Annotated in this window: 56 protein-coding genes (1 of these 56 running past the window's edge); 16 read left to right on the forward strand and 40 right to left on the reverse strand. The window is 42.2% G+C overall.

Translation table 11 applies throughout. From position 1 onward, the window contains the following. Window positions 1–180: 180 nt before the first annotated feature. From accC to cutA, 5 genes are all read right to left on the reverse strand, one after another. Window positions 181–1,521, reverse strand: a complete 1,341-nt coding sequence (gene accC / locus JIG41_RS16195; protein ID WP_036973357.1) for an acetyl-CoA carboxylase biotin carboxylase subunit — start codon at window positions 1,519–1,521, stop codon at window positions 181–183. Between the two features lie 23 nt (window positions 1,522–1,544). Further along, the gene (accB, locus tag JIG41_RS16200; RefSeq protein ID WP_036973358.1) at window positions 1,545–2,006 is read right to left on the reverse strand and encodes an acetyl-CoA carboxylase biotin carboxyl carrier protein; all 462 of its coding nucleotides are present in this window, start codon (window positions 2,004–2,006) and stop codon (window positions 1,545–1,547) included. Between the two features lie 30 nt (window positions 2,007–2,036). After that, window positions 2,037–2,489, reverse strand: coding sequence for a type II 3-dehydroquinate dehydratase (gene aroQ / locus JIG41_RS16205; protein ID WP_036973359.1), 453 nt, complete (start codon window positions 2,487–2,489; stop codon window positions 2,037–2,039). A gap of 350 nt (window positions 2,490–2,839) precedes the next feature. Beyond that, on the reverse strand, window positions 2,840–4,681 hold the full coding sequence (locus tag JIG41_RS16210; protein ID WP_199525091.1) for a protein-disulfide reductase DsbD: 1,842 nt from the start codon (window positions 4,679–4,681) through the stop codon (window positions 2,840–2,842). After that, window positions 4,681–5,001: a divalent-cation tolerance protein CutA gene (gene cutA, locus JIG41_RS16215; protein ID WP_036973361.1), complete on the reverse strand. Its 321-nt coding sequence runs from the start codon at window positions 4,999–5,001 to the stop codon at window positions 4,681–4,683. The genes JIG41_RS16210 and cutA overlap by 1 nt, the downstream gene beginning before the upstream one ends. Before the next feature lie 161 nt (window positions 5,002–5,162). Between cutA and JIG41_RS16220 the strand changes: the two genes are divergently transcribed. The 3 genes from JIG41_RS16220 to groL all read left to right on the forward strand — a co-directional run bounded on the left by JIG41_RS16220 (window position 5,163) and on the right by groL (window position 7,768). Further along, the gene (locus JIG41_RS16220; protein ID WP_036973751.1) at window positions 5,163–5,639 is read left to right on the forward strand and encodes an FxsA family protein; all 477 of its coding nucleotides are present in this window, start codon (window positions 5,163–5,165) and stop codon (window positions 5,637–5,639) included. A 143-nt stretch (window positions 5,640–5,782) separates the two neighbouring features. Continuing rightward, complete coding sequence (locus JIG41_RS16225; protein WP_036973362.1) at window positions 5,783–6,070, forward strand: co-chaperone GroES; 288 nt, start codon at window positions 5,783–5,785, stop codon at window positions 6,068–6,070. A gap of 51 nt (window positions 6,071–6,121) precedes the next feature. Next, window positions 6,122–7,768, forward strand: a complete 1,647-nt coding sequence (groL, locus tag JIG41_RS16230) for a chaperonin GroEL (RefSeq protein ID WP_075594292.1) — start codon at window positions 6,122–6,124, stop codon at window positions 7,766–7,768. Between the two features lie 138 nt (window positions 7,769–7,906). Here groL and JIG41_RS23095 read toward each other — a convergent pair whose 3' ends face one another. Beyond that, on the reverse strand, window positions 7,907–8,146 hold the full coding sequence (locus tag JIG41_RS23095) for a YHYH domain-containing protein (protein ID WP_199525092.1): 240 nt from the start codon (window positions 8,144–8,146) through the stop codon (window positions 7,907–7,909). Window positions 8,147–8,873: 727 nt separating this feature from the next. On the opposite strand from JIG41_RS23095, the gene JIG41_RS16240 reads away from it, so the two are divergent. Together JIG41_RS16240 and JIG41_RS16245 are read left to right on the forward strand one after the other, a co-directional pair. Continuing rightward, window positions 8,874–9,026: a hypothetical protein gene (locus JIG41_RS16240; protein ID WP_199525093.1), complete on the forward strand. Its 153-nt coding sequence runs from the start codon at window positions 8,874–8,876 to the stop codon at window positions 9,024–9,026. Further along, window positions 9,016–9,927, forward strand: coding sequence for a DUF3800 domain-containing protein (locus JIG41_RS16245; RefSeq protein ID WP_199525094.1), 912 nt, complete (start codon window positions 9,016–9,018; stop codon window positions 9,925–9,927). Before JIG41_RS16240 ends, JIG41_RS16245 begins: the two co-directional genes overlap by 11 nt. Before the next feature lie 317 nt (window positions 9,928–10,244). Here JIG41_RS16245 and JIG41_RS16250 read toward each other — a convergent pair whose 3' ends face one another. Further along, entirely contained in the window at window positions 10,245–11,747 is a 1,503-nt protein-coding gene (locus JIG41_RS16250; RefSeq protein ID WP_199525095.1) for a S41 family peptidase, read from the reverse strand. Between the two features lie 242 nt (window positions 11,748–11,989). Then, on the reverse strand, window positions 11,990–13,465 hold the full coding sequence (locus JIG41_RS16255) for an NAD(P)H-hydrate dehydratase (protein ID WP_199525106.1): 1,476 nt from the start codon (window positions 13,463–13,465) through the stop codon (window positions 11,990–11,992). A 145-nt stretch (window positions 13,466–13,610) separates the two neighbouring features. On the opposite strand from JIG41_RS16255, the gene JIG41_RS16260 reads away from it, so the two are divergent. Continuing rightward, complete coding sequence (locus JIG41_RS16260; protein ID WP_065979398.1) at window positions 13,611–14,939, forward strand: M24 family metallopeptidase; 1,329 nt, start codon at window positions 13,611–13,613, stop codon at window positions 14,937–14,939. Between the two features lie 52 nt (window positions 14,940–14,991). Here the strand turns inward: JIG41_RS16260 and speD are convergent, their stop codons facing one another. The 9 genes from speD to JIG41_RS16305 all read right to left on the reverse strand — a co-directional run bounded on the left by speD (window position 14,992) and on the right by JIG41_RS16305 (window position 23,299). After that, window positions 14,992–15,804, reverse strand: a complete 813-nt coding sequence (gene speD, locus JIG41_RS16265) for an adenosylmethionine decarboxylase (RefSeq protein WP_036973370.1) — start codon at window positions 15,802–15,804, stop codon at window positions 14,992–14,994. Between the two features lie 88 nt (window positions 15,805–15,892). Continuing rightward, a complete protein-coding gene (locus JIG41_RS16270) occupies window positions 15,893–16,306 on the reverse strand; it encodes an OsmC family protein (protein WP_036973371.1) in 414 nt (137 codons plus the stop codon). 88 nt (window positions 16,307–16,394) lie between these two features. After that, the gene (locus JIG41_RS16275) at window positions 16,395–16,742 is read right to left on the reverse strand and encodes a DUF3802 family protein (protein ID WP_065979400.1); all 348 of its coding nucleotides are present in this window, start codon (window positions 16,740–16,742) and stop codon (window positions 16,395–16,397) included. Between the two features lie 130 nt (window positions 16,743–16,872). Then, window positions 16,873–18,342 (reverse strand): succinylglutamate-semialdehyde dehydrogenase, encoded by a 1,470-nt coding sequence (astD, locus tag JIG41_RS16280; protein ID WP_065979401.1) that lies wholly within the window; start codon window positions 18,340–18,342, stop codon window positions 16,873–16,875. An 18-nt stretch (window positions 18,343–18,360) separates the two neighbouring features. Continuing rightward, window positions 18,361–19,377, reverse strand: a complete 1,017-nt coding sequence (astA, locus tag JIG41_RS16285) for an arginine N-succinyltransferase (RefSeq protein WP_036973377.1) — start codon at window positions 19,375–19,377, stop codon at window positions 18,361–18,363. 81 nt (window positions 19,378–19,458) lie between these two features. After that, complete coding sequence (locus JIG41_RS16290; RefSeq protein WP_036973379.1) at window positions 19,459–20,664, reverse strand: aspartate aminotransferase family protein; 1,206 nt, start codon at window positions 20,662–20,664, stop codon at window positions 19,459–19,461. Window positions 20,665–21,032: 368 nt separating this feature from the next. Next, window positions 21,033–22,193 (reverse strand): HDOD domain-containing protein, encoded by a 1,161-nt coding sequence (locus tag JIG41_RS16295; RefSeq protein ID WP_036973752.1) that lies wholly within the window; start codon window positions 22,191–22,193, stop codon window positions 21,033–21,035. A 47-nt stretch (window positions 22,194–22,240) separates the two neighbouring features. Beyond that, on the reverse strand, window positions 22,241–22,819 hold the full coding sequence (locus JIG41_RS16300) for an aminodeoxychorismate/anthranilate synthase component II (RefSeq protein ID WP_036973380.1): 579 nt from the start codon (window positions 22,817–22,819) through the stop codon (window positions 22,241–22,243). Between the two features lie 81 nt (window positions 22,820–22,900). Further along, the gene (locus JIG41_RS16305; protein ID WP_036973381.1) at window positions 22,901–23,299 is read right to left on the reverse strand and encodes a thioesterase family protein; all 399 of its coding nucleotides are present in this window, start codon (window positions 23,297–23,299) and stop codon (window positions 22,901–22,903) included. Between the two features lie 36 nt (window positions 23,300–23,335). On the opposite strand from JIG41_RS16305, the gene JIG41_RS16310 reads away from it, so the two are divergent. Beyond that, window positions 23,336–24,040, forward strand: coding sequence for a 2OG-Fe(II) oxygenase (locus JIG41_RS16310; protein ID WP_065979402.1), 705 nt, complete (start codon window positions 23,336–23,338; stop codon window positions 24,038–24,040). Between the two features lie 74 nt (window positions 24,041–24,114). Here the strand turns inward: JIG41_RS16310 and envZ are convergent, their stop codons facing one another. Further along, window positions 24,115–25,410, reverse strand: a complete 1,296-nt coding sequence (gene envZ, locus JIG41_RS16315) for a two-component system sensor histidine kinase EnvZ (protein WP_036973383.1) — start codon at window positions 25,408–25,410, stop codon at window positions 24,115–24,117. A 5-nt stretch (window positions 25,411–25,415) separates the two neighbouring features. Continuing rightward, entirely contained in the window at window positions 25,416–26,135 is a 720-nt protein-coding gene (gene ompR, locus JIG41_RS16320) for a two-component system response regulator OmpR (protein ID WP_036973384.1), read from the reverse strand. A gap of 166 nt (window positions 26,136–26,301) precedes the next feature. Here ompR and greB point away from each other — a divergent pair, with 166 nt between their 5' ends. The 4 genes from greB to JIG41_RS16340 all read left to right on the forward strand — a co-directional run bounded on the left by greB (window position 26,302) and on the right by JIG41_RS16340 (window position 30,292). Then, complete coding sequence (gene greB / locus JIG41_RS16325) at window positions 26,302–26,784, forward strand: transcription elongation factor GreB (RefSeq protein WP_036973385.1); 483 nt, start codon at window positions 26,302–26,304, stop codon at window positions 26,782–26,784. Window positions 26,785–26,900: 116 nt separating this feature from the next. Then, a complete protein-coding gene (locus JIG41_RS16330) occupies window positions 26,901–27,206 on the forward strand; it encodes a hypothetical protein (protein WP_065979403.1) in 306 nt (101 codons plus the stop codon). A gap of 52 nt (window positions 27,207–27,258) precedes the next feature. Further along, complete coding sequence (locus JIG41_RS16335) at window positions 27,259–27,840, forward strand: CBS domain-containing protein (protein ID WP_065979404.1); 582 nt, start codon at window positions 27,259–27,261, stop codon at window positions 27,838–27,840. A gap of 136 nt (window positions 27,841–27,976) precedes the next feature. Continuing rightward, a complete protein-coding gene (locus JIG41_RS16340) occupies window positions 27,977–30,292 on the forward strand; it encodes a Tex family protein (protein WP_065979405.1) in 2,316 nt (771 codons plus the stop codon). Window positions 30,293–30,386: 94 nt separating this feature from the next. On the opposite strand, the gene JIG41_RS16345 is transcribed toward JIG41_RS16340, so the two are convergent. The 5 genes from JIG41_RS16345 to bioH all read right to left on the reverse strand — a co-directional run bounded on the left by JIG41_RS16345 (window position 30,387) and on the right by bioH (window position 37,942). Then, window positions 30,387–35,417, reverse strand: coding sequence for a S8 family serine peptidase (locus tag JIG41_RS16345; protein ID WP_199525096.1), 5,031 nt, complete (start codon window positions 35,415–35,417; stop codon window positions 30,387–30,389). 282 nt (window positions 35,418–35,699) lie between these two features. Next, on the reverse strand, window positions 35,700–35,822 hold the full coding sequence (locus tag JIG41_RS23100) for a hypothetical protein (RefSeq protein WP_283246079.1): 123 nt from the start codon (window positions 35,820–35,822) through the stop codon (window positions 35,700–35,702). 107 nt (window positions 35,823–35,929) lie between these two features. After that, complete coding sequence (locus JIG41_RS16350; protein WP_199525097.1) at window positions 35,930–36,790, reverse strand: putative metalloprotease CJM1_0395 family protein; 861 nt, start codon at window positions 36,788–36,790, stop codon at window positions 35,930–35,932. A 5-nt stretch (window positions 36,791–36,795) separates the two neighbouring features. Further along, on the reverse strand, window positions 36,796–37,104 hold the full coding sequence (locus tag JIG41_RS16355; protein ID WP_036973397.1) for a hypothetical protein: 309 nt from the start codon (window positions 37,102–37,104) through the stop codon (window positions 36,796–36,798). Window positions 37,105–37,204: 100 nt separating this feature from the next. Then, window positions 37,205–37,942: a pimeloyl-ACP methyl ester esterase BioH gene (gene bioH, locus JIG41_RS16360; protein WP_036973398.1), complete on the reverse strand. Its 738-nt coding sequence runs from the start codon at window positions 37,940–37,942 to the stop codon at window positions 37,205–37,207. A 58-nt stretch (window positions 37,943–38,000) separates the two neighbouring features. On the opposite strand from bioH, the gene JIG41_RS16365 reads away from it, so the two are divergent. Then, window positions 38,001–38,702 (forward strand): ComF family protein, encoded by a 702-nt coding sequence (locus tag JIG41_RS16365; protein WP_199525098.1) that lies wholly within the window; start codon window positions 38,001–38,003, stop codon window positions 38,700–38,702. On the opposite strand, the gene JIG41_RS16370 is transcribed toward JIG41_RS16365, so the two are convergent. After that, window positions 38,699–41,248 (reverse strand): M14 metallopeptidase family protein, encoded by a 2,550-nt coding sequence (locus tag JIG41_RS16370; RefSeq protein WP_199525099.1) that lies wholly within the window; start codon window positions 41,246–41,248, stop codon window positions 38,699–38,701. The genes JIG41_RS16365 and JIG41_RS16370 overlap by 4 nt on opposite strands. A gap of 144 nt (window positions 41,249–41,392) precedes the next feature. On the opposite strand from JIG41_RS16370, the gene nfuA reads away from it, so the two are divergent. Then, on the forward strand, window positions 41,393–41,968 hold the full coding sequence (nfuA, locus tag JIG41_RS16375; protein ID WP_036973401.1) for a Fe-S biogenesis protein NfuA: 576 nt from the start codon (window positions 41,393–41,395) through the stop codon (window positions 41,966–41,968). A gap of 12 nt (window positions 41,969–41,980) precedes the next feature. Continuing rightward, window positions 41,981–42,250: a hypothetical protein gene (locus JIG41_RS16380; protein ID WP_036973403.1), complete on the forward strand. Its 270-nt coding sequence runs from the start codon at window positions 41,981–41,983 to the stop codon at window positions 42,248–42,250. Window positions 42,251–42,254: 4 nt separating this feature from the next. Here the strand turns inward: JIG41_RS16380 and dinF are convergent, their stop codons facing one another. Continuing rightward, the gene (dinF, locus tag JIG41_RS16385) at window positions 42,255–43,589 is read right to left on the reverse strand and encodes an MATE family efflux transporter DinF (RefSeq protein WP_199525100.1); all 1,335 of its coding nucleotides are present in this window, start codon (window positions 43,587–43,589) and stop codon (window positions 42,255–42,257) included. Between dinF and JIG41_RS16390 the strand changes: the two genes are divergently transcribed. Then, a complete protein-coding gene (locus JIG41_RS16390; protein ID WP_065979412.1) occupies window positions 43,566–44,597 on the forward strand; it encodes a polysaccharide deacetylase family protein in 1,032 nt (343 codons plus the stop codon). The two genes, dinF and JIG41_RS16390, sit on opposite strands and share 24 nt — an antisense overlap. Here the strand turns inward: JIG41_RS16390 and JIG41_RS16395 are convergent. The 13 genes from JIG41_RS16395 to JIG41_RS16455 all read right to left on the reverse strand — a co-directional run bounded on the left by JIG41_RS16395 (window position 44,587) and on the right by JIG41_RS16455 (window position 56,831). Next, window positions 44,587–45,618, reverse strand: coding sequence for a chemotaxis response regulator protein-glutamate methylesterase (locus JIG41_RS16395; RefSeq protein WP_036973406.1), 1,032 nt, complete (start codon window positions 45,616–45,618; stop codon window positions 44,587–44,589). The two genes, JIG41_RS16390 and JIG41_RS16395, sit on opposite strands and share 11 nt — an antisense overlap. Window positions 45,619–45,626: 8 nt before the next feature. Further along, window positions 45,627–46,244: a chemoreceptor glutamine deamidase CheD gene (gene cheD / locus JIG41_RS16400; protein WP_036973407.1), complete on the reverse strand. Its 618-nt coding sequence runs from the start codon at window positions 46,242–46,244 to the stop codon at window positions 45,627–45,629. Then, complete coding sequence (locus JIG41_RS16405; RefSeq protein ID WP_199525101.1) at window positions 46,228–47,058, reverse strand: protein-glutamate O-methyltransferase CheR; 831 nt, start codon at window positions 47,056–47,058, stop codon at window positions 46,228–46,230. Before JIG41_RS16405 ends, cheD begins: the two co-directional genes overlap by 17 nt. A gap of 258 nt (window positions 47,059–47,316) precedes the next feature. Next, complete coding sequence (locus JIG41_RS16410; RefSeq protein ID WP_199525102.1) at window positions 47,317–49,644, reverse strand: methyl-accepting chemotaxis protein; 2,328 nt, start codon at window positions 49,642–49,644, stop codon at window positions 47,317–47,319. Window positions 49,645–49,673: 29 nt separating this feature from the next. Then, window positions 49,674–50,159 carry a chemotaxis protein CheW gene (locus JIG41_RS16415; protein WP_036973411.1) on the reverse strand — a complete coding sequence of 162 codons (486 nt, stop codon included), beginning with the start codon at window positions 50,157–50,159 and terminating at the stop codon, window positions 49,674–49,676. Next, on the reverse strand, window positions 50,156–52,234 hold the full coding sequence (locus tag JIG41_RS16420; protein WP_065979416.1) for a chemotaxis protein CheA: 2,079 nt from the start codon (window positions 52,232–52,234) through the stop codon (window positions 50,156–50,158). The genes JIG41_RS16415 and JIG41_RS16420 overlap by 4 nt, the downstream gene beginning before the upstream one ends. A 15-nt stretch (window positions 52,235–52,249) precedes the next feature. After that, window positions 52,250–52,612 (reverse strand): response regulator, encoded by a 363-nt coding sequence (locus JIG41_RS16425; protein ID WP_036973415.1) that lies wholly within the window; start codon window positions 52,610–52,612, stop codon window positions 52,250–52,252. A 9-nt stretch (window positions 52,613–52,621) separates the two neighbouring features. Next, the gene (locus JIG41_RS16430) at window positions 52,622–52,894 is read right to left on the reverse strand and encodes a lipid asymmetry maintenance protein MlaB (RefSeq protein ID WP_036973417.1); all 273 of its coding nucleotides are present in this window, start codon (window positions 52,892–52,894) and stop codon (window positions 52,622–52,624) included. 172 nt (window positions 52,895–53,066) lie between these two features. Then, entirely contained in the window at window positions 53,067–53,681 is a 615-nt protein-coding gene (locus JIG41_RS16435) for an SCO family protein (protein ID WP_182395765.1), read from the reverse strand. Next, complete coding sequence (gene cyoE, locus JIG41_RS16440) at window positions 53,678–54,586, reverse strand: heme o synthase (RefSeq protein ID WP_036973419.1); 909 nt, start codon at window positions 54,584–54,586, stop codon at window positions 53,678–53,680. Before cyoE ends, JIG41_RS16435 begins: the two co-directional genes overlap by 4 nt. Before the next feature lie 9 nt (window positions 54,587–54,595). Then, on the reverse strand, window positions 54,596–55,585 hold the full coding sequence (locus tag JIG41_RS16445; protein WP_036973421.1) for a heme A synthase: 990 nt from the start codon (window positions 55,583–55,585) through the stop codon (window positions 54,596–54,598). 21 nt (window positions 55,586–55,606) lie between these two features. Continuing rightward, on the reverse strand, window positions 55,607–56,101 hold the full coding sequence (locus JIG41_RS16450) for a hypothetical protein (protein WP_036973422.1): 495 nt from the start codon (window positions 56,099–56,101) through the stop codon (window positions 55,607–55,609). Then, a complete protein-coding gene (locus JIG41_RS16455; RefSeq protein WP_199525103.1) occupies window positions 56,091–56,831 on the reverse strand; it encodes an SURF1 family protein in 741 nt (246 codons plus the stop codon). The genes JIG41_RS16450 and JIG41_RS16455 overlap by 11 nt, the downstream gene beginning before the upstream one ends. A gap of 14 nt (window positions 56,832–56,845) precedes the next feature. Between JIG41_RS16455 and JIG41_RS16460 the strand changes: the two genes are divergently transcribed. Beyond that, a complete protein-coding gene (locus tag JIG41_RS16460) occupies window positions 56,846–57,157 on the forward strand; it encodes a DUF2909 domain-containing protein (RefSeq protein WP_075594307.1) in 312 nt (103 codons plus the stop codon). Here the strand turns inward: JIG41_RS16460 and JIG41_RS16465 are convergent. After that, window positions 57,057–57,671, reverse strand: the 3' portion of a protein-coding gene (locus JIG41_RS16465; RefSeq protein ID WP_199525104.1) for a cytochrome c oxidase subunit 3. It continues 261 nt past the right edge of the window; 615 of the gene's 876 nt are visible here — the last part of the coding sequence; its start codon lies beyond the right edge, outside the window; its stop codon occupies window positions 57,057–57,059. The two genes, JIG41_RS16460 and JIG41_RS16465, sit on opposite strands and share 101 nt — an antisense overlap.

Genomic DNA, 57,671 nt, shown 5'->3' on the forward strand with positions numbered 1-57,671 from the left:
ATGAGTTACTGACAACACTTAGGTTGTTTATCTTACCCGATAGGCTACCAGACAGGCATTATCCAAGGGTGATAAGAAGGAAACCAAATAAGTATCCTTACAAAAGAAAATGCCAGTCAGCTCTTAACTGACTGGCATTAGGCAAAGTTGCCGGTTTGTTTTAGGTAAACATTATTATGTTTAAAGACCGAGTTTCTTCTCAAGGTAGTGGATATTAGTACCACCGTTTTGGAAGTTTTCATCTGCCAAGATTTTCTTGTGCAGTGGGGTGTTGGTCTTAATGCCGTCGATAACTAATTCGTTTAACGCATTACGTGAACGCGCAATCGCTACATCACGGTTTTCACCGTAACAGATCAACTTACCAATCATTGAATCGTAATGAGGTGGTACAGTGTAATCAGCATAAATGTGGCTGTCCCAACGAATACCTAAACCGCCAGCTGGGTGGAATCGTGTGATTTTACCCGGTGAAGGAATGAAGGTTTCAGGGTCTTCTGCGTTAATACGACACTCAATGGCGTGGCCACGAATAACCACATCTTCTTGAGTGAATGATAGTGGTTGACCCGCAGCAATTTTTAGCTGTTCTTTAATTAAGTCAACACCTGTTACCATCTCTGTTACAGGGTGCTCAACTTGAATACGGGTGTTCATTTCAATGAAGTAGAACTCACCGTTTTCGTATAAGAACTCAAAAGTACCTGCACCGCGATAACCGATTTCGATACATGCACGTGTACAGCGATCACCGATGAACTTACGCATTTCAGCTGTAATGCCCGGTGCGGGTGCTTCTTCAACCACTTTTTGGTGACGACGTTGCATTGAACAGTCACGCTCACCAAGGTGAACAGCGTTACCTTGGCCGTCAGCTAATACTTGTACTTCGATATGACGTGGGTTTTCTAGGAATTTTTCCATGTAAACCATACCATTACCGAAGAACTGCTTCGCTTCTTGTTGTGTTAATGCGATTGAATCTACTAACTCTTTTTCGCTACGCACAACACGCATACCACGACCACCGCCGCCGCCTGCTGCTTTAATGATTACAGGGTAACCAATGCGCTTAGCGATTTGAATATTGCGTTCATTATCAGCCGTTAATGGACCGTCAGAACCTGGTACACATGGTACGCCAGCTTTACGCATTGCTTCAATTGCAGATACTTTGTCGCCCATTAGACGAATTGTGTCGCCTCTTGGACCGATAAACACAAAGCCGCTTTGCTCTACTTGATCAGCAAAGTCTGCATTCTCAGAAAGAAAACCATAACCTGGGTGAATCGCCACCGCATCCGTTACTTCTGCCGCCGCAATAATGCGCGGAATATCTAAGTAACTTTCAGACGCAGCAGGTTTACCAATACAAATTGTTTCGTCTGCCAGTAACACGTGCTTAAGATCACGGTCTGCCGTTGAGTGCACAGCAACAGTTTTGATCCCAAGCTCTTTGCAGGCGCGCAATACACGAAGTGCAATTTCACCTCGGTTTGCAATGACTACTTTATCTAACATAGAGTTGGCCTTTTGTTGCGCTATTATTCAATGATGAATAAAGGTTGATCGAATTCTACTGGCTCGCCGTTTTCAACTAAGATAGCTTTTACTGTGCCCGCTTTGTCTGATTCGATTTGGTTCATCATTTTCATTGCTTCAACGATACACAGTGTATCGCCAACATTTACTTTTGAACCTACTTCTACGTACGGCGCTGCTTCTGGTGATGCTGCTGAGTAGAAAGAACCTACCATTGGTGATTTAACTTGATGACCGGTTGGTGCTGCCGGTGCTGCTTCTGCCGCTGGTGCTTCAGCAACTGGAGCAGGTGCTGCTGCCGGCGCTGGTGCCGCAAAATGTTGAGGTGCATAATGCATTGCAGGACCTGCACTCATATTATTACGGTTAATGCGTACTGATTCTTCACCTTCAGTGATTTCTAATTCAGCAATACCAGATTCTTCTACTAGTTCGATAAGTTTTTTGATCTTGCGAATATCCATTAAACGACCCGCCTGTTAGTTTATTTAAAATTAATGTGTGTTTTGCAACCGATTAACCGCAGCTTCAAGTGCTACTTTATAACCCATTGCTCCTAATCCAACGATAACGCCTTGTGCCACATCCGAAAAATACGAATGATGACGAAATGCTTCACGTGCATGTACATTACTTAAATGCACCTCGTAAAAGGGAATGTTTACACTGAGTAATGCATCTCGTAAGGCAACGCTTGTATGTGTAAATGCTGCAGGGTTGATAATAATACAATCAACCGCTTGCCACGCTGCATGAATTCGCTCAATAAGCGCCGCTTCACTGTTACTTTGAAAATGCGTTAAATCAACATGGTAACGCGTCGCGACCGTGCTTAGTTCAGCCATAATCTCGTCAAGAGATTGTGTGCCATACTTTTCAGGTTCACGCTTGCCAAGCATGTTTAAATTTGGCCCATTTATAACTAAAAGTCTGAATTTTGCAGCCATAATACGCGATATATCCTTTAAGTAACTAGTTTAAACATATTCAACATAAACCCCTGCTTAACTTAAGAGGGTAAATGTAAAATAGCAACTATTTCTCACGTTAACCACCTATTATAGATATTTCGACGTAAATAGCAGCAAAATACTGGTCTAATCACTCTTAAACAAGGCGCATCGTACGTGTGACAAGGAGCTGCGACAAGTTATCCTTGTTGTTTTATTAGGGTGATTAATTATTCAAACCGTTTAAAATTAAACCTAATGTATTAGATTTTACATGAAGTGCTCTTTTAAAAATAAAAATGCCACTCAATTGAGTGGCGTTCAGCTTGTTCGATGCAATTAACCGTTTATTTTGCGTTATTTCGTACTTTTGCTAAATGTTCGGCAAAGTCTTTCGCATTTAAAAAGCCCGTGACTCGTTGCTCGGCTAACTCGTTACCTTGGGTATCAAAAAACAAAATACTTGGTAAACCAAACACCGTGTACTCTTCCATTAACTCAATGGTTTTTGCATCACTTTCGGTTAAATCAATTTGAATTAACTCAAAATGAGCAAACTCACTTTGCACATTGGCATCTGGAAAGGTGTAATGCTCAAATTCTTTACACGCAACACACCAATCGGCATACAGGTCCACCATCACTAAACGGCCTTGGCTATTTGCATCACTAATTTTATCTTTAAGCTCTGCTAGGTTCGCCACTTGTGTAAAGCCGTGGTTTTGCTCTACCACATTAGTAACCACTGCTTTAGTCGGCCAAAAGTAGTTTTTCGTTAACGAAGCCCCTGTAATGACTAATAACGTTGCCGCAAACCATAAAACCGTTTTTAGCTTACTTTGCGACTGACCACTTTGCCAATGGTGCAAATACAACGCGGTTGCAAGTGCAAGTAAACCGGCCATCAACCAAATGATTTCAATATCAACAATTCGCTCTAATAAAATGAGTGGCACAACCAACATAATAAAGCCGAACAAGATTTTAACCTGTTCCATCCAACCGCCGGCTTTAGGAAGTAATTTACCACCTGATGTGCCAAGTAATAATAACGGTAAGCCCATACCTAAGCTGAGTACATAAAGCGTCAAGCCGCCTACCAAGTAGTCGCCACTTTGTGCAACATAAAGCAGGGCTGCTGATAACGGTGCCGTGGTACAAGGTGACGCGATTAAACCCGACAACACCCCCATCATAAACACGCCAACATAGTTGCCGCCTTTTTGCTGGTTACTCACCTGAGTGAGCTTATTCATCATGCCGCTTGGCAATTTAATTTCGTACCAACCAAACATCGACATGGCCAGCAATACAAACAAAATACTAAAGCTAATCAGTACGGTTGGGTGCTGTAAATACCCTTGAACTTGTCCACCCAGTGAAGCAACCACCAAACCTAACGCAGCATATGTCACCGCCATACCTTGTACATAGACAAAAGATAATGAAAATGCTTTTTTCGTTGAAAGGTTTTGCTGGCCTGCTATCAAGCTCGATAAAATTGGAAACATCGGAAAAACACACGGCGTAAAGGCCAGACCCACACCCACCAAGAAGAAAATCACTAAATTAGTCAGTAATCCCTGTGAGGCTAATTTATCTGTATAAGACTGCTCCCCCTTGGGAGCTGCAGATGTATTTTTTTGTTCTGTTTTTGAAGGCTCTGCATTTTCTAAAGACTCAGCATTGGCTGTTAATGCCGCTAATGCATTACCCGCAGATGCACTGTCGGTAACCTGCTCACCGGCGATGACTGAAAGAGGGATGGTTCTAACTTCTGGCGGATAACATAAGCCAGCCTCTGCACAGCCCTGAAATCGCACTTTTACAACGGCATCTTCTGTCACGTTGCTTAATTTGGAGATGATACTTAAGGAATCAAAAAAAACCTCGGTTCTGCCAAAAAACTCATCTTCGATTATTTCACCTTTGCCAAGGTCTGGAATTTCAATATCAGCTCCTTTGGCAATTATTTCGACTTTCTTTTTATATAAGTAATAGTCTGGCGCTATGTCCCAGCCAATGAAGAGGGTGTTACCTTGCTGATCAAAATCAAAAACAAAGGCCTGATCCACAGGAAGAAAAGTGTGTTCTGCTGGTTGTTGCAGTAAATTTCCGAGTAAATTGCTATTACTTGCACTGGCTGGCAATAACCACAGTGCGCAGAGTAATAAAAAGAACGATCGCATTAATTAAGTACCTCATCCATCCAATTAAAATAGGCTAAATTGCCTGTTGCGACATCAACGACCTGAATTTCTGGCACCTCATAACTATGCAACTTCTTGATAGTTTGGATCACCTCATTCATTTTTTCTGATTTTGTTTTGATCAGTAACTTACTCTCTTTGGCTTGAGTCACTTCACCTTCCCACATGTAAATCGATTCAATGGTCGGCAAAATGTTCACACAGGCCGCTAGCTTTTCTTTAACTAGGTGCTGAGCCAGCAGACGCGCTTCATTCTCATTTGCACAGGTAGTAAAAATTAGTCGAAAATGCGTAGTCATAAGGAACCTTTATTTGATTACATGAGTCGCACCATAGTAGCCGATAGTCACTACAATGTGTAGCGGCCTCAATGATCCTTGGTTCTACCTTGAAAAAAGACCTGATCACCCATATTTATATTTCACTGACTCAAAAAAGAGCGACATTTTTAGAGAGCGTTATGTTTAGATTTTTGTTTTTATTATTTATTTTAGTGCCGATTGTTGAGATTGCACTGCTCATTCAAGTGAGTGAAGTCATTGGCGGCTTTGCAACCATAGCGCTTGTCATTGTCACCGCGATTGTCGGTGCAAAACTTGTAAAGCAGCAAGGTATCGGTGCTATTCAAAACGTACAACTGCAAATGGCGCAAGGGCAAATGCCTGCAAAAGAGTTATTTACCGGTCTGTGTGTGATTATCGCCGGTGTCTTACTGATGACCCCTGGTATTATGACCGACGTGTTTGGCTTTTTATTATTAACGCCAGTAGTGCGCAATAAATTGGCGGCAGGCCTTGCCAGTCAAGCGACTGTGCGTATGAGCTCACAAATGAATCAAGGCGCTGCACACTTTCAATATCATAGTAAAACCAGCCAACATGAAGAGCCAACTCACCAGCCAACAACCATTGATGGCGAATTTGAGCGAAAAGATTAAAAATTTTTAATTTTTATACTTGGATTTTTTTAAGCCACCCCCATTATTGAAGGCAATGAAACGCAACGGGTGGCTTTAGCACTCCCCTGCATAACACAAGATTTTTTCTGTACTGTTCAGAAACTGTTAGGAGAACTAAATAAATGAACATTCGTCCTTTACATGATCGCGTCATCGTTAAGCGTCTAGAAGAAGAAACTAAGTCTGCTGGCGGTATTGTTTTAACTGGCTCTGCAGCTGAAAAATCAACGCGCGGAGAAGTTATCGCTGTTGGTAATGGCCGTGTATTAGACAACGGTGAGGTAAGAGCATTAGAAGTAAAAGCCGGTGACACTGTGCTGTTTGGCTCTTATGTTGAAAAAGCTGAAAAGATCGAAGGTCAAGAGTACCTGATCATGCGTGAAGATAACATTCTAGGCATTGTAGGTTAATCCTACTTTTCGTTTAGCAACCCGTTTACAGAATTTAAGAGGAATTAAATCATGGCAGCAAAAGAAGTACTTTTTGCAAGTGACGCACGTGGCAAAATGCTAACAGGCGTAAATATTTTAGCAAACGCAGTAAGAGTAACTTTAGGCCCTAAAGGCCGTAATGTTGTTTTAGACAAATCATTCGGTGCGCCAGTCATCACTAAAGATGGTGTGTCTGTTGCAAAAGAAATCGAGCTTGAAGACAAGTTCGAGAACATGGGCGCACAAATGGTTAAAGAAGTAGCGTCAAAAGCGAATGACGCTGCAGGTGATGGTACAACAACTGCAACCGTATTAGCGCAAGCTATCGTAAACGAAGGCTTAAAAGCAGTTGCCGCAGGCATGAACCCAATGGATCTTAAGCGCGGTATCGACAAAGCGGTTACAGCAGCTGTTGAAGAGCTTAAAGCATTGTCTGTTCCTTGTGCTGACACAAAAGCGATTGCCCAAGTAGGTACTATTTCTGCTAACTCTGATAGCGAAATTGGTAACATTATTGCTGAAGCAATGGAAAAAGTGGGTCGTGATTCAGGTGTTATCACTGTTGAAGAAGGTCAGTCACTAGAAAACGAATTAGACGTTGTTGAAGGTATGCAGTTTGACCGCGGTTACCTGTCTCCTTACTTCATCAACAACGCCGAAAAAGGCGCTGTAGAGCTTGATAACCCATTCATTCTACTTGTAGATAAAAAAGTATCTAACATCCGTGAGTTACTACCTACATTAGAAGCGGTTGCTAAAGCAAGCAAGCCTTTATTAATTATTGCTGAAGACCTTGAAGGTGAAGCACTTGCAACGCTTGTTGTGAACAACATGCGCGGTATCGTTAAAGTATCTGCGGTTAAAGCACCTGGTTTTGGCGACCGTCGTAAAGCAATGCTACAAGACATCGCAGTCTTAACGGGTGGTACTGTAATTTCTGAAGAAATCGGTTTAGAACTTGAAAAAGCAACAGTTGAAGACCTCGGTACAGCGAAGCGCGTTGTGATCACTAAAGATGACACAACAATCATCGATGGCGCAGGTGAAGAAGACGGTATCAATGGCCGTGTTGCACAAATCAAAGCACAAATCGAAGAAGCAACGTCTGACTACGATAAAGAAAAACTACAAGAGCGTATGGCTAAACTAGCTGGCGGTGTTGCAGTAATCAAAGTTGGCGCAGCAACTGAAATCGAAATGAAAGAGAAGAAAGACCGCGTAGAAGATGCATTACACGCAACTCGCGCAGCGGTTGAAGAAGGTGTTGTACCGGGTGGTGGTGTTGCATTAGTGCGCGCTGCAAACAAGCTGGTAGACTTAATTGGTGACAATGAAGACCAAAGTCACGGTATTAAAGTTGCACTTCGTGCGATGGAAGCACCACTGCGTCAAATCGTTACAAACGCAGGCGACGAAGCATCTGTTGTTGTTAACAATGTGAAAGGCGGTGAAGGTAACTACGGTTATAACGCAGCGTCTGGCGAATACAACGACATGATCGAAATGGGTATCCTAGACCCAACTAAAGTAACGCGTTCTGCACTACAGTACGCAGCTTCAATCGCGGGTCTTATGATCACAACTGAAGCAATGGTTGCTGAAATCCCAAAAGATGACGCTGGTGCCCCTGATATGGGCGGCATGGGCGGCATGGGTGGAATGGGCGGCATGATGTAGTCCACTCCAAGCACTTCGCTTAAAAAACCCAGCTTCGGCTGGGTTTTTTCATCATAGATTGAGCTTTGCCTTGCAAACACAACCATCTCTAAACACTACTTACAGTTAAACTTTTAAGCATATATTCAAACTCATTAGCTACGATGAGATTTCACAATTTCCACCATATTTCTTTTTCAGCGACTGGCAAGTGGAATAAGCATAACCGCAGCGCTTTTCATCATTAAGTACATGACAGTATGTTGGCTTATCTGAAGCTGCTTTTTTATTATGACAGTGATAACTACCATTAGAATGATTGGTATGGCAGCCTGATGAATTAGTTCTTCCTGAGTGAGCATTCAAAGCTGAGCTAAATAAAAGAGTAACAACAAGCAATCCATATATTTATTCAAAATGATTTTCCTATTACATTTATACTAGAACAATAATACTAGTATGTAGTTGCTAAAATCATAACTAATCAAGGAAATATTTTTCTCAATTAAATCACGCCACTTTCTCTTCCTAAAACTTACTGCTTAAATTCAACTTTTATAGAATTTTATAAAATCAATAAAAACCATTAAAAACTGACGTTTAACTATCACAGATATATCTTTACGCAAGTATCCTCTAGCTATGTGGATTGTCGAGTTTGAAAATGTTTTAGTGGTGGCGTCGAAGACTTCGTTCCAATAGGCGAAAATGTGGATTAAAACTAAATACTTTAAATCCTTAAGAGAACGCAACTGAACATTTTCTGGTATTACAAGCGATCGGTTTAACAAACGATTGATATATACCAATGACACCGTGATAAAGCGACATACCAAGATAAAAGCAGAGGCTAATCCTTATGACTTGGCATTTGAGGAATACTTCGAGCAGCGCCTTGAGCGGGGTTGGCGTGAATCAATGCAAGGTCAAAGAAAAGTGCTGATGCTTTGGCTCAGACAGCAGAATGCTGTGTAATGTGTCGCCATAAAATTACCAACAGTAACCTAACTGTCATAGGTAATTGTATAGCAACACTTTATAAGTAATGACTTACTCTAATCTCAGCTATATTATTGATTAGCCCAAAGGTAATAAGAAATTAATAATGAGTGGAGTGAAACATCTTATGGGATCAAATGAGAGTATAAACGATATAGCAACAGCTATTGATATAACAGCCGAAGTGTCAGAGTACTGCGATAGTCATAGTGTATATTTTAGTGGTTGTGCAGATACCGAAGCAGCTTTTGAGCTTGCTAAAGAAAAGTGTGAATCTTAAATTAGGGAGCGGTTACAGTAATGCGCTGCTATCCGACATAATAGTTAACAACATTCTTAACTTCTCTCTGAAAAAAGGAAAAAACTCCATGAGCGTTGACTTGCAGAACAAAGCATCGTTTGATAAACCAAAAGCGTCAATTGGGCAACAGCGTGGGTTTAGTGATTTTGTAGTGTACGTTGATGAAAGTGGCGACCATAGCTTAACATCAATCGATAAGGACTACCCTGTCTTTGTACTAGCATTTTGCATTTTTTATAAGGGTCAATACTTATCAAATGTTGTTCCTAGGCTGCAACAGCTCAAATTTGATTACTTTGGTCACGATTTGGTAATTTTGCACGAGCACGAGATTCGTAAGGAAAAAGGAGATTTCACTACATTTAAAAGCCGAGAAGATAAACATCAATTCTTAGGTCGTTTAAGTGAAATCATTGATGGCAGTAATTTTATACTTGCATCCTGTGTAATTGAGAAAAATAAAATACGTAACCCTGATGAGGTTGATAACCCTTACCATATAGCACTTAAGCATTGTTTAGAAACACTATATGACTTAGTAACTGAGAAGGAACAACAAACACTCGAAACCCATGTGATCGTTGAATGCAGAGGCAAAAAAGAAGATAACGAGCTCGAGTTAGAATTCCGTCGTATCTGTGATGGAGAAAATAAGTACCAACGTGATTTACCATTTAAAATAAGAATGGCATCTAAAAACTCCAACTCCGCTGGCTTACAATTAGCTGATTTAGTGGCTCGCCCAATAGGTAGATACGTACTAAAACCAGAGCAGAAAAATCAAGCTTTTGATATTCTTCAGAATAAGTTTTATTGTGAAGGTGGAAGATGTGCCGTTGGCAAAGGGTATGATCAGTGGGGATTAAAGCACTTTCCATAACGTTTTTAATAAACACAGAGTATTTTCAAACGCTAGATAGCGAAAAACCCCGATGATACTCACCGAGGTTCCAACGCCGACCGGGTACTCCCAATCCACTTAAAGCAAGTATAGTTTATTGAACAAAGTAAATTCAAGTAATATATTAATCATTTTTTAATTAATATTTAATACTCAAAAAATAAAAGGAAAGATAATGCAGCTAACTCATGCGATCATAAGTCAGAGATTTTTAGCGCGAATAGCAACAACTTTAATCTCTCAATATGATTAAGTACTATTGCGAATTTATATCAATACAACATATTGTTAGCACTTTACTTTATAACACGCTCAATGTGTTCTAATAACACCTCTGTTGTCCAGTCAACGCCATGGTATGGAATATCAGGCCAGTAAAAATCCCCCTTACCGCGCGCTCTGTTTACATAAACTTTGTTAGGGATTATCACTTTGCTTAACCCTGAGGGAGTATCAACAAATCGAACATCCATATAGGTTGAATCAGCACTGCTCGGCGCACCAAATAACACTGTATTTGAAAATAACTTAAAAGTATCAATTGCATCCAGACACGCACTGGCACATTGTCCGGGCACTATAACGATGGCTTTAGTGTTAAAATCACTTTCAGATACTTCATCTGAGACCGGTGTCGTTGCTGGCTTCTTCTCAATATAAAAAGGTTCACCCATATCTAACGCCGTCTGCATACCTGCTGAGACTTGTTTTACTATAGCGAAGACCTCGGGCTGGTCTTGCACTTTTGTTTTTAATGACTCAAGGTATTGCGTATTATCTTTGGATGCTCGCCACCAAACGCGTGTATTTTTAACTAACTGCTCTCTTCGCGATGTCACATGCTGCGGCCCCCAAAGTTGCTCAGCAATTTTCATACTCCAATATGTTGAGCCGCCTTGATTATGGCGAAGATCGAATATCACCGCTTTAGCCGTTAGCAACTGTTCACGCTGCTCGGCTAAATCAGTGAAGAGTTGTCGGTAACGTGCTTTTTGTTCTTCATTTGGTGAAAATGAAGGCATTGCTACCCAAGCAATCTCTTGAGTTGCCCAGTGTAGGCCTACCTCGAGCTCATCACCATTGTAAGCATTTACTAAGTGCTGGCGAACATTTTTTGGTCGCTCAGACCATTCAAGTCTAACGCTATACGTCGCGCCACTGACTTTCACAAAATCACAACTTTTAAAGGGGGTTAGAAATGGGTTTCCATCATCCACTAATAATCGCCATCCTTGGTTCCACCAATGACCGGGTTGATCAACTTCACCATAAAATTTAAACAGGGTATCGCGCATTAAGGGTTCAATAGGCGTGTTATTACAGCGCACTATTTTATCCCCTTTCGTTACTTTATCATGCTCGCTGTAATACACTTTTAAGCCATCACCACGCCATACTGCAGAAAATCCGGGCCAGCGTCGTGGCAACTTAACGTCGTCAGGTAACAGTGCAACTGCCCCAGCGTGACCATCTTGCAAAACCGAATTAAAACGTGCAATTGCGGCTGCGTAACCTTGTGCATTTTCTACTTGGTCGGCAAGCATTAAAGCGTGTTGCTTGGCATTAAACAGTAATTGTGGAAACCCTGGGTTATCGCTATCAAACATGCCGGGGTGATTATCGACTGATTGCTGATAAGCAGCTTCAATATCTTTTTGTGTAGTGGCTTTCCACTGGGTTGCTGTTTTTGGAAAGTGTTGTACTGGGTGAGAGCTGTCAGCTTGCACACTCACACTTGCAGTGACTAAGGCTATGCCACTCACGAGTAGAGGCAAGTATAAATTAACCGCTTTATTCATATAAATCCTTTTAATTATTTTAATCCAAACAGTGGGTATACATGTAATAGCAACGCGACTATTAACCGTGCTACATATTGTTTAATTTATAACTAATGACTAAAAAATAAAACCCACACTGTCGACACAAGAGCCCATCATTTTGAAACACTCTGATACAACCCGCAATAATACTCAACGATTGTGAGCTGTTTATGAGGCGAATAGGCATAAATGAAATTGGCCCTTTAATTTATGGCTTGTTAAGGTGAATTAACTAACTCTCTGACTATCATAAACAAATCACTTGGCAACATACCACGCTCACCATCACGCTCAGCGGCGATATCACCCGCTTTTGCATGTAAGCAGACCCCTCGGCAGGCTGCTTGCTGAGTATCTAGCCCTTGTGCAATTAGGGCTGCAATAACGCCAGTGAGTACATCTCCACTCCCCCCAACAGCAAGGGCTGGATTACCATCTGTGCAGACCCAGGTTTTATTGTTATTGCTAATTAATGTGCCAGCCCCTTTTAGTACGCAGGTTGTGGTATAGCTGTGCGCTAAACGTTTGACCGCTGCAAAACGGTCAGTTTCTATGTCTGAGGTGCTGCAATTAAGCAGCCGTGCGGCTTCACCGGGGTGAGGAGTGATAACCGTGTTTGTCAGTGGAAATGACGACGCATGTTGGGCAATTAAATTAAGTGCATCGGCGTCAATAACTAAGGGTTTATTATTGGTGAAACAGTACTGCATGACTGTTTCAAAGGTAGCCTCAGACCAACTATCAAGCCCCAAACCGGGGCCTATGGCAATACAGCTTGCCCATTCAAGAGAAGCAATTAGATTAGCGTCTGTGACCATTAACTCTGGCCTTCCCATACTTACACTGAGAATTGAGCTGGTATGCGTATACACCTTAACCATACCCGCACCTGTTCTCAGTGCCGCTTCTGCCGTTAAGCGAATAGCACCTGCTGTACCTGCATTACCCCCAATGCACAATAACTTACCATGGCTGGTTTTGTGGCTATTGTTATCACGCGCTGGTAGTGAGTTGATTGTTTGCTGATTAATAAGCAAAGCACAGGGTGAGCACAGCAACGCAAATGCATCAGCAATGCCTAAATCTGCAAACTCACATTGCCCTGCATGCGCGCGCCCTTGCCCCGTTACCAAACCTTGTTTAATACCCACAAAGGTCACAGTAACAGTCGCTTTAATTGCAATACCTTGAACGGCGCCAGTATCGGCATGAATACCAGAGGGTAGATCGATAGCTATAATGGGCGCTTGGCTATTATTCGCCGCGTTTATCAGCTCACTAAATGGCGAGCGAACGTCACTTTGAATACCCGTACCAAGCAAACCATCAACGATAACATCAGCCTGTTCAAGCACAGCAAAGTCTGTCACGATTTCGCCTGTGGCATCTAACCAAGCTTGTTGTGCGGTGAGTGCATCTCCTGACAAGGGTTTGTCAGGTACAGCGGCTATCACTGTCACGTTTTTTCCTGCTTGTTTAGCCAAATTTGCAACGATGTAGCCATCACCTGCATTGTTTCCAACGCCGACCAACACCACATAATGCAACGCGTCCGCAAAGTAGTTCACGCTATGCATAAACACAGCCTGACCAGCACGTTCCATAAGCGTGTACATCGCAACACCGCAGCGTTTAGCCACAATGGCTTCATTCGTTCTTATTTGTTCGGCTTTAAATAACTGATGTTCAATCATTGGTTTAGTCATTCTTGAGCAATCTATCAATTTACTGTAGCAAGCAACCCCGTAGATAGAAACCTGTTATTCATCTTAATCTTATCGTCTTGTCTATTTATTATTGCTATGTTCTAAAGACACTGACAATAAAAAGAGTTAACCCATGACTAATAACAAAAAAACGGTTATTTCATTATTTTGTGCCTTATTAGCCCTACCATTAAGCGCAAATACGGTCGATATTTTACCAATGAAAGCGCGCGCTGAATTTATTGATAAAATGACTGAATTACGAGTAAAAACGTTACTGCCCCCTTTAATGAAGCAACATAATATTGATATGTGGCTGCTAATCAGTAGAGAATATAACGAAGATCCTATTTTAAAAACAATGCTGCCTGCGACTTGGTTATCAGCCAGACGCACCACCATTTTGGTGTTTGCTCGAAACCAACAAGGTGGGGTTGATGCGCACGCTATCGCGCCATATAAAATCGGCAAGGTATTCAAAAAGTCATGGGATAAACAAAAGCAACCTGATCAATGGCTTGCTCTAAATGACATAATTGAAACATACCAACCTAAAAATATTGCCCTAAACACCTCTCAAAACTGGGCACATGCCGATGGTCTTGTCGTCGGTGATTTTAATAATCTTAAAAGCGCACTCCCTAAAAAATACCTTGATAAGCTCATTTCTGCTGAACCTCTCGCTATTGAGTGGCTCGAGCAACGTTTACCTGAAGAAGTAGACATGTATAAAAAGGCAGTGGCTATTGCGCATCAAATTATTGCTGAGGGCTTCTCAAGCAAAGTGATAAAGGTAGGTGAAACAACCACAAACGATTTAGCCTGGTGGTTTAGAGAGCGGGTAAGAGAATTAAAACTGCAAACATGGTTTCACCCCAGTGTCAGTATACAGCGTGCCGATAAAAAAACGTTTGATCATGAAACAAGCTTTAGCAAAGATAATGAGCACATTATTCAAGCGGGTGATCTACTGCATGTTGATTTTGGCATTACCTATTTGCGCTTGAACACTGACACTCAACAACATGCTTACGTGTTAAAAGAAAACGAAACGCAGGCACCAGACTATTTAGTGAATGCCTTAAAAAGTGGCAATCAATTACAAGATATTTTCACCTCACACTTTGCAGCCGGTAAAACGGGTAATGAAGTACTAAAAGAGTCTCGTGCAGAGGCGATTGCTCAAGGGTTAAAGCCCACAATATACACCCACCCTATTGGTTACCATGGCCATGCTGCGGGAACAACGCTGGGCATGTGGGATTCACAACAAGGGGTTGCTGGCGATGGCGACTATCCACTGCACTTAAATACCGCGTATTCGATTGAATTAAACAACGCCGTTTTTATAAAACAATGGAATAAAGAAATTCGAATTATGCTCGAAGAAGATGCGTTTTTCGATAAATCAGGGGTGTGGTATCTAAATGGCAGACAAACTGAGTTACTGCTTATAAAATAAAAAACGGCGCATAATAATTTTATGCGCCGTTTTTTTAATACGTTACCAGTGACTACTCAGTGTCAGGTAAGTTACGACCGTAGAAGATTTCTTGCATCTCGCGTGTTAGCTTAGAGCGGATCTCTTCTTCTTCGTCTTCTGACAAATCAGATGTAGATACACCGAATAAATAGGTATTTAAGTCGGTTTCTTTTAACATCATTTTAGTGTGGAACAAGTTTTCTTGATACACGTTTACGTCCATCATTTGGTACGCTTCTTTTGTATCTTCAGTCATGTAATTCTGAATAGAATTGATCGCATGGTCGATATAGTGTTTCACACCATCAACATCACGCGTGAAACCACGAACACGGTAGTCAATTGTTACTACATCTGACTCAAGGCTGTGAATTAAGAAGTTCAACGCTTTCAGTGGCGAAATAATGCCACACGTTGATACTTCGATATCAGCACGGAAAGTACAAATACCATCATCAGGGTGCGCTTCTGGGTACGTGTGAACACAGATATGACTTTTATCTAAGTGTGCTACCACAGTTTCAGGAAGTGGACCCGGCGCTTCATCAACGTCGTACGTTGTTTGCTGCTCAATTGGCTCTTCTGAGATCAGAATTGTTACACTGGCACCTTGCGGATCATAATCTTGGCGAGAAACATTCAAAATGTTTGCACCAATAATGTCCACTACTTCACCTAAAATATCGGTAAGGCGATCAGCACTGTACTGTTCGTCGATATATTCAATATATTCTTTACGCTGTTGTTCAGTCTTCGCGTAGCAAATATCGTAAATACTGAAGCTTAAGCTCTTAGTTAAATTATTAAAGCCATGAAGCTTAATTTTATCGAAGGGTTTATTCATGCTAAACCAACCTTTAAACGAGTGAAACCTGCACCAGCAGAAATAAAAGTTCGCGGATTTTATACGAATTTTGCGTTTGGAAAAAGCGTTATTTTACTTGTTCTTCCACAACTTCATGGCTATGTGTAATTTCTACTGTTTTATCAAGCATTAAGGCTACAGAACAATACTTTTCTGCAGACAATTGAACAGCACGCGCAAGGTGTTTTTCAGACACGTTATCGCCAGTAACCACAAAATGTAGATGAATCTTGGTAAACACACGAGGAGCAGATTCAGCACGCTCAGCACTGAGCTTTACTTGCACGTCAGAAAATGATTGCTTCGCTTTTTTAAGAATACTAACAACATCAACAGATGAACAACACCCTGCCGACATTAATACCATTTCCATTGGACTTGGTGCAGCACTGTCACTACCCGCATCAAAAACGACATTGTGACCTGAATTTGAAAGGCCAATAAAGGTATCACCTTCTACCCATTTTACATTCGCTTGCATTTATTTTATCTCTAAAAGTTATTTTGCTTGATTGTAAGCAAGTCACACTCAGATGCAATCGAAAAACGATATTAGGTGTTAAAGGAGATTACGCACTTTCAGCAACGGCTGTATCGAATAAGTTTTTTACAAGTCCAGCAAACTCATCTATAAAGGCGTGTTGCTCAACAGTAACAGGTTGATTTGTGACACTGCTTAGTACTTCTTGTAAGTCATAAACGATGCCATCGACTTCGCGAACGATTTGGCTGCGTTGTTCGGTGTTCAATTCTGTATGCTGTTCGCAAAGCAGCATGACATTCTCGGCAATCACGTCTTCAATTAGCTCTAGCACCGTTGGAGCTCCTGGCTTTATTTGACCTGGCTTCTCAAATAGCGCTAAATTTTGAGTGAGATACATGACAAGATCATCGTACCCTTGCCTATCTAAAACCATACGACTGCACACCTAATAAAATGACTAACTCTATAGATTTAAGCAGAAAGCGCTTTTAATTGCTACCTTTGCTATAAAGCCAATACAAAAAAAGCAGCCGAAGCTGCTTTTTATAATCATTAATACTGATTTAGTCTATTTTTAAGCCAGGGCTTAATGTGGCTGGCATAGCCACTTTTTCAAGCTCAACTGACGCAACAGGGTATGCACAGTAGTCTGCTGCATAATATGCACTTGCTCTGTGGTTACCAGACGCACCAATGCCACCAAACGGAGCCGCACTCGATGCACCCGTAATTGGGCGGTTCCAATTAACAATACCAGCACGAATACGACGTAAGAAGTGGTCGTAATCAGCTGCATTGTCACTTAATAGACCCGCTGATAAACCAAAGCTTGTGTCATTTGCTTTATCAATGGCAGCATCAAAATCAGTAAAGCGGAAAACTTTAAGAAGTGGACCAAAGTGCTCTTCATCAGGGAAATTAGTCACGTTTGTACACTCTAAAATGCCTGGCGTTACAAAGCCGGTATTTTCTGTATGCGTTAACTCAACTAATACGTCAGCACCTAGTTCTACTAATTGCTGTTGTGCTGCAGCCATACCCGCGGCAGCCGCAGCTGAAATCATAGAGCCCATGAATGGCTGGTCATCAGCATCATATTCACCGACTTTAATCGCTTTGGTTGCTTTTATTAGACCCGCTAAGATGGCGTCACCTTGCTCGCCCACAGGTAAGAATAACTTACGCGCACAGGTACAACGTTGGCCTGAAGAAATAAACGCAGATTGAATTATATCGTGAATAGCAGCTTTAGTATCCGCAACGTCAGTCACGATAAGCGGGTTATTCCCCCCCATCTCTAAAGCAAGGATTTTACCCGGTTGACCTGCAAATTGTTCATGTAGGATATGACCTGTACGCGATGACCCCGTAAAGAATAAGCCGTCAATGCCTTTATGCGCCGCAAGCGCTTTGCCTGTATCAACTTCACCTTGAACAAGGTTAATAACCCCATCAGGTAAACCTGCTTTTTGCCACAGTTTTAAAGTCAGCTCTGCAACAGCGGGAGTGAGCTCAGAAGGTTTAAATACAACCGTGTTACCCGCTAGTAATGCTGGAACAATATGCCCATTTGGTAAATGACCCGGGAAGTTATACGGACCAAAAACGGCAACAACACCATGTGGTTTATGACGGATCATCGCACGGCCTTGTGGCATGGGGTTTTCAACGTCGCCGGTACGCTCTAAAAACGCTTTTTCAGAAATCGCAATTTTACCCACCATGGCGCCTGCTTCAGTGCGAGTTTCCCACAACGGTTTACCTGTTTCTTGCGCAATGATCAGCGCTAACTCTTCACTATGCTCTTTAAGCGTTTCAGCGAACGTTTTAACAATAGCTAAACGTTCTGCAAATGATTTATCCGCCCAACTATAAAAAGCTTGGCGCGCGGCATTTACAGCACTGTCTACTTGCTCAGCCGTGGCTGTATTTGCTTGCCAAATAACATCATTATTTGCAGGGTTTACAGAGTTGAATGCATGACCAAGGCCTGCTTGCCATTGACCATTAATAAATTGCGCTGCATGCGTCATTACTGTGTCTCCTAAATTCTATAGTTTTGCAACTGATACGGTGTCGCCAGCTTCTAAGTGAAGGGCTTTTGCAAGCTCACTTGAAAGGGTAATTGTATCGACATCACACGGTAGATTAATTTGTGTCACTGTGGCTCTAAAGTCAGTCAATTTATCATTAGCGAGCATCACGGTGGTGTCGCCTTGGCTTTGACCTATTTCGACCTGCACCTTTCTTGAATTACGAATCGTAGCGATATTATCCACTTTAGCTTCAACCGTAGGACCCGCATCGAAAATGTCAACGTAGCCGTTAAAAGTGAAACCTTCACTCTTCAACAGCTCAATAGCTGGGCGAGTATTATCATGCACATGACCAATAACAGCTTGCGCATCTTTGCTTAATAGATTCACGTAAATTGGGTATTTAGGCATTAACTCGGCAATAAATACTTTTTGACCTATTCCCGTCAGGTAATCGGCTGTTGGAAAATCCATTGAGAAAAAGTGCTCTTCAAGCCATTGCCAAAATGGGCTTTCGCCATTCTCGTTTGACACACCACGCATTTCTGCAATAACTGTTTCAGCAAAACGTTCTTTATGTTGATTAATAAACATAAAACGTGCTTTTGATAGTAATTTACCATTGTTATTTTTGCGGTAACCATCTCTCAAAAACAATGTACATAGCTCTGTTGCACCGGTGTAATCATTACATAGCGTTAAGATATCAACGGCTTTATAAACGTTAAGTGTACGCGATGAATGAATCGCTTTACTTAAATGATAATGATAAAACGCGTCATCTAAACCCACGGCGGCTTCGATGGCTGAAGTACCCACTACTTCGCCTGTTTCGCTATCTTCAAGAACAAACAGGTAACCTTCATCACCAGGCTGCTGGGCTACTTTTGCAAATGAGCTCAGTGAATGATCGATTTTCTTTTGTAACAACTCTTCATTATTAGGCAAAGATGTAAAACCATGCCCTGATTCATGGGCAATTTTAAGTAATGCTGGGTAATCACTTTGCTGGATTGGGCGAAGGATCATCATGAGTCCGCTTGCTCCCTTATAAATAACGGTAAATTATGAACGCGGGCAAGCAGTACTTGCCCTGATATGTCAGTTGAATGATTAGCCGTTAACGACTTTAGCAACTGCTTTTTCGAAACGAGCCATACCTTCGCGGATATCAGCGTCAGGAATAACAAGTGAAGGAGTAAAGCGAACAACATCTGCACCCGCTACTAATGACATGACGCCTTCTTCGGTCCCTGCCACTAAAAACTCTTTTGCACGGCCTTTGAATTGCTCAGTAACCACTGCACCCAGTAGTAGACCTTCGCCACGAATTTCACTAAATACGTTGTACTTGTCGTTGATTGCAGTTAATAGTTCGCGGAATAAAGCCGATTTTTCTTTAACGCCACTTAACACCTCTGGTGTATTCACCGTATCAAATGCAGCTTCTGCAACAGCACACGCAAGTGGGTTACCACCATAAGTAGAACCGTGTGTTCCTACTTTTAAGTGCTGAGCAATATCAGTTGTGGTGATCATTGCACCAATAGGAAAACCGCCACCTAACGCTTTAGCTGTGGTTAAGATATCAGGCGTGACATTTAAACCTTGATACGCATAAAGCTCACCAGTACGGCCGACACCTGTTTGTACTTCATCAAAAATTAACAGCGCATTGTGCTTAGTACACAGCTCACGTACACCTTTTACAAACTCTTTTGTTGGTGAAATGATCCCGCCTTCACCTTGTAGAGGTTCCATCATGACTGCACATGTATTGTCACTGATCAGTGCTTCGAAAGCTGCTAAATCATTGTAATCACAATGTACGATATCGCCCGGCTTAGGACCGAAGCCGTCTGAATAGGCAGCCTGGCCACCTACTGTTACAGTAAAAAATGTACGACCGTGGAAACCTTTATTGAATGAGATAATTTGTGATTTTTGCTCACCAAAGTTATCAAGTGCAAAACGACGCGCAAGTTTTAATGCGGCTTCGTTTGCTTCTGCACCAGAGTTAGCAAAATAAACTTTTTCTGCGAACGTTGCATCGGTTAACTTTTTAGCTAAACGCAGTGCTGGCTCATTGGTCATCACATTTGATAGATGCCAGATTTTCTCGCCCTGCTCTTTTAATGCACTTACTAAGGCCGGGTGACAGTGGCCAAGGCAGTTAACAGCAATACCACCTGCAAAATCGATAAATTCACGACCTTCTTGGTCCCAAACTCGAGAGCCTTCGCCTCGCACAGGAATAACACTTGATGGTGCATAGTTAGGAACCATTACGTGATCAAATAATTCGCGATTGACTGTCATTTTATATCCTCTTTATCGTAAGCACACGCCATCTTAAGCGGCGCTATAAAGCTAAACTAAGCTATTTTACTAAGCTAATTGAGCTTAGAGTAAAATCACCTTAATTACTCTTTGGTTCAATTTTCATTCATCCATTATTTCAGAAAAAAATCCATCTGTCTCTTAGAAAACTTTCATGCAGCCCTTGAAAATAAAGGGTTTGAGATATTTTTTCATGGATAGTGAATAACTATTTGAGGGGTATTTTTTATACAAAATACACTTAAAAGGCGCGCTGCTAGCAAACCACGCATGGGCACGTTATCTAAATATTGCTATCGCTCAGCATTTACAATGAATGAATAGTCGCAAAAAAATTAACAATTATTTTAATTAATTTGGATATGGAAGTTCTCAAAGTTGCATTTTGCCAGTTCATCAAGCTCATTTTGTGTAAAACCATAATGCGTAAACCAGCGTTGAACTTCATCTTTCTCAACTAACTGATGTTCGTTCAAGCTTAAAAACTGCGCATAGCACCGTGCTTTTAAAATCACTTGGGTCAGAGGAAGGTATTCATCATTTTTAGCAAGGGGTGTCGTTAATTGCTGCAAAACGGCGTTAAACGGCAAATACCGAAATGCCATTTGCTCAATCACGGTGGCTGTCACTTTAAGTGACAATTTGCTTAATAACGAACTTAAAAATAAAGGATCGGGTTTTAACTCTAATAATGCAGTATGCAAATCTTTCTTTTGTTCTTCGCGCGCCATAGCCACCTTGCGTTGCCACACTCGCTCAAAAGTGCGCAAATAGAGCCTTACTAAGGCAATTTTCCCTACATCCAATAACATGCCTAAAGTAAACGCGTGTTCTTCATTAACGCCGTTTAGCTTTGCTATTTCTTGTGCTGCAATAGCGCATGCCATTGAATTATCTCGTAAGCGGCGCTTTAATAAAGGAAAGGGTTCTGTGCTGTGAGGCATCCAGTGACGTACTGCGAATGTCGGGACCACAAATTTCAGGTTATCAAGACCTATATAACGCAATGCGAGTAACGGGTTATCAACTTTAACGGAAGTGTGTTTACTGCGTTGCTGGCGATAGTATGGCAAATTAACAAACGCGACGAGCTCACGCCCAAGCCAGGTTAAATCTTTAATTAACGGCTCTAAGCGACCTACCGATGCTGAACGTGTCGCAAGAATATCTAAAATAGCGGGCACACTGTCTTGAATGCCAATGGTTTCATGTACCACTGAATCAATATCTTCCAGCTGCTTGTTCATCGCATTTTCAATCACTTGATGTAATTGCTGACTCGCTTGAGCACGATACTTATGGTGCGCTGTACTGCTTTTTTGGCGTTTCTTTTGCGCTGCAACTTCAACTTCTAATAAAGTTCGCTGCTCCATTTGCTCGCCATAATCAATTTCTAAAGTATGAATATAGCCAATCTGACGCTGTGCAAAACTGTGGCCAAGCAAAAGATCATGCGCACGCTCATTAAGCACCATCGCAGTCCTTTGTTGTCGGATTTCATCGGTCATTTGCACAGCAGTATTGTCGTTCATATTTGTAAATAATTAGCTTAAGATTAGAAGCGAGTTAAAAAGTTGGCAAGTAATTCAAGCCCTTGTTGCGTCAAAATTGCTTCAGGATGGAATTGCACACCTTCAAGTGCGAGATCCTTGTGCATTATTCCCATTATTTCATCAAAATGCGTATTGTGTTCGGTCCACGCTGTAATACTGAGCTCACTGGGAAGACTCTGTTTATCAACCACCAGCGAATGGTAACGACATACCGTCAATGGGTTGGCTAAGCCTTTAAAAACACCTTGGTTTGTATGGTGCACTAAGGAGGTTTTACCGTGCATAACCTGTCGTGCTCGTACGACCTCACCTCCCAATGCTTGCGCAATTGTTTGATGTCCCAAGCAGATACCTAAAATAGGCAGCTGCCCTTTAAACTCTTCAACCACTTGCAGCGAAATACCGGCTTCATTTGGTGAGCAAGGCCCAGGAGAAATGACAATATGTTCGGGCTTTAATTGCTTGATGTCGGCAACACTTATCTCATCGTTTCGTTTAACCAATACCTCTTGATCCAAGCGCTGAAAGTATTGCACTAGGTTGTAGGTAAACGAATCATAGTTGTCGATCATTAACAGCATTGCGTGTAACCCAAAATTACTCAGTCAAAATAATGAAGCGACATTTTACCCCAAGCGCCCAGAAATGTCGGCAAAAAACGGCTACTCAGAAACGAATAAGTGTGCAGAAAGTGCTGCTTTTTCTTGCTCATCTAACTTTTGCGAACATTTATTGGCAAAATCATACCGTACCAAGACCGTTTTACCCACCGCACAACATGTGCCTTGCTGCCACGCTTCTTGACGCAATACAAAGGAGCTTGAACCAATATGCTCAACACTCGTTTTTATCTCAACATCGTGGCCATAAAACAACTCTCCGACAAAGCTTACTTCAACCTTGGCTATAATCAATTTCCACTGATGTGGATTTAAATCCGGTGTAAAAAATCTAAAAATAGGCGCACGGGCGGCTTCAAACCACACGGGGAGTACGGTATTGTTGATATGCCCTAAGACATCCGTTTCGCTAAATCGGGGCGTGATTGATTCAATAAACATAGTAACCCTATAAAAAATATAAACTAAAGGTAGCTCATGACGGACTTTATTCGCGTATACGAAAACGCCCTTAGCAAAGAATTTTGCGATAATTTTATCACGGTATTTGAACAAAGCCCGCATTTAAAACAAGGCATTACCTCTGGTGGCGTTGATTTATCTAAAAAAGACAGCCGCGATTTATACCTAAATAATCACCCAGAATACGCCGAACAATTAAAACATATTCAACAAACCACCGCAGGGTACATCTTTAAGTATCTCGAAGAGCATATTTTTATGATGATTGGCGCGTTTGGATTAAAAGTCTATCACCCAAAAACCGGTCAACCCGTTGACTTAAACCAAGACAACTTTGAAGAAGTCGGCAAGCCGCAACTGCCTTTATTAGTCCAGCAAATCTTTAGAATGGGTAACATTCAGGCGCAAAAATACGACATCAATAAAGGGGGCTATCCATACTGGCACAGTGAGGTATACCCGCAAGTAGGTCATAACGAAGCGCTACATCGCGTATTGTTGTTTATGTTTTACTTAAACGATGTAGAAGAAGGTGGTGAAACCGAATTTTACTATCAACAACGTAAAATATCGCCCAAGAAAGGAACGATGGTGGTGGCTCCTGGCTACTTTACCCACACTCACCGTGGCAATAAGCCAATCTCAAACGATAAGTATATTTTGACCTCGTGGATATTGTTTAATCGTGCCGAGCAAATTTACGGCCAACCACAGTCATAACGTTCAATAAGATAAGTGCGACACCCCTGTCGCACTTTTTAAGCAATCAGTCTTAATCTGTCACGTTATTTCATCTACAACGGTAAATAGATTTGTGCACTTAAGCCACCTTCGGGGCGATTAAGCAACTGCACTTTTCCGCCATGCATATCAACAATACGTTTGATGATTGCCAGCCCTAAACCGCTACCTTCACTACCACGGGCAGCATCGCCTTGTTTAAACGGTTCAAACACGGTTTCAAGTTCACTCTCAGGAATACCTGGGCCTTGATCATTTACAACCACCATCGCGAATTTTTTATTGCTACTCAGGCGAGTTTCAACCTCAATATCACCCTGTGAATAACGTATCGCGTTTTCAATCATATTAGTGACAACACGTTTTATTGCCACCATGCTCACTGGTACATCATGAATACTGGGGTTTTCTTTAAAGGTGATGCTGCGATGATGCTTTTGTTCTGCTTCGACGACTTCTGCAACAAGCGCATTTAAATCTTCAAGCGCAAGCTCTTCGCGCTTGTGATGACGCAAGTACTCTATAAATTGGTCAATAATCGCATTCATATCTTCGATATCATGGATTATCCCTTCGCGAAGGTAGTCTTCATCATCTGACATCATTTCTGTGGCTAAACGAATGCGCGTAAGCGGCGTTCTAAGGTCATGAGATACCCCCGCCATTAGCAAACGACGGTCGTTTTCTAATGCCGCAATACCCCGAGACATCTGATTAAAAGCACGCGTTACTTCAATGACTTCGGTTGAGCCCTGCTCTTCGAGTTTGGTGGAGAAGTCGCCCACCCCCACTTTTACAGCAGCTTGTTGCAGTGCTTTTAAAGGACGGTTCAAGTGACGCGCAAACAACCAGCCACCTAGCACACTTAAAAAACCAATACTGGACAAGTAAAAAGTTAAAAATTTCAGGTTGTTTTCTTGCAAACCCGTTAAGGGTACGCGTACCCAATAACCAGGGGCTTGCGGTGCTTCAACCCAATATACAAGCGGATCCGTTTGGCTAATGCGCACACGTGCTGAACCATTCAACTCTTTAGACATGCTGCGCGAAAGCATTGAATATTCACGTGTTTCAGCCAGCCCTTCGCGCATTGCCTGGCGCTGGGTCATGACTTCTATCCCTGTTATTTCAAAGAACTTTTCAGAGGCTTCTTTGCTCACTTCAACGCCTTCTTCCCACTCGATAAACACTGTTTTAATTTGCTTAGCGAGGATCAGATTTACTTGCTCTATGGTTGGCTTTACAACATAAAAGCTGACCGTGATATATGACACGATCTGGTTGATTAAAAGCAACGCTGCGACTAAAAATACGGTTTGTCCAAATGCGCTTCGCGGAAACATGCCCATTATTGCTACTTTTCACCGTCTGGTACAAATACGTAGCCTAAGCCCCATACTGTTTGAATATAACGAGGATTAGCAGCGTCAACCTCAATCATGCGACGCAAACGCGAAACCTGTACGTCGATACTACGCTCAAGTGCACTGTAGTCTCGGCCTCGCGCAAGGTTCATTAGCTTATCACGACTTAACGGTTCACGCGGGTGTGTGACAAGCGCTTTTAATACCGCAAACTCACCACTGGTTAATGACATGGTGTTATCACCTTGCGTCATCTCACGCGTGGCTAAATTTAGTGTGAATTCACCAAAACTAATTTCGTTTTCCTCTGCAGCAGGCGCGCCTGGTACTTCTTTAGCGCGACGACGTAAAATCGCTTTAATGCGTGCCAATAGTTCGCGTGGGTTAAACGGTTTAGGAATATAGTCATCAGCACCGAGCTCAAGACCTATTATACGGTCTACTTCGTCACCTTTAGCTGTTAACATCACAATGGGTATATCGTTTTCTTTTTGACGTAAACGGCGACAAATGGATAAACCGTCTTCGCCGGGTAACATTAAATCGAGTACGATTAAGTGGAAATTTTCACGCTCGAGTAAGCGATCCATCTGCTCTGAATTCGCTGCTGTACGAACAATAAACCCTTGCTCTACCAAATAACGTTCAAGCAAACTGCGTAAACGCATATCGTCATCAACAACCAATACTTTTGTCGTTTCGTGTCCCATAACTTTCATTCTTGTTGTAATGTGTTACTTGTTAATATAAATGAAAAACTTAAGAATAAAAATCGAATTGCACGCTTAGATTGTTACGGAACATTTCAAAATCCTACTCGACAAAGACAAAAGACTTTTATACCGTGCGGCAGGTTTTCTTGTGAGGCTAAGTAAAATGGCAAAAACAAATTTAATTACGCGTGAAGGTTATCAACAATTACAACAAGAACATGACTATTTGTGGCATGAGAAGCGTCCTGAAATTACCAAAATTGTCACGTGGGCAGCAAGCTTAGGTGACCGTTCTGAAAACGCCGATTATCAATTCAATAAACGTGTTTTACGACAAATAGATCGCCGCGTACGTTACCTAAGAAAACGTATGCCAGACCTAAAAATTGTTGACTACAATCCGCAACAAGCAGGCAAAGTATTTTTTGGCGCTTGGGTTGAAATTGAAAATGAACAAGGCGACATCAAACGATTTCGTATTGTGGGCCCAGACGAAATTTATGAGCGTAAAGATTATATTTCTATCGACGCACCTATGGCGCGTGCGCTATTGGGTAAAGAAGTGGATGACGAATTTTCGGTCATCACACCCGAAGGCACAAAAGAATGGTTCGTCAATGAAATAACTTACCCTAACGCACCCTAATTTATCTTTAAATATTCAGAAAACATTAATTAGTGATTGTCTACTCTAAAAATGTGTTCTATAACTAAAGAGACTCAAGACGCATTTAGTGCTTGAGGTTTTAGAAGGTAGTAAGTATGTCAAACCTAATACATCGCATCATGAGTAATGCCATTGTATTCGCACTTTTAATGAGTGCGAGTTTGATATCTTACGCCAATGACATTGAAAGCCACTCAGACAGTGTTACGCCAACCGCACATTTCATTGCGTGCGACAGTACAGACCCAGCCAATACAGATACTGACTTTGACAAACATACCCCTTCGCTGATTGCCAGTGCAGATCAACCACTGCCAGATGGCCGTGTTGCGGTGTATGTTAATCCTTGTTCTGTTATTTCTGTGTTCAGCGCGCATCAGCGAGGTCCCCCTGCTTTTTAATTAACTCAAAATTGTTTCAATTAAAGTTTTATTAAAATGTATGGTGATCAAAATGAATAATTTCAAAGAATTACGTCTACAAGACATTTCAAATGGCGCATTATCTAATGCTGTAAATGAAGTTGAGCCAACCCTAGACCTAACCTCTCCGGCGCTTAAAGTATTAAATAGCTTCACCAGTAAAGACCCGTTACGCGCTCATTACGACACAACGATTGTTAATGCGCTGAAACAAACTAGCAATCACTGTTCTGACTTTATCTTAGTAATTGATAGTGAAGATAAGTTACTGGGTATTACATCAAGTGCTGACCTGCAAAGCTCTAAGATTATGATGCTTGCACAGCGCTTAAACCTGCACCGTGACGAGATTACATTACACGATGTAATGACACCGCTTAGTAATTTAGCGGGTGCAAGCTTACAAAGCATTAGTTACGCATGCATTGGCGATGTACTACAAACAATGGAGCATCAAGGTATGATGTTCTTGCTAGTCACCAGTAAAGAGCATGAAATTTGTGGGCTAATTTCTGCGCGTCAAATTGCTAAAAAGTTACATATTCCTGTTAATATCAACCCCATTGCTAATAGCTTCAGTGAAGTGATGCAACACATCGATCACCCTCACTAAGTATTAAAATTTGCGTTGTGAAGAACTATTTCAGCGGGCCTTAAAAGCAGTGCTTTTAAGGCCTTCTTATTGTGATATTATTCAGGCAATTAATCTTCAGTTTTACTGATTTTCTATTTTTTAAAAAGGTTTATGCATGAGCAATATCTCTGCACGCTTAGCGACTGAGCTAAATGCCCAGCAACCACAAGTTGTTGCTGCAATCAAATTACTTGATGAAGGTGCCACAGTACCTTTTATCGCGCGTTATCGTAAAGAAGTAACGGGTGGCTTAGACGACACGCAACTGCGTTTACTTGAGCAACGCCTATCGTATTTACGTGAACTAGAAGAGCGCCGTAGCTTTATACTTGCCACGATTAAAGAGCAAGGAAAACTAACAACCGAGCTCAGTGCGGATATTAATAACGCGGACAGTAAAACGGAGCTTGAAGATTTATATCTGCCTTTCAAACCTAAGCGCCGTACCAAAGGGCAAATTGCAATTGAAGCAGGTATTGAACCACTTGCTGATGCCCTGTTTAATGATCCAAACTTAGACCCTGAACAACACGCCACTGACTACATCAATGCCGATGCTGGTTTTGCTGATACGAAAACAGTACTCGATGGGGCTAAGTTCATTTTAATGGAGCGCTTTGCTGAAGATGCTAAGTTGCTTGCAAAATTCCGCAGTCATATAAGTCAACATGGTCAAATTGAGAGCCGCGTTATTGCTGGCCAAGAAAATGATGGCGCAAAATACCGTGATTACTTTGAACACCAAGAGCCACTAAAAAAAGTGCCTTCTCACCGTGCTTTAGCCATGTTAAGAGCACGAAATGAAGGCGTATTGCAGCTCAATATTAACCCTGAACCCAGTGCTGAAAATCCGGCACAAATCTGCGCACAAATGATTGCCGATCATTATCGCTTAGATGTTAGCAACTCAGCAGCGAGTGCATGGTTAATGAGCGTAGTGCAGTGGGCGTGGAAAATTAAATTAAGCTTACATCTTGAAAATGAGTTTTTAGGGGCGATGCGCGAAAAAGCCGAAACCGGTGCCATTGACGTATTTGCAAAGAACTTAAAAGACTTATTAATGGCAGCTCCGGCTGGTCCTCGTACAACATTGGGCCTAGATCCAGGTTTACGCACGGGCTGTAAAATAGCTGTTGTAGACAGCACTGGTAAACTATTAACGACACAAACTATTTTTCCACATGCCCCTCAAAATCATTGGGAAAAATCACTGCGCACGCTTGAACAGTTATGTCGCCAGCATAAAGTTGAGTTAATCGCCATTGGTAATGGCACCGCATCTCGTGAATCAGACAAACTCGTCGCAGAGCTTATAAAAGCAAACAGCGAGCTTAACCTTAACAAAATTATGGTCAGTGAAGCTGGAGCATCTGTTTACTCTGCCTCTGAGTTTGCTGCGAATGAATTCCCTAATCTCGATGTATCGTTACGTGGTGCTGTTTCAATTGCGCGTCGTTTACAAGACCCCCTTGCAGAGCTTGTTAAAATTGAACCTAAGTCAATTGGTGTGGGCCAATACCAACACGATGTGTCACAAAGTCAGTTGGGGCAAACTTTGACTTCGGTGGTTGAAGACTGTGTAAACTCTGTCGGTGTTGATTTAAATATGGCTTCAGTGCCGTTACTTACTCGTGTATCGGGTTTAAACAAAACTCTGGCACAAAACATTGTTAACTACCGTGATGCGAATGGCTCATTCAGCAAGCGTTCTGAGCTTAAAAAAGTAGAGCGTTTAGGGCCAAAAGCATTTGAACAAGCCGCGGGCTTCTTACGTATCACTAATGGTACAGACCCTCTTGATAAGTCATCAGTTCACCCTGAAGCCTACCCGATTGTTAAGCGTATTTGCGAAAAGAACAACCTGGATGTCAATAGCTTAATCGGTAACTCAGATATACTAAACAAGCTTGTTGCGAACGACTATATTGACGACAAATTTGGTTTACCAACCGTCACAGACATCATTAAAGAACTTGATAAGCCAGGCCGCGACCCGCGCCCTGAATTTAAAACGGCCGAGTTTAAAGCCGGTGTTGAAACAATTAACGATTTAAAACCGGGCATGATTCTAGAAGGTGTGGTGTCAAACGTAGCAAACTTTGGTGCCTTCGTTGATGTAGGTGTTCACCAAGACGGTTTGGTGCATATTTCTGCTATTACGAATAAGTTTATCTCAGATCCGCGTGAAGTAGTCAAAGCGGGTGACATCGTAAAAGTAAAAGTGCTTGAAGTGGATGCTGCTCGTAAACGTATTAGCTTTACCATGCGCTTAGACGATGATGTTGATACCAGCAATAAAGCGGCAACTACAAGCAAACCTGCCGCAGCTCAAAAAGTAAAAAACACGTCTAAACCAAAACGTGACTTTGGTAATGCAGCCATGGGCAATGCCTTTGCCGATGCCTTTGCCAACGCTAAAGTTAAAAAGTAGCCATTATATTAGGCTAATAAAAAACCGCGTAAGTTATGAAGCTTACGCGGTTTTTTTGTTTTTAAAGGCTCACTAAAATGAGCCTTTAAAGCGATTACTTACGACGACGTAGTGCAAGTAATGGAAGGAGTAACACGATGAAGTGACCGAATGAACCACTTGATGAGCTCTTCGCTTCCACCTCTGTATCAGGCGTTACTTTAACTGGATATTCGCAGCTACCATTATCTTTATTTGCATTCGCATCGTAGTTAGTTGCAGCTGAATCAGTACAACCTAACTCTATTCCGTCAGACTCAACCGTCAGTAAAAACTCTTGGCTTATTTTGTCTGATGGGTTTGCTTTATCATGCACTGTAACTGTAACAAGGGTTTCTCCAAAGAAATGTGGTTCAGGGATCAGGTTAAACGACATACCGTTCACCTCAGCTGACACATGTTCACCCGTGATTACTAGCTCATTTGGCGATTGATCAGCATCAATAACCATCACTTCAATGCCATCAATACGACCATTTTCAGCAACCGTCATATTAACCATATCAGCCATTTTCAGATTGCTTTGTACATCAATCGAGTGCATTAATGTACCTGACTCTTGGCTACCTAATTGATAATCAAGCGCGATGTCTTGCATGGTGCCTTTCGCTTCTGGCTTTATTGTCGCTGTAAAGTTAAATTCAACTTCACTTTGCTCAGGGCCCACGTAATCAAAACAAATGACTAAGTCATCTTGTAAGATTTTACCAAGGTCATCGAAACCGATCACATTGCTTAGAGCACCGTCTTTGTAGCCCGCGGTTGTAGCATAAACACTGTCACCACCTTCAATAAAGATAGTGCCTGTATCAATATCAGCACCTAGATTGTCGTATGCAAAAATCGCTTCAAACTTACCTTCATGGTCATCAATACCACTGCGTAAGATCACTTCATAATCATAAGTATCACCCGTATTCTTGTCGGTAACATTATCAAATTCCATGAACAGAAGGTCACCAAGATCAGGACGTTCTTCTGCATATTGACTTGCAATTGTTAACCCTGTTGGATCGCTTGGATCACGTAGATTAGTGATTTCAAATGAACCACGCCAGAACGGGGCTAATGCTTCAACTAAGAAACCTGGACCACGGTGCGCACTCATCATCCACCAAATTGGTGTAAATTGCATAGCACCTGTTGGGTGTAAACGTACTTCGTTGTTGTTTGCTTGATTATAAACTTCAAACTTAGCGCCTTGTTTGTAGAATAACCAATCAATTGGTACATCAAAGTAAACATTTGAGCCACCTTCATACCAAGAAGCATCAGGTTGAATGCGGAAGTCACCCCATAAATCGATGTAGCCACCTGTTGAGTACTCATCGATCATTGGCGTTTTACACATTTCATTAGTGATGTTATTCGTGACAACATAATCACGCTTAACATTGCGAGTAGCCTCTTGAGTCCCTTTAATTGTTAAAGTGTTGCCCTCTACTTCCAATGAAGCAGCAACTGACTCGTTGTTAGAAGTCAATGTATCAGGCCAAACTTCCATGCCCTCAGGAATGGTTAACGCTAAAGCGTAATCGCGCGCGTTAGATTCATAGTTAGCTTTGAGTTTCACGTTAACATTTACAAGATCCATAGCGCGTGCTGAGTCTTGATCAATATTAAGGGTTAACGCTTCAGCGTCACGTTTAAAGTTAACTGATGTAAACCCTAAAGTCCCTTCAGCACCTTCTGAATCACCCAGTTCAAAACCACCGTAATACACATCGTTTAGCTGCGCTTCTGGTAGATTCCAATTAATCGCAATTTCATAGTTACCATTACCTGAATGTTGTTGTGGAGCCGACACACTGAACTCACCCGTATTTTGCTCTTTCACAAATGCATAGTGAGTCACTGTTTGATAACCCACATCGCGTAAACCAGCTAACGCTGCGGTAGCGAACCAGTATTTACCAGGCTTAGGATCGATAATATTACAGTAGTTATCCTCAACACTGCTTGAAGAATAACAAATCATCTCTTCGTTCAGTGCTTTAATTAATGCATTTGGATCTTCAGCAATCTCTTCATCCGACACCATGAACGAGCCACTACCATTCGCATCATAACCCACCACTAAGTGTGCTTTTTTAATTTGCCAACGCGGTTCAACGATATCTGATAAATCAGTCGTTTGCTCTGTTGATGCCACTTTAATCATCAGGCGTTTTGTACCTTCAGGTACCTCAATTGCCTGAATATCCCATGCTTTTTCTACACGGTCTTTCGTTACATAAGGTGATACACCTAAGATATTGGCTGTTACTTCAGTTGGTTTTACAAGGCCATAATAAGTTGGTGTAAACTCACTGTAGCTGTCAGTATTCACAACGATTGACTCTGATGCATTGGCACGAGCCATATCGATATCAACCATGGCTGGAAGCTCATCAATGACATTTTTAGCCGCTAATGTGAAGTGAGCATCAGGTGAATTACCATCGGTATTTTTAAAAAGTACTTTACCGTTAAACCACGCATTTTTGTTTATAATGCTGTCCCATGGTGCGCCGGGTTCTGCTGGGTCTAGTTTAGACTGAATGATATTCGGTAACTTCATCGTTACCATCACGTCTTGTGTTTCACCCGCTTTAAGTGTGAAGTTACTTGGTGTAACACTCACTTCGACACCCGCACTTTCTTGCTCGCCTTCAATACCCCAACCATAGGCTGTTGTATCCCACGAACCATCTTTAGTCGCTTTCACTGTGCGCATCCAAGAACAGGTCAGTTCACAGTCTTGGTTTACTAATGTCGGCAGGTTTAACCACTCCACTAAACCGCCATTACGCGGGTTAGCATTGTGATAGTTTTCGATTGTCTCATCCATGATAAGACCTGCATTTGCCGCTTGCGCAACATCAATTGAGCCACTTCCCGTCATGAAGTTGTAGTAAGGGTCAACTAACGTAACACCGTTAGAAATGCGCACTTTATTCGCCGTCATCATCAGAGCCGATTGTACTTCAGCAGGCGTCCAATCTGGGTGCATTTGCATCAATAAAGTCATGGCGCCGGTTACATGCGGAGTAGCCATTGACGTACCACTCATGAATGTCCAGTCTGATGCTCTAGGATTGGCAGTGAATGGTTGGTCATCAGCATTCGCAGCATAAATATCAACACCTGGTGCCGTCAAATCAGGAACAAGGTTGTTAATATAATAACTTGGGCCCATAGAGCTAAAAATAGCGAGCTGGTTGCCAGCTTCTTCGTCAAACGAATAGTTATTTTGCGGCTCACCAATAGTCGCAATTGCAGCGCCATCAGAGTTAGCATTCACCCAGTTGCGAATAGCAAAACGCGCACTTGAAGATAAGTGAATACCTGGGATCACATAGTTATCTGCAACAACGTTCTCGCCAAAAGCAATATTTTGCAGGATAAAACCACCTGCGCCACCCGCAGCTACGTTTTTCGCTTTATCAACACGCGCAATATCACCACGTAAACACACCACTATTTGGTCTGCGGTGAAAGTACCCGCAGGGAATGGGGCATTACAGCTAGCTGCATCATAGCCATCGTCAGCATTAGGGTCGTCGTAATTCTCAGCTAAAACAACCTCACCAGTAATTCCACCAGCGAAACTCTTACCTGCATACTCACCAACAGAAGGTGCACGTGTACCTTGGAAGTTGTTAATGGTTTTAACACCTAATTCCATCACGCGATCATGCGTTGATGCCCCCACTGTCGTCACCCAAGGTGATGTATGATCCGCAGACATATAGTACGGACCTGAGTTACCCGCAGCAGCGGCAACAGAAATACCGGCCTCACGTGCGCTTAAAAATGCCATTTCCATTGGATCTTCCCACGGGAAGCTTTCACCGCCACCGATTGAGAAGTTAATCGCATCAACGCCATCTTCAATTGCATCTTCAAAAGCAGATAAAATCGCCGACTCAGGACAACCAGCGTATAAGTCGCCCGAGTTGCCCGCGTGACATACTTGGTATGAAATAATGTGCGCGCGCGGTGCAACACCACTGGTGTGATCAAAGGTAAATGGTAAGTTTTCACCATCACTCACTTTCTCACCGGTGGCTGCTTGAAGTGGCGTATTCTCTATGTAGTTACCCGCGGTTGTGCTTGCAGTATGTGAACCATGACCGTTGTAGTCTTCACCGTTCTCTGGACGACGATCAGCACGTGCAAATCGATAGTCTGAATTCGCAGCCGTAATTTCAGGGTAAGAGCGAACACCAATTAACTTGTCATTACATAACGTAGGATCAGCTTCACAATCACCAACGAAGTTACCTGCACCAAATGGATTTGATTTGCTGTACTCTTCATCGCTTGCAAACGCAGGGTGGTCAGTATTGATACCTGTATCAATAATACCTACAACCATGCCTTCGCCTTTAACACCCACTGATGATGCAGGTGTAGCACCTTGCCATAATTGATCTGCGCCAATAAACTCTGGGCCACGGTCTGTACGTAGTTCGAAAATACGGTTTGGTGTGATGCGTTTCACACCCGATTGCTTAGCCAGTAGCTCAGCATCCGCCTGCGTCATTTCGACAACAACGGCATTGTTTGCTAACGTAAATTGTTTTTTAACATCAATGCTAGCACCCACGGCACGTGCCTTGCCTAATACAGATGTTTGGCGCTGCTTTAAGAAACCCTGATAAGCACGCACCTTATGTGCCGATGTATCCAAGCGCTCATTAACCATTAACGAACGAGATTCAGTAACCGCTGTTGCAGTAAAGCCCTGAATGTCACCTTGGTAACTCGCGACTGGCTCTTCAGTCATTTGAACGATATAAGTTTGAACACCTGTCACACCCTCTTGAGGCTGGAACACATGTTCTGGTTGTTGATTTTGATAATGTTGATTTAAACGCTCAACACTGCCCTTTAATAAGCTTGGATGATCAGCAATTTGTTTTTGTTCTTGATACTTTGCGATATCTTCAGCTGTAAATGTTGGCTGATAAAAGCCTTTGTCTGACACTTTATTAAAGCCCGGCTCTGCCGCAGCATAACCTGAAGTACCTACATACAATGCTGTAAGTACTGCAACTGAGCTCTTTTTCAAGTGTGCTATTTTATTATTGCTAGGTTGCATATGATTCCCACTGATTTAATTTAAAACAGCTTTGCTTACGCAAAAGCTGAGACACTAAATTCTATTAGCAGACAGACATATACAGGCGGCGTTATGAAGGGTCAAACTGTGAGGTATACATTTCAGACACAAAATTAACACCATGTAAACATCGAAGTGGTGATATATAAAGCGTTGCGGATTATTTATACAAAATGTAGCTTTTTGTAGAAAACACTATTGCAGGAAAAGAAATAATATATAAAAAGAAGCTAGCGAAAGGTTCGCTAGCTTGCTAATTAACTAAAAATTATAACGAATTGAGAAGGTAAAATTTGAATAGTCGTTTACATCTCGATACGCTGCGGTCACTAACCAATCAGCTGTAATCGCATAATTTGCACCGACAGTTACTACATATTTCATATTAAATCATCCTTATTTAAAATCGTGGACAATTTAACAGAGCTAATTACAACCTAAAAATAGGAACAACCCTATTTATAGTAAGTAATGTGTAAGAAAATGTGAGGTTAAATAACCGCAGAAAATTGGTTTTGAGCCGCAGCAGAGGTTGCCGCTTGATAGAAATTAGCAATTCGTTGAGCGCGTTGATCTACTTCCACGTCACGCTTTGCTGTTTTAGTCTCCGATGCACTCACTTGCGAACTATCATCATTAGCAAATTCACGGTTAATTCTAAATGACGCTTGCCCATTTTGCTGCTTATCGTCATCAGACTGAGTCGCTAACTCAGCTTGAGCCGCCGCAAGTTTTTGCGTTGCATCTGCCGCTATAGCACGGTCAGCACCTGAGGGTTCTTGTGGAGCAAGCGCTGCTGCTCGTACAGTTTGCATTTTTTCAATGGTGGCTTTTGGATCCCCCTCGATTTGTGCAACATCGATTTGAACCTCTCCACCAACAGCGTAATTAGTACCATCGGGACCGCGCTGATACTCATAACTTGGCGCACCCGCATATTGCCCACCGACAGATGCATGTGCTTGCTCGTGAATGCGCACTTCAGTATCACGGGCTTTTAATTCCTTTATTTGTTCCGCATCTTGCTGCTCTTGTTCAGCAACTTGTTGCTCTTTTTTTTGTTCTTGCTTTGTTTCTTGTTGCTCTTGTTCCGATTGCTCAGAATCGCCTTGTTGGCGTTCTTGAACTACGGTGTTGTCATCAAGACGGCCTTTCGCATCATAGGTGCCAGCGTCAGTGCCTGGTTGTCTGGCTTTTTCGCCATCGTTTAAAGTTTTATTTTCAGTGTTACTGGGTTTGGTTGCCGTAGGTGCGGGGATTACCTCGCGCAACTGGTTATCACGGCGCGCACTTTCTGTATGCACATTCGCAGTGTTTAAGTTAATGGCCGGATAAGGAGTAACGATGTTCATGATATTTATACTTTAATATCGATTAAAGTGCCCAGTACCTCATCCGCGGTTTGAATGCTATTGATATTCGCCTTGGCATTAAACTCTTCTACTTTTAAGTTGACCAACGACTCATCAATACGCGCGGGTTGTGATACAGGAGGCGTGACTGCTTCATCGGGGCGAGCGGCTTGTAATTGGCGCTGCTGCGCAAGCTGAGCATCATCTTGTTGATCTATTGAGGCACGGCTAATCTCTGCGCTTGCCTTTTCAATACCTTGGCTAGCACGGTTATAACCTTCTACCGCATTATTAAAAACAGAACCGATTGCCATGATGGTCTCCAACAGTGAGATCTAACCGTAATTATCGCTCACAAAACGAACAAAATAAAGTATAATCCCGCTATTTTTATGGCCTCAAGCTAGGTTTTGTTTAACACACTGATTTAAGAGCTGTTATAAATGCCTCTTTGTGAGAAATAAACGGGGCATGGGATGCTTTATCAATTACCTCGTAGTCAAAATTAGGCTGCAGCGCCTGCATTTTCTTAAGAGCACGATAAGGCACTAACGCATCTAAGCGACCAAAAATGCCGACTATAGGCACCGTTAACTGTGCAAACATAGCGCGTAAATCATCGTGCTGTAGTATATCGAGTCCTGCACTTAGCGCCTGCTCTTTGGGAGCGGGGTATTGATTCAATAATAATTTTAGCTGCTTTATATCATCACGAGCAGACTCACTGCCCATAGCTTGAATAGCGAGAAAGCGTTCTATGGTTTTTTCTCTATGGCTCACTAACTGATCTTTAAACGCATTCAGGACGTCCGGCTTAATACCAGGCCAATCATCGTGCTGGGCAAAAAATGGGGTTGATGCTACCAGCACAACTTTGGCCACTTTGTCAGGCCAGTGCGCAGCAATATACAAAGCAAACAGCCCTCCCAGTGACCAACCGACAAGTATTGATCCTTCATTTAGTTCGCTACTGAGCTGCTCTGCCGCAGCATGCAAAGTGTAAGGTGTTGGTATTGACTGTGCGTTACCAAACCCAGGTAAATCTAAGCAGCGAACAGCGCCATCATGAAAAAACGTAAGTTCAGGCATAATGACTTGCCACACACCTTGATTCATTCCCCAGCCATGTAACAACACCATTTCATTTTGCATATTTATAAACTCTCAACCACACTTAGCGCTCATAATAGCGTTTAAAGGAATGAATGCAATGGCGGGCTTAATTCAGGCGTTTAAAGTCGCTTTAGATGCGCTGTTCCCAAATTTTTGTTTGGGTTGCAAGGACCACATTGAAAGTAATCAGTCACTCTGCCCACACTGTATGGATGACCTTGCACTTTTTGACTTAGCACGTCATCCAAACCTTTTACATCGCCCCGATATTTGTGACGCTTTTCCTGACTGTCATTTTGATCATCTCATTGCCTGTGCGTGGTATCAAGCACCCTATAAACAATGGCTCATACAGTTAAAATTTAACAATCAACAGCATTATAAAGTGGCTTTACAGCAAATCATAACCAAACAGCTGCAGCATGCCCTTGCAGCAAACACACACTGGCCTGATGTATTTATCATAATGCCGTTACATAAAAGGCGTTTTTTATCGCGTGGCTACAACCAAGTAAGCCAAACGTGGTTACCGGTTCTAGAGGGCTTACAGCAAGACGTTATTACGCCTCTTCATAAACAAAAAGCCACCCAGCCACAATCAAAACTAAGTAAAACAAAACGGGTAAAGAATGTAAAAAATGCGTTTGTATGTCAGCAAGATCTGACAGGGAAATCGGTGGCTATTGTTGATGATGTGATGACCTCTGGTGCTACATTAAACGCAGCAACAGAGGCATTAAAACAGGCAGGGGCCAAACAAGTATGGGCAATCCTTACGTGTTTGACTCCCCTTAATTAGTCACCCGATGCACTAAATGCATGACCAAAGAACAATGCATTACTTAGTAATCGGCTTGTTCCATACCAGTAACCTCGAAAAACGGGGTTATCAGTCATACCAATCACACTGCCTTTTCCGTAAGAGTGCGCAATTAAACCTGCAGCACCGACTACCTGCTCCACATTGACATCATCGGTAAAGCCTGCAAGTAATGGCGTGTCTGTATAAGTAAGCACATTAACAAATGGTGCTTCCGATTTTTCAAGTAACCAAGTGCTATTTTTAAATACAGGTAAGGTATTGCGCTCAAGCGAGAACGTCAGTGGGTGCGATAAGTCAACGTGAGTATTAAAGATGGCACCTGCAATGCGTTGGCGCCCTGCTAAGTCATCTTTATCGGCATAAGTAAGGCCTTTTGTATCAAATGCACTTGCAACATCACGGCGTGACAAATAATTCGCTTTTAATAGTTGCTGATCCGCTAAGAATTTTGCACCGCCTTTATGGCCCCAGATTACCCCGCCTTTACGAACCCACGCTTTTATTGCAATTTTAGTCGCATCATCAAGGCGATTATAATTACCATGCGCAAGCACAATATGGCTGTACTTATCGAGGTTAATATTATCTAAACGCTCCATTTCAATAATACTCGGGGCAATATCAACAAAGCGATCAAGGTAATACCACACTTCGCCAAGCTCATACTGGCTGGTTCCTTCGCCACCAATAAGCAGTACCTTAGGTGCTTTAACAACAGCCATAGAACGAGACCCTAAATCAGCCCCTTTCACTGTTAAACCAGAGCTGATGGGAACAATTTCAATACCGAAATCTGTTTGTGCTTGGTTTAAATAACGCACCCAATTAGGGTCTGTTTGAATACCGGCTGGTAATAAAATACTGCCTGGCTCAAAAGCAACCTCACCTGCGGGTGTTTTTGCTGTAAGTGAACTAAGCGCAACACGTGCTTGAACACCTTGCTTAAGTAAGTTATTTAACATTTTAGGAGCAAGGTAGTCATCCCACTTAAATGCATAAGCATAGCTTTGTGGTAACGCAGCGAAGCTTGATTTAACCGTTTTCTGCCACGGCATTTTTGCAATGTTTAAGCCCCAATTGCTGCTCACTTTGGCAAACTCTAAATTAAATGCATGGGCCAATGTCCAGCCCGAAACATCATAAAAAGTATTGTCAACAAAGCGTTGTTGCTCGCTAAAAATCGCTTTTACTAAACGAAATTGTGGCTGTGCTAATGGCACGTAGTAGCTTTTTTCAGAAAAGCTCTGACCATTCACTTTTAAGGGCTCTTCAAGCAGATACGCATTGATTTGGTGTTGCTTTAACACGTCTAAAAAATACGCCATGCGGCTATTATCAGCGCCGCCTTTTACCACATAGCCTTTAAAATCTTCATCGCCAGCAAGATCCGTAGCTTTAGTGTAAAACTCAGCTTGATAGTCTAGTAAGTCTTGGCGATTATCAATCGCTGCTTGGAATGTAGATAAGCTCGTTAACAGTTGATTTTTAATAGTAAATGGAAAACTCAACGGGCCGTTAATTGTTTCTTGTAAGTGCCCACGAGAACTTGCTTGTTCAAATAAAATACCCACGCCACCATTTACATCTGGGTAGGTTGACCCCTTGCCATAGTAAAAATCGTCAAAGCTTTCTTCAGTAAAATACAGCGCATTATGCTCATCAAGCGTCTTTGCATGATAATTTGCAATTGCTTTCGTTAATGTCACATTTTCTTCTGGTGTAATTGGGTGTTTACGCGTTGGTATTCCCGGTTGAAAGAAGAATGTGCTATTTGGGCCCATTTCATGAAAGTCAGTTAAAATATTAGGCTTCCAGTGATGGAACTGGGCAATACGCGCACGTGACTCAGGGTGTTGTAGTAACAACCAGTCACGATTTAAATCAAAAAGATAATGGTTAGTACGGCTGCTCGGCCAGCTTTCACGGTGCTCACGTGTTTCAGGGTCCGATGATAAGTTCATGCCTCGATTGCTATTTGCCCAATTCGCAAAACGCGCTAAGCCATCAGGATTCAAAGAAGGGTCTAATAGAATAACGGTGTTGTTTAATAAGGTGTCAATTTCAGGCCCTTGTGCCGCTGCAAGATAATAAGCAACTAATAGCGATGCGTTGCTACCTGAAGACTCATTGCCATGCACACTGTAACCCATCCACACAACCGCAGGTTGCTTGCTTGAGTCAGTATTTCCACCGCTTAAGCGAGCTAAATGTGCTTTACGAATCTGCTCCACTTGGCCTAATTTATCTGGCGCAGTAATCGTTAACATGACCAAGGGTCGCTGCTCGTGCGTCCGGCCAATTACTTCAATGTTAATACGCTCACTTTTGTCTGCCAATATTTGCATATACTGAACAAGTTGATCATGGCGTACATGCCACTCGCCCACTTCGTAACCTAAAACCTCTTGCGGGGTTGGAATAAGCGGATCAAATTTCACATCTTCTTCAAAATAATAGGAAAGTGGTTTTGCTAATGCTGAAAAACTCACTAGCATGGTTAATATTGTTATTATTAAACGCATAGATAGCACCTGTTATTGTTTGATGTTTTCACGCTACCATTCGATAAAATAGATGCAACTTTTTACGCTCAACACTGGCGACAACACGATGAGCGGAGTATGATAGGCAGTATCCGAGTAATTTAGTCAAGTATAGTTCGTTTTATGATTTCTATTTCTGAATCTGCACAATCTCATTTTGCTAAACTTTTAGCAGACCAAGCTGAACAAACTAACATTCGTGTGTTTGTTGTAAACCCAGGTACTTCGCAAGCTGAGTGTGGTGTTTCTTACTGCCCTGAAGACGCAGTTGAAGCAAGCGACATTCGTTTACCATTTAATGGTTTTGATGCCATTGTTGATGCAGAAAGTGCTCCATTCTTACAAGAAGCTGAAATCGATTTTGTGACTGACAAAATGGGTACTCAGCTAACGCTTAAAGCACCGAATGCAAAAGCACGTAAGCTGACCGACGATGCGACGCTTCAAGAACGTGTTCAACATATGCTTGAAACCGAAGTTAACCCGCAACTTGCTAACCACGGTGGCCAAGTAAGCCTTGTGGAAATTACAGCCGATGGTATTGCAGTACTGCAATTTGGTGGTGGCTGTAATGGTTGTTCAATGATCGATGTGACGTTAAAAGAAGGCATCGAAAAAGAAATGATCGCTAAATTTGATGAGATCACAGGGGTGAGAGATATTACTGATCACAACCCGGGTGAGCACTCATACTACTAATTAGCGCTTAAGATGCTTAAGCAGTGGGTTTTTCGCTTAGGTAGCGACCCCAAATTAAGCCTAAAACGCTTTCTTCGCGGCTTAGCACTGTTTGTGCTAGCCGTGATATTCATTGCTATCGGCTATTATGGACCCGCAATTTTCCAGCTTGTGGGGCTTGTCATTTTAGCTGTTGCATTGTTTTTTGCATTTTGGGGCTACTTAGGTATTTTTGCGAACCGTTTCGCACAAGTGCTTAAGCGTACATCCCCTAAAGATGATGACCCTGACCTGTGGAAATAACCACTCAAATTAACAACTGTTGTTGCTTAACCATTGCGCGATAACGTAGCCATAACGTAATGCCACGCAATAACATAAAGCTTGTCATAGCGAACCATAATCCATGATTTTGCCAGTCGCTTACCAACCAAAATAACCCAAAGAAACCAAATGTCGCGCTTATTAGCATGGTATTTCGCATGTCTTTTGCGCGTGTTAAACCAACAAATACACCATCGAATAAAAAGCACCCCATAGCCGCAATGGGCAATATAATGACCCAAGGTAAGTAGTGTGTAGCCATACTGACAACCTCAGGCACATCGGTTAAAAGGCGAATAATAGCGCCACCAAACACTAAAAAAATCAGACTATAAAAGAGCGCAAAGAGTCCTCCCCAGAACAAGCTTAAATTCACCCAAAGTTTGATCTGTTCAACACTCTGCTCCCCTTTAGCTTTGCCTACTTTTGCTTCGCTCGCATAAGCAATACCATCTAAAGCAAAACTCACCAACATCAGAAAGTTCAGCAATACGGCATTAGCTGCTAATGTTGTTTCACCGATTCTAGCGCCATAAAAAGTCATAAAGCTAAAGCACAATTGCAGTGCCAGTGAACGAATGAAAATATCGCGGTTTAAATTAAGCAGCTCGCCTATTTTAGCTACGCTTAACCATGCTTTAACGGCCAAATTAATACCTTGCTTTTTAGCAAGTTGTAACACCAGAAAAACAGCAAAACCGAATGCGATATAATCGGCAATAAGCGAGGCCCAAGCCGCGCCCGCCACTCCCCAATTAAGAAAAACCACAAAGTAAATATCGAGCACAATATTTGTGATATTGGTAATTAATAATAAATAAAATGGACCTCGTCCATAATGTACACCAAGCATCCACCCTAATAGCACCAAATTACACAGGGCCGCTGGCGCACTAAAAATACGAACAGAAAAATAGCTATACGCCTGTTCTAACACAGCTTGATTGGCATTTGACAAGTAAGCCATTAAGGATTGAATTGGTGTGCTGAGCGCGATTAATAACAACGCAACCCCAGTTGCAAGCAACAAACTACGCTTTAACAGTTCACCTAGCAAAGTAAGGTCATTTTTACCGTAAGCTTGTGCCACCAGCCCCGTCGTACTCATTCTTAAAAAGCCTGCCAGCCAAAATAGTAACGAAATAACCGTAGAGCCTAATGCTATCCCCGCCAAGTAGTGAGCACTTCCTAAGTGACCAATCACGGCAGTATCAACTAATCCTAACAGTGGGACAGTAATATTTGATAAGATCATTGGACCGGCTAATAACAGCAAACTTTTATGGTGTGCCTTATGACGTTTAAGAAAATGTTTCATGTAATTTTTGCAGTCCTGTTAGGTTTATCAATGCGTGCCCACGGCGCCGTTATTTTACAGTATCATCATGTGAGTGAAACCCTTCCTGCGGTCACCAGTGTCAGCAGTGAAACATTTATAAAACACATGCAGTATTTAAAAGATCATCACTTTACTGTAGTGCCATTAAATGAGCTAATTAGTTCACTGCAATCTGGCAAAGAATTAACCGATAAAACCGTCGCAATTACCTTTGACGATGGTTATAAAAACAATTATGAACAAGCCGCGCCAATTCTTGAGAAGTTCGGCTACCCCTACACTATTTTTGTTAATCCTAAACTGATTGATGAAGGTAAAAGCTATGTCATGACATGGCAGCAATTAAAAGCGCTTTCTAAAAAAGGGGCACTTATTAGTAATCACACCCAAACGCATAATTACATGCATTTAAAGCAACAGGGTGAAACTGACGCACAATGGCAAGCACGGACTAAAAACGACATTCTCGCAGCACAAAAGCGTATCAAAGAAGAGATTGGTCATGACTATAAATACGTAGCCTATCCCTATGGCGAATTTAATAATTCACTTCAAGCACTGGTTAAGTCAATTGGCTTTGTTGGTATTGGTCAACACTCAGGTGCGGTGGGTATTCATTCTGACTTTACCCGTTTACCACGCTTCCCTGCATCAGGCTTTTACTCAAAACTTGATACATTATCGACAAAATTAGCGTCACAGGCTTTCACTATCAAAGCGTTAAATTACTCAGACAGTGTTACTAACGAGAATCCACCTAGCTTAAGTATTCAATTTGATATGCAAGACTTTCATAAAAGCCAATTTGCGTGCTATGTCTCGGGGATTGGTCAAGCAGACTTAAATTGGACAAGCAAAGACACGGTGCAAATTATCTCGCCAGCTAAATTGAAAAGTGGCCGTTCACGTTTTAATTGTACGGCCCCTTCGATTGAGAAAAAAGGCAGCTATTATTGGTTTTCACAGCCTTGGGTGATCACACCTTAACGGCCTGCTTAAGCATTTGCGCGGTAATTTTATCAAGACGCACAATTTCATGAGCCGCATCCAGCTCGATAGCGGCTTTTGGCATGCCCCACACCACTGACGATAACTCGTCTTGAGCAATTGTATAAGCACCCGCTTGTTTTAATGCCAGTAACCCTTTCGCGCCATCACTCCCCATGCCAGTGAGTAACGCGGCAATCGTGGCTTTTGGACACGCAACCAATAACGAATTAAACAATACATCCACTGCAGGTCGATGGCGATTAACTAATTCAGATGTATCGAGTTGGCAATACAAAGCAGAACCTTGTTTTACAATACTTAAATGTTGATCGCCCGGTGCAATGTAAGCCCAACCGGGGCGTAATTTATCACCGTGCTCTGCCTCTTTGACATTAATTTTACAGGTACGATCCATACGCATAGCAAACGAAGTGCTAAATACTGGCGGAATGTGCTGCGTAATGACAATAGGTGGACATTGCTCAGGCATACGCACCAAAACCTCTTTAATTGCCTCGGTGCCACCTGTCGAAGCACCAATCGCCAGCACACTATTTGCTTTAAATTGTAAGGTTGATAAGGCGCTATCGGCTTCTAGGCTCTGCTCCTTGAATGCGCGAACCCGAGCACCAGCCGCTGTACGTATTTTTTGATGTAATAAATGCGCATACCGCTGCAAACTTTGAGACACGTTAGCAGTCGGTTTTGCTATAAAATCAACCGCTCCCGTTTCAAGCGCTTCGAGGGTAATGGGCGATCCCTTTTGTGTTAATGTTGATATCATTACCACCGGCATAGGCCGTAGACGCATTAAGTTTTTAAGAAAACTTAAACCATCCATTTTGGGCATTTCAATATCAAGCGTTAACACGTCAGGGTTGAGGCGTTTTATTTGTTCTCTCGCTTCGTAGGGGTCTTCTGCAGACCCCACAACGTGAATATCATCTGCTTGCTCAAGAATCTCTTTAAGCAATCCGCGTATCAAAGGAGAATCATCAACAATAAGGACTTTGATCATATGCTCTCCTAAAATAGCTCAATATCCGTTTTTGCATCTTGTTGCTCAATTTCGTGTAAGTATTTAACTTCACGTTCTTCAAGTTTATCTGTATGTAGTTCACGTAGCTTTTTCACCTGTGCTTTTCCCGTTTGCGGATCAAAGATGATCTTACGAGGCCAAGGTCCACCTACATCGTGAGATACTAAATCTAAACCCTCTTCAAGTACATAAGCATTTGCAAAACGAATATTACCCACCCCGATATCTGTCATGGAACGAATAATTTTACCCCCGCCGAATAACTTTACTTTTAAGTTTCGTTTTGAGGCACCATTTTTCAGAATTTCATTGATCAAGTACTCCATAGCCCAGTTGCCATAACGGCAATTAAGACTATGCGCATTGGCGGGATCAACGCCTTTTTCAATCGGTAACATAAAGTGATTCATGCCACCAATGCCTAACCCATCATCGTAGATACACGCTGCAATACAAGACCCTAACACCGTGGTGATGAGTTCATCCGATTTTGAAACATAGAATTCACCCGGCAATACTTTCGCTATCACCTTTTGCCTGCGGTTATCCCAAAAGCGTTTTACATGCTCAAACCCTGGTAAAACTGCTTTATAATGAGTGTTCATAGACCACCTTTTGGTAGATCGTTTGGCCTAAATTCTTAAATTCTCTGTGATCTTTGCCGAGTGTCTCTGAGTGCCCCAAAAATAAATGGCCTGAGTTACTAAGTAACTCATAATAGCGTCGAAAGAGTGTATCTTTGGTCGACTTATCAAAGTAAATCACCACATTGCGACAAAAAATCATATCAAAAGGACCTTTCATTGGCCAACTTTGCAGTAAGTTTAAGCGCTTAAAAAAAATGTTTTTTTGTAGCGCTGGTTTCACTTTATAAAGCTGTCCATCGTGGCTTTTTAGAAACCAACGTTTAAGCTGACTGTCTTCTAAGCCATTTACATTCGCAGCCGTGTAAGTGCCTGCTTGTGCTTTCGAAAGCACATTAGAGTCAAGATCGGTGGCCAGTATTTTCACATCCCAATCTTTTGGAAATAAATCACTTAGGGTCATTGCAATTGTGTAAGGCTCTTCACCTGTAGAGCACCCAGCCGACCAAACACGTACTCGCTTGCTCTTCGCATTAGAAACGAGCAGCTTAGGTACAATGGTATTTTTTAAGTAACTAAAGTGATGAGGCTCACGAAAGAAAGAGGTTAGGTTGGTGGTAATTGCATTAATAAACTCGCTAAACTCATGCTCTTTATGCTCTTCTAAGTAATCTAAGTACTCTTTAAAGCTTTTAAGCTTATGAAGCCGTATACGCCTTGCTAGGCGTGAATACACCATTTCTCGTTTATGTTCAGCAAGCACAATACCGCAAGCATCATATACCTGTGACGAAATGTTTTTGAAATCACTGTCTGTCAGTAAAAACTCTTTCATGTCTGGACCCACTAGCCTCAAAGAGTGCGCGCATTATAGTCAAACCATTAACTTAAGTGGTTAATCAGTCCCGCGGGTAAAAACAGCGAGACGATCATAAGCGTGTTAAGCATGATTGCACCGATACGTAAGGTAACCCACTGCAGGTAAGCGGTTACTCATGGTCCCCTTACCTTGGTCACCTTGCCGTGTCTTTTTGCTCAATAAGCTGTGTTAGTTCACACCATTGACATTCACTATGGTGAAACGGCAAGCGTATTAAAACTCTTCCCACTCATCGCCTGGATCAACAAAGTTATTTCCTTTGGGAGCTGAGCGCCCAGACGGGCTCGATTGTTTAATCGGTGACGCTGTCACTCTGCTTGTGATGTCTGTTTCCTCTTGATTCGATAGCGAGAAGAAGTTAAGCAAGCGGCGCATATCATTGGCTTGTTCTGCCATTGATTCACCTGCTGCAGATGCCTGCTCAACAAGCGCCGCATTTTGCTGTGTCATTTCATCCATTTGTGCAATGGCTTTATTTACTTGCTCAATACCTGAGCTTTGCTCTTCCGATGCCTGCGCAATATCCGAAATCATGGCCGTTACGCGTTGTACCGCTGTGACAATTTCTTGTAACGTTGAACCTGATTCATTCACCAATAATGTGCCATCTTCAACTTTGCCGACACTGTCGCGAATAAGCTCTTTAATTTCTTTTGCCGCAGCAGCTGAGCGCTGTGCAAGATTACGCACTTCACCCGCAACAACCGCAAAGCCACGCCCTTGTTCACCAGCACGTGCAGCCTCTACCGCGGCATTTAATGCAAGTAGATTAGTTTGGAAGGTAATTTCATCAATTACACTGATGATATCTGCTATCTTCTTACTCGATTCATTAATAGCCGACATACTCGTTACGGCACGGTTGACAACCTCACCTCCTTTTTGTGCCTTGCTACGAGTCTCTTCGGCAAGCTCGTTAACCTCTTTTGCATTATCGGCATTTTGACGAACTGTACTGGTCATCTCTTCCATACTTGATGCTGTTTCTTCAAGCGAAGATGCCTGCTCTTCAGTACGTTGACTTAAGTCTGCATTGCCTTGCGAGATTTCTTCTGCACCACTGGCCACCAGTGTCGCTGATGTATTTATGCGGTTAATAACCTCCGTTAACTTATCAGCCGTGGCATTCGCATCGCGTTTTAATTTATCAAATGAACCTTGGTACTCTTGTTCAATACGCTTAGATAAATCACCATTAGCCATAGCATCAAGCATATTGGCAGTGTCTTTTACGGCATCATCTACAATACCCACTAAGCTATTTAGACCCTGCGCTAAACGTAAGAAGAAGCCTGTTTTACCCGCAATTTCAACTCGTGCCTCTAAATCACCTTTACCTGCAGCGGTTACCAGACCGGCGATTTCTTTCTCGATAGCAACTTCTGCGGTTCTATCTTCCCACTCAACAACCGTTCCAATTCGTTCGTTTTCAGGGGTAAAAATAGGGTTAGCTACCAAACCAAAAGTACGTCCACCTACTTGAATCTCAGTGCTGTAGGTATCACTCAGTTTTGATAATAAATTACGTTGATGTGCAGGGTTTTTATGGAACACATCAATATTCTGACCGAGTAAATTACTGCTGTTAAAGTTAGGCAGGTCTTTACGAAGATCGCTCTCTGCCACTTTCATCATATTGAGCACCGCTTCGTTCATATAGATGATGTCGTTATTCGCATCGGCAATCATGGTGTTAGTGCCTACGCGGTCAAGCGCGCGACGTACGCGTAGATTCTCTTCAGCTTCACGCTTTTCGGCTTCTGCTTTATTGACACTGTCAGTGATATCTTGCCATTCAACAATTGTCCCTAAACGCTTACCCGACGAATTAACCCAAGGGGTTGCAATCAAGCTAAAAATAAGACCCGCTAAGCGCAGCGTCGTTTTATAGGGTTCAGATAAATTCTTTAGTAATTCACGTTGATGTGAAGGATGCTTATGAAAATCATCAACACAGGTGCCAATTAAATTTTCAACAGAAAAGCTAGGCAGCACTGTTTTCAATGCGGCTTCACGTGCTTTGAGCATTTGCTTCACTTGCTCATTTACAAACACTATTTCTAAATCATTGTTAGCCATCATCACATTTGCTTGGCATACACGCAGTGCATTTGACAGGTCAGCATCACGTTTAGATTGTTTTTCAAGCTCCTTCTGTGCAGTGATATCGCTGGCGAATTTAATCACTTTGACTACGCTACCATTGCTATCAATAATTGGGTTATAGGTTGCTTGGATCCAAATTTCTTTGCCGTTTTTACCGAACCGTTTAAATTCATCCGAAATAAATTCACCGCTGCGCAAGCGCTGCCAAAACTGTTGGTATTCGGGACTTTGTGCATCTTCTTCTGCAATAAACATTGAATGATGTTGACCCTGAACTTCTTCTAGCCGATAGCCCATGGCATTTAAAAAATTTGCATTGGCAGTAATGATCGACCCAGACGGTTGAAACTCAATCACTGCAAGCGATTTATTTAATGCTGCAACAACCAAATCATTATTTGACTCAACATTTTTAGGACTGCTAAACCATCCCATACCCTTCACCTTCTTGTTAATCTACCCAATTAAATGTCCATTGTTTTTTGTAGGTCGAGTAACGCGACCATTTTTTCACCCACATTTACTAACCCCGCAACGTACTGTGCGTTATCTGAGTCAGATAGATGTGGCACTGCTTTTGCCTCATGCTCAGCAATGCTATAGACATCCGAAACAGCATCAACAACGATGCCTATAATTTTACTTGCGTTCTCTAACTCTACTTTCAGTACAATCACCACTGTGAGTGGCCCATACTCAATAGCCGGAATACCAAATCGCAACCGCAAATCAACAATAGGCACTATCGTGCCACGTAAGTTGATCACCCCCTTGACGAAATCGGGTGAGTTTGGAATAACCGTTATTTCTTCCCAACTGCGTATTTCTTGCACAGTTAAAATATCTACACCGTACTCTTCTTCAGCCATAAAGAAGGTTAGAAACTGTTTAACATCTTGGTCTTGCTCAATATTCAGCTTATTATGTAGGTCATCGTGTGCTGCAATCATGACGCCTCCAAGTTAGCTTTTGACTCTATTATTAGCTCTTGACTGCCGGGCTTTCTAAGCCCTGATAACTTAATTAAGCCACTAATATCAACAATGAGTGAAACGCGGCCATCCCCTAAGATTGTTGCCCCTGAGACGCCATCGACCTTTTGATAATTCGCCTCTAAGCTCTTAATAACAACCTGTTGCTGGGATAATAAGTCATCAACCAATAAACCAATTTTTTGGTTGTCACTTTCCACCACCACCAGTAAGGTTTTATCCAGTGTTTCAATCGCACCTTGATGATTAAAAATACTGTATAGACGTAAAATCGGGATGTATTCATCGCGTAGCCGCAACACATCCAAATCTTTTCCAACTCGACTGACCTTCGTGATATCGATTTGCAACGATTCAATAATCGAAATAAGTGGAATAATGTAGGTATGCTCAGCCACACGAACAAGTTGACCATCTAATATAGCCAGCGTGAGTGGTAAGCGAATGGTGAACGTTGAACCAACACCTGGGGCAGACGACACTTCAACGGAACCACTCAAGGCTTCAATATTTCGTCTAACCACATCCATACCAACACCGCGACCCGACAAGTCGCTCACTTGGTCAGCCGTTGAAAAGCCGGGTAAGAAAATTAGTTCGTTAACTTCATTATCAGACAGATCGTCGGCTTCTGATATCAAGCCATTTTTAATGGCTTTTTCGCGAATTTTGGTGGTATTGAGGCCTTGTCCGTCATCCATAATTTCAATGACAATATTGCCACCTTGATGAAAGGCATTAAGCGTCACGGTACCAACCGGATTTTTACCGGCAGCAACACGTTTATCGACCGTTTCAAGGCCATGATCAAGCGAGTTTCTAACCAAATGCACCATCGGGTCAGAAATCTTCTCCATCACCGTTTTATCTAACTCAGTTTGCTCACCAAGTAGTTTCAGTTCGACTTGTTTGTCTAGTTTTTGCGAAATATCGCGGACTAAACGAGGAAAACGACTGAACACAAAACTAATAGGCAACATTCTGATACGCATAACACTTTCTTGTAAATCGCGGGTGTTATGTGCCAGTTGAGCCAGCCCCTCTTGCAACGATGCAATCGTGGCTTCAGTAATTTCTTGCTCACCTAATTGAGTCAGCATAGCTTGCGTGATGACTAACTCACCAACCATGTTGATTAAGGAGTCAACTTTATCAATACCAACACGGATTGAGGTGGATTCGGTGTTGGTTGTTGTTGATTTTACAGCAGAGACTTTCTTTACTTCGGCATCGGGCTTGGTGGCTGCTTTTTCATTTTTGTTGTCAGTTTCAACCTGCGTTGATGGCGCCGCGCTCACAGCGACTTCATCACCAAATAAACCGCCGCATAAGGTAATCGTAATATCGGCGTCATCCTCAACCCATTCGAAAATTTCTTCGATACAACTCTGGTCTTTTTCTGTGGTTAAGAAAAAACGCCACGACAAAAAGCAATCTTCGGGGGCGAGGTCGGTAATATCAGGAACAGCATCTTGAAACGCTTGAGTTTCTAAGTCACCTAACTCAGCTAATTCACTGATCATGTACAGCGGTTCATTGCCGGTTTTAAATAAGTGATGATGTGGTTTAAAATCGATTTGGAAAGTATTAATACTGTTTTCGCTGAGTGGCTCCTGCACAGGCTCTGCCACTTTACTTGCCGCACGCATACCGAGTATTTCTTCGAATTTGATTCGCAGTTCATCCGCTTCGGTTAAGTCGGGTTGCTGCTCTGCTTGCAATGCTCTAAGTAAAGCTCGTAAACAATCTACTGATTTTAGTAATAAGTTTACATGTTCAGCCGTTAAATCTCGTGAACCTTCCCGAATTTGGTCTAACAGCGTTTCTAAAACATGGGTAAAATCAGCAACAGAATTAAAGCCAAATGTACCACTGCCCCCTTTAATAGAATGCGCGGCACGAAAAATAGTGTTGATTGTTTCTGAGTCTTCTTCGCCCGGAACTAAGTTTAATAACTCAGCCTCCATAGCATCCAGTCCTTCAAAGCTTTCTTCGAAAAACACTTCATAAAATTGGCTTAGATCTATACTCATGCCCCGCTCCTATTGTTAGCGAATCACTTTTTTTAAAACCGCTAACAATTGCTCAGGATTAAATGGTTTAACAATCCATCCCGTTGCCCCCGCTGCTTTTCCTTCGGATTTTTTATCAAGGCCAGACTCGGTCGTTAGCATCAATAAAGGGGTAAATTTATAGTTTGGTAAACTACGTAATTCACGTATGAGCGTAATACCATCCATCACTGGCATATTCACATCGGATATAACGGCATCGAAACCTTGCTGTTTAGCTATGTTCAACGCCTCACTGCCATCTTTTGCTTCCGTGACTTCAAAGCCTGCTTTTTTTAGCGTAAAACCTACCATTTGTCGCATAGATGCAGAGTCATCAACAGCTAAAATTCTTTTCATAAAAACCTCTTAATTGGTATTCTCAAGTACAAGATAATGACTTAAGCCCAAACTATTTATTGCCTCTTGCAACGGCTTGCTTTCGCCTACCCAAATAATTTTGTGTTGGACTGAAAGCAAATGCTTTTGTAATGAACATAACAGCTGAATTGAGGCCGTATCGGCACGAGTCACCTCACTAATATCAAGGCAAATATCATCGTTTGCTGACAACTCTTGCAACAAATCTTGATGTAGTGATTCGACTTGAGTGATGGCTAATTCAGTAGGAAGCTTCAACATTACTGGCACTTTCCCTGCTTAAAACAATTCATAACAAAAGCTTAGACCGAGTTATTAAAATTGCCATTAATTGAATTAAAAAATTGTAAAATTTTTTAGTAGCTTACATGTTGAAATCAAAAAAGGGAGCAATCGCTCCCTCGAAAATAATCACACTTGTCTATACAGATACTTAGTGATAATAATCTGCAATTTTTTTAAACTCTTCTGTTAACGTACTGGCGTTAATAAGCGGAACATTGCCCTGTTTAAACTCGGGCTTGAAAATTGCGCGTACCGCGCCATCGGGGTCAACCATCACGACTGACGCACTGTGATCAACAGCATATTCTTGCTCATCACTGTCATTAATCGCGTAAATGAGCCCTAAATCTCTAACAAAGGGAAAGAGCTGTTTATGAGGGCCTGATACGGCTAAAAAATCAGGGTTAAAATAATCAATATAGGCTTTGCGTTTTGCGGTGGTATCTCGTTTTGGATCAACCGCTACAAACCACACTTGTACCGTGTAATCTTGGCTCAGCTGCTGTTGCACACTGGTCAATTTAGCCAACGTCATTGGGCAAATATCAGGGCAACTTGTGTAACCTAAAAAGACTAAATTCCAATGACCTTTGAAGCGACTATTATCGGCGGTGTCGCCATGCTGATCAATCAATGTAAATGACTTAACAGGCTTGGCTTGCTGATACACCAGCGCATCCACATCGGGAGGTGATTTTTCGGGGCTACAGCCCGTTAAAAAAAACACCACTCCCAAACAAAGTGCCACTAAAAAACGCGTCATAAAAGCAACCATTTATCAATAAATAAGGCGATAAAGAGTAGCATTAAATGCACAATTGAAAAACGAAATAAGTCCATCGCGGTATCATCTTTCCCACCCAGTTTTAGCTTTAATGCTTTATAAACGAAAATGGCATTTAACGCACTTGCCGCCATTAAGTATATGCCCCCTGACATACCAATTAAATAAGGTAATACACACACCAATGCCAGTAAAACAGAGTAAGCGACCACACATGTTTTACAAAATTCGATACCATGAGTAACGGGTAACATCGGAATTTTTGCGCGCTCATAGTCACTTTTACGCGCAATCGCTAACGCCCAGAAGTGAGGCGGAGTCCAGGTAAAAATAATCATAACAAGTAGCCAAGGCGCTGCCGCCATATGACCCGTTTCAGACACCCACCCTAATAAGGGTGGCATAGCACCGGCCAGCCCCCCTATAACAATATTTTGGGGTGTGGCACGCTTTAAAAAAGAAGTGTAAATAAATGCATAACCCACTAACGCAAAAAGTGTCAGTATCGCCGTTAAGGTGTTTGCCCAAATGATCAACATCATAAAGCCTGCAGTACCAATAGCAGCTGCAAAACTTAAAGCATGTTGCTTGCTCAAACGCCCCTTAGCGACAGGACGGTGGCGAGTACGCGCCATCTTGCTATCAATTTCACTATCAACAACATGATTAATCACCGCAGCAGCGGCTGAGAGTAAACCTATACCCAACAAACTTGCCAATTGAACAAAAAGACCTCGCCCCATATCAGGAGCAAGTGCTAAACCAACCCATGCGGTGAGAACAAGCATCGCAACGACTTTAAATTTGCTAATCGCAAGATAGTCTTTTAACAACGCATGACCATGAGAAAATATTGATTTTTCAGTACGTAATGTTAAGGCCATTATCGCCTCCTAAGTTCTTGCTTTTAAGTGGAAACATAGTCTAACCATTGTTAATAACAACATGGCTGCCATTAAGTTATGAGCAAGCGCTACGCTTAAAGGGAAATGCCAATGAACAACCGCAAGGCCTAAACAGATTTGACACAGTAAGGCTATTAACACGGTGACCGTGCAATGCTTTATTTTTCGAGAATAAGAGTGCGAATAGATACGCCACATAATGAGTGCCAATACAACACAGGTAACAAGGGCCCAAATACGGTGTAATAAGTGAATAGACATACGTGCCTGCTGCGATAAAACACCATATTCATAAGTACTGTGTTCAAGTGGCAGTTGAAAAACGCTCTTTAACGAGAAAGGTTGAGCATAACTGCACAATGGCAACCCATTGCAGTGCGGTGCCGCATAATTAGCCGCAAGCCACCCTCCTAAGGCAATCTGAAGTATCAGGACGACTAAGCCAATCAAGGCTAATCGGTAATATGGCCGAGCTCCTGCATCCCCACCCACAATGGGTTTTGTGGTTAGCCTCAAGTACAACAAGAACACTAAAGACAAAATACTGAATCCCCCAAGCAAATGCCCCATCACCACTAATGGTTGTAAGTTCATGGTAACGGTCCACATACCTAGCGCGGCTTGAAATACCACTAACAAAAGGAGCAGTAACGTTAACTTAACTGGGGTAGTTGGGTATTGGCGTTTTAACCAAGCCAAAACAAACAAAGCCAAAATAAATAACCCAAGCGCACCGGCAAAATAACGATGGATCATTTCTTTCCACGCTTTTGCCGCTTCAAACATCATATCTGGGTAGTTTTGTTCAACATGTAGTAATGCTGTTTCGTGCTTTGGCACCGTTAAAAACCCATAGCAACCGGGCCAGTCCGGGCAGCCTAAACCTGCATCACTGAGCCGTGTATAAGCCCCCAGTCCAACGACTAACACCGACATAAAACACGTAATTAAGACTAAATATTTATAATTTTTATACATCTTTTGCATCCTTACTGAGCTTTAACTTGAACGCGCATAATTAAGTAGTTTTTTTAGATCTTTCAGTAACCCTTTTTGAATTAATCTGTTTTGTTCTGGCTCATCAGTGTAAGGATAGTGCAGTACCACCAAGCCCATATGATCGACCAAATATAAATCTCCCGCTTTAAGCGCTGAGTTTTCATCTAATTGTCGCCAACTAGTGGCTATATCTTGCTGATTTGTAAGAACGGCAACATCAACCTTTTGCTGATTCTTACCCAAGGCAATATGAAGGTTGTCTAAGCTGGCTAACTGGGCTTCACAAACCGAGTGACAGCTTTTTGGGTAGTTAAGCGCAATCGTCCATGGTTTCGGATCGCCCTGCTGCCAATTTGCAAGCTTTACTTCTGTTTCTAACAGCTCCCCGTAATTACTTGAACCGCTGGGCAGCCAATCAAGTTTCAATGCTGTATACGCTAACGCCAGTGGCACAAAGCAACATAGAGCAAATAAACTAAGTGGATTAACTTTCATTACGTCTCCTTCTCATCGCAAAATAAGCTATAACAACACAGGCCGCACCAATGAGCAGCCACTGCACAGCGTAGGCATAATGCTTGTCTGGCCCCATCACTACACTTTCGTAATGAGGAGTCGCTATGTCATCAGCTGCAAGGCGGTAGGCTAAAAACGGTTGCAGAGGTTGCGCTAGTTGACGACTAAAAATGTCTAAATCAATTGCTTGAATACGCTTAGGCCAGCCAGCTTCAGCGCCAATTTCATCTGCTAGCGTAAAGCCTTGCAGCTGACCTTGTTTGAGTTGCACTGTGGTAGATATGTGTGAAGGTTGAGGCCAATTTACGGTGGGGAGTTGACTACGATCAATCGGTGCCTTCAACCAGCCGAAATTAACAATGACAGGCGCTATATCATCATTAATTTTTACAGCAGCAAGTAGGTCGTATCCTACTTGTCCTTGGTAAATCTGATTATCTAACAGCCAATAACGCTGCGTATTGATGAGCCCATGCAAAGTCAGCTTTAAACCTGTTTTATCAACCTGATTAGGTAATAATTGAAATGCCTGCCAGTCCATTACACCTTGCTGTTCTGACTGCTCAAGCTGGCTTAATTGCTGTTGTTTTTGCTCACCACGTTGATACTGCCACACACTCAGCCGTAAACACACCAGCACCGCAAGTGACACAACGCAAATTGCAATAATTGAGCTAAGCTTTTGTTTACGCCTTAAAATCAACTGCATCTAGGAAACCTAAAATGATAAAAATCATCATTACACTGTTATTGTTATATATCGTGTTTAATCTGTTTCGGGCGCTATTTGTGATGATGTCTACTAAGCAACACTCGCGACCGATGTCTCACTATTTAGGTCGACGAGTGTTTTTCTCTGCCATGGTACTGATCATCATTATTGCGGCATTAAAACTGGGCTTTATTCACACTAACCCATCGCCAATTCATAACGCTACAGCACGTACACAAATACAAATAAACACAACCACACCACGTCAACAAAGTGCCAGTACCAAGCCGCAGCTTGAAAGGCAAAATGCTTTTCACTGGTAAAGTGACCTTTAAAAATTCGCAGCAGTACCACAAATAAAATAATTGTCCCTAAGGTCACATGCATGCCGTGAAAGCCGGTCAGCAAAAAGAAGGTATTGCCATACACTCCCGCATCAAGGGTTAGACCCAAGTCTTGGTATGCATGCATATACTCATAAACTTGCAGAGCCAAAAACACCACACCAAGCAACACAGTGAGTGATAAGAACGTTTTGAGTGCCCCCCGCTTATTGTTTTCTATGGCAACATGCGCAAAGTGGATAGTGACCGATGAAGTTAATAGAATAAGGGTATTAATCAGCGGTAAGCCTTGCCAACCCATTGCTTGTGTTGTCTCTCCCGCAGGGGTTGTCAACAATGGCCATACGGCCTCAAATGAAGGCCAAAGTACCTCGTTGGTCATGGCATTATTCCCCGCACCACCTAACCAAGGTACCGAGATCATGCGGGCGTAAAATAATGCCCCAAAGAACGCCATAAAAAACATCACTTCAGAAAAAATAAACCAACTCAT

This window comes from Pseudoalteromonas sp. bablab_jr011 (genome assembly GCF_016464045.1).
Lineage (GTDB): Bacteria > Pseudomonadota > Gammaproteobacteria > Enterobacterales > Alteromonadaceae > Pseudoalteromonas > Pseudoalteromonas lipolytica.

Excerpts from the sequence above, each read along its gene's own strand:
- accC (WP_036973357.1), bottom strand. The coding sequence starts at position 1,521 with ATGTTAGATAAAGTAGTCATTGCAAACCGAGGTGAAATTGCACTTCGT.
- accB (WP_036973358.1), bottom strand. The coding sequence starts at position 2,006 with ATGGATATTCGCAAGATCAAAAAACTTATCGAACTAGTAGAAGAATCT.
- aroQ (WP_036973359.1), bottom strand. The coding sequence starts at position 2,489 with ATGGCTGCAAAATTCAGACTTTTAGTTATAAATGGGCCAAATTTAAAC.
- JIG41_RS16210 (WP_199525091.1), bottom strand. The coding sequence starts at position 4,681 with ATGCGATCGTTCTTTTTATTACTCTGCGCACTGTGGTTATTGCCAGCC.
- cutA (WP_036973361.1), bottom strand. The coding sequence starts at position 5,001 with ATGACTACGCATTTTCGACTAATTTTTACTACCTGTGCAAATGAGAAT.
- JIG41_RS16220 (WP_036973751.1), top strand. The coding sequence starts at position 5,163 with ATGTTTAGATTTTTGTTTTTATTATTTATTTTAGTGCCGATTGTTGAG.
- JIG41_RS16225 (WP_036973362.1), top strand. The coding sequence starts at position 5,783 with ATGAACATTCGTCCTTTACATGATCGCGTCATCGTTAAGCGTCTAGAA.
- groL (WP_075594292.1), top strand. The coding sequence starts at position 6,122 with ATGGCAGCAAAAGAAGTACTTTTTGCAAGTGACGCACGTGGCAAAATG.
- JIG41_RS16240 (WP_199525093.1), top strand. The coding sequence starts at position 8,874 with ATGGGATCAAATGAGAGTATAAACGATATAGCAACAGCTATTGATATA.
- JIG41_RS16250 (WP_199525095.1), bottom strand. The coding sequence starts at position 11,747 with ATGAATAAAGCGGTTAATTTATACTTGCCTCTACTCGTGAGTGGCATA.
- JIG41_RS16255 (WP_199525106.1), bottom strand. The coding sequence starts at position 13,465 with ATGATTGAACATCAGTTATTTAAAGCCGAACAAATAAGAACGAATGAA.
- JIG41_RS16260 (WP_065979398.1), top strand. The coding sequence starts at position 13,611 with ATGACTAATAACAAAAAAACGGTTATTTCATTATTTTGTGCCTTATTA.
- speD (WP_036973370.1), bottom strand. The coding sequence starts at position 15,804 with ATGAATAAACCCTTCGATAAAATTAAGCTTCATGGCTTTAATAATTTA.
- JIG41_RS16270 (WP_036973371.1), bottom strand. The coding sequence starts at position 16,306 with ATGCAAGCGAATGTAAAATGGGTAGAAGGTGATACCTTTATTGGCCTT.
- JIG41_RS16275 (WP_065979400.1), bottom strand. The coding sequence starts at position 16,742 with ATGGTTTTAGATAGGCAAGGGTACGATGATCTTGTCATGTATCTCACT.
- astD (WP_065979401.1), bottom strand. The coding sequence starts at position 18,342 with ATGACGCATGCAGCGCAATTTATTAATGGTCAATGGCAAGCAGGCCTT.
- astA (WP_036973377.1), bottom strand. The coding sequence starts at position 19,377 with ATGATGATCCTTCGCCCAATCCAGCAAAGTGATTACCCAGCATTACTT.
- JIG41_RS16290 (WP_036973379.1), bottom strand. The coding sequence starts at position 20,664 with ATGACAGTCAATCGCGAATTATTTGATCACGTAATGGTTCCTAACTAT.
- JIG41_RS16295 (WP_036973752.1), bottom strand. The coding sequence starts at position 22,193 with ATGACCGATGAAATCCGACAACAAAGGACTGCGATGGTGCTTAATGAG.
- JIG41_RS16300 (WP_036973380.1), bottom strand. The coding sequence starts at position 22,819 with ATGCTGTTAATGATCGACAACTATGATTCGTTTACCTACAACCTAGTG.
- JIG41_RS16305 (WP_036973381.1), bottom strand. The coding sequence starts at position 23,299 with ATGTTTATTGAATCAATCACGCCCCGATTTAGCGAAACGGATGTCTTA.
- JIG41_RS16310 (WP_065979402.1), top strand. The coding sequence starts at position 23,336 with ATGACGGACTTTATTCGCGTATACGAAAACGCCCTTAGCAAAGAATTT.
- envZ (WP_036973383.1), bottom strand. The coding sequence starts at position 25,410 with ATGGGCATGTTTCCGCGAAGCGCATTTGGACAAACCGTATTTTTAGTC.
- ompR (WP_036973384.1), bottom strand. The coding sequence starts at position 26,135 with ATGGGACACGAAACGACAAAAGTATTGGTTGTTGATGACGATATGCGT.
- greB (WP_036973385.1), top strand. The coding sequence starts at position 26,302 with ATGGCAAAAACAAATTTAATTACGCGTGAAGGTTATCAACAATTACAA.
- JIG41_RS16330 (WP_065979403.1), top strand. The coding sequence starts at position 26,901 with ATGTCAAACCTAATACATCGCATCATGAGTAATGCCATTGTATTCGCA.
- JIG41_RS16335 (WP_065979404.1), top strand. The coding sequence starts at position 27,259 with ATGAATAATTTCAAAGAATTACGTCTACAAGACATTTCAAATGGCGCA.
- JIG41_RS16340 (WP_065979405.1), top strand. The coding sequence starts at position 27,977 with ATGAGCAATATCTCTGCACGCTTAGCGACTGAGCTAAATGCCCAGCAA.
- JIG41_RS16345 (WP_199525096.1), bottom strand. The coding sequence starts at position 35,417 with ATGCAACCTAGCAATAATAAAATAGCACACTTGAAAAAGAGCTCAGTT.
- JIG41_RS23100 (WP_283246079.1), bottom strand. The coding sequence starts at position 35,822 with ATGAAATATGTAGTAACTGTCGGTGCAAATTATGCGATTACAGCTGAT.
- JIG41_RS16350 (WP_199525097.1), bottom strand. The coding sequence starts at position 36,790 with ATGAACATCGTTACTCCTTATCCGGCCATTAACTTAAACACTGCGAAT.
- JIG41_RS16355 (WP_036973397.1), bottom strand. The coding sequence starts at position 37,104 with ATGGCAATCGGTTCTGTTTTTAATAATGCGGTAGAAGGTTATAACCGT.
- bioH (WP_036973398.1), bottom strand. The coding sequence starts at position 37,942 with ATGCAAAATGAAATGGTGTTGTTACATGGCTGGGGAATGAATCAAGGT.
- JIG41_RS16365 (WP_199525098.1), top strand. The coding sequence starts at position 38,001 with ATGGCGGGCTTAATTCAGGCGTTTAAAGTCGCTTTAGATGCGCTGTTC.
- JIG41_RS16370 (WP_199525099.1), bottom strand. The coding sequence starts at position 41,248 with ATGCGTTTAATAATAACAATATTAACCATGCTAGTGAGTTTTTCAGCA.
- nfuA (WP_036973401.1), top strand. The coding sequence starts at position 41,393 with ATGATTTCTATTTCTGAATCTGCACAATCTCATTTTGCTAAACTTTTA.
- JIG41_RS16380 (WP_036973403.1), top strand. The coding sequence starts at position 41,981 with ATGCTTAAGCAGTGGGTTTTTCGCTTAGGTAGCGACCCCAAATTAAGC.
- JIG41_RS16390 (WP_065979412.1), top strand. The coding sequence starts at position 43,566 with ATGACGTTTAAGAAAATGTTTCATGTAATTTTTGCAGTCCTGTTAGGT.
- dinF (WP_199525100.1), bottom strand. The coding sequence starts at position 43,589 with ATGAAACATTTTCTTAAACGTCATAAGGCACACCATAAAAGTTTGCTG.
- JIG41_RS16395 (WP_036973406.1), bottom strand. The coding sequence starts at position 45,618 with ATGATCAAAGTCCTTATTGTTGATGATTCTCCTTTGATACGCGGATTG.
- cheD (WP_036973407.1), bottom strand. The coding sequence starts at position 46,244 with ATGAACACTCATTATAAAGCAGTTTTACCAGGGTTTGAGCATGTAAAA.
- JIG41_RS16405 (WP_199525101.1), bottom strand. The coding sequence starts at position 47,058 with ATGAAAGAGTTTTTACTGACAGACAGTGATTTCAAAAACATTTCGTCA.
- JIG41_RS16410 (WP_199525102.1), bottom strand. The coding sequence starts at position 49,644 with ATGGGATGGTTTAGCAGTCCTAAAAATGTTGAGTCAAATAATGATTTG.
- JIG41_RS16415 (WP_036973411.1), bottom strand. The coding sequence starts at position 50,159 with ATGATTGCAGCACACGATGACCTACATAATAAGCTGAATATTGAGCAA.
- JIG41_RS16420 (WP_065979416.1), bottom strand. The coding sequence starts at position 52,234 with ATGAGTATAGATCTAAGCCAATTTTATGAAGTGTTTTTCGAAGAAAGC.
- JIG41_RS16425 (WP_036973415.1), bottom strand. The coding sequence starts at position 52,612 with ATGAAAAGAATTTTAGCTGTTGATGACTCTGCATCTATGCGACAAATG.
- JIG41_RS16430 (WP_036973417.1), bottom strand. The coding sequence starts at position 52,894 with ATGTTGAAGCTTCCTACTGAATTAGCCATCACTCAAGTCGAATCACTA.
- JIG41_RS16435 (WP_182395765.1), bottom strand. The coding sequence starts at position 53,681 with ATGACGCGTTTTTTAGTGGCACTTTGTTTGGGAGTGGTGTTTTTTTTA.
- cyoE (WP_036973419.1), bottom strand. The coding sequence starts at position 54,586 with ATGGCCTTAACATTACGTACTGAAAAATCAATATTTTCTCATGGTCAT.
- JIG41_RS16445 (WP_036973421.1), bottom strand. The coding sequence starts at position 55,585 with ATGTATAAAAATTATAAATATTTAGTCTTAATTACGTGTTTTATGTCG.
- JIG41_RS16450 (WP_036973422.1), bottom strand. The coding sequence starts at position 56,101 with ATGAAAGTTAATCCACTTAGTTTATTTGCTCTATGTTGCTTTGTGCCA.
- JIG41_RS16455 (WP_199525103.1), bottom strand. The coding sequence starts at position 56,831 with ATGCAGTTGATTTTAAGGCGTAAACAAAAGCTTAGCTCAATTATTGCA.
- JIG41_RS16460 (WP_075594307.1), top strand. The coding sequence starts at position 56,846 with ATGATAAAAATCATCATTACACTGTTATTGTTATATATCGTGTTTAAT.